Source organism: Xanthomonas sp. SI, assembly GCF_014236855.1.
In the GTDB taxonomy this organism is placed as follows: Bacteria; Pseudomonadota; Gammaproteobacteria; order Xanthomonadales; family Xanthomonadaceae; genus Xanthomonas_A.
In genome coordinates this window covers 341,012-396,151 of sequence record NZ_CP051261.1, presented here as the reverse complement: position 1 = coordinate 396,151, position 55,140 = coordinate 341,012, and the positions used below count along the sequence as shown (strand labels likewise).

Below are 55,140 nucleotides of genomic sequence, written 5' to 3'. Positions count from 1 at the left end.
CTGCGCCAGGAACGGCACCGCGAACTGCCACAGCGTGGTCTTCAGCGGATACACCATCAACGCGTAGCCGGGCAGCATCGGCAGCAGCATCAGCCAGGTCATGTGGCTCTGCGCTTCCTTCATGCTCTTGGCCGTCGCGGCCAGCAGGGTCAGCAGCGAGGTGCCGATGAACAGCATCGGCAGCAGCACGAACAGCATCTGCAACATCGCCACGAAGCTGACGTTGAGCTGGCGGCCGATGCCGCTGGCGACCTGCGCGCTGAGCTTGAACGCGAGCAGGGTCAGCAGCAGCGAGGCCAGCCCGACCACGCACGCGGCGGCGATCTTGCCGCTGACGATGGCGCCGCGCGAGGCAGGCGTGGCCAGCAGCGGCTCCAGCGATTGCCGCTCGCGCTCGCCGGCGGTGGCGTCGAGGATCAGATAGGCGCCGCCGATGAACGAAGTGATGCTCAGCAGCACCGGCAGCAGCATCGCCAGCAGCACGCCGCGCTTGGCTTCGGCCGTGGCCAGGTCCTGGACGGCCATGTCCAGCGGCCGCGCCACCTGCGCATCGACGCCGCGCGCCAACAGCCGCAGCGCGCCGACCTGCTGGCTGTACATGCTCAGCGCCGTCTGCACGCGCGTGGTCGGGATGTCGGCGTCGCGGCGGGTGCTGTCCTTGATGATCTCCACCAGCGCCGGCCGCCCTTCGCGCCAGGCGTTGGCGTAGTCCTCGTCGATCTTCAGCGCCAGGTCCACGTCCTGGCTGCGGATCGCCGCGGTCAGGTCCTTGGGCGGCGCGACCGCGTTCAGGCCTTGCGCGGCGAGGAACGCGACCAGGTTCGGCGCGCGCTCGCGGCCGATCACCGGGATGTCCAGCGGCTTGTCGATCTGGGTCCTGACCCGGCTCTCGGCCAGCGCGCCCATGCCCAGGATCAGCGCCGGATACAGCAGCGGGCCCAGCAGCAGGGCCAGCGCCAGGGTCCGGCGGTCGCGCGACAGATCACGCAATTCCTTGCGCATCACGGTGAAAACGGTTCGAAACAGGCTCATGCGTGCAGTCCCTCGTCGCTGCCGATCGCCTTGACGAAGGCGTCTTCCAGATTGTCTTCGCTGGTCAGGGCGCGCAGTTCGTCGGCCGTGCCGGCGGCCACCACCGTGCCCTTGGCGACGATGACGATGCGATCGCACAGCGCCGCCACCTCCTGCATGATGTGGCTGGAGAAGATCACGCAACGCCCTTCGGCGCGCAGCCCGCGCAGGAAGCCGCGCATCGCGCGGGTGGTCATCACGTCCAGGCCGTTGGTGGGTTCGTCGAGGATCACGTTGCGCGGATCGTGGACCAGCGCGCGCGCGATCGCGGTCTTGGTGCGCTGGCCCTGGCTGAAGCCTTCGGTCTGGCGGTCGAGAATGTCGTCCATGTCCAGCGCCGCCGACAGCAGCCGCGTGCGCTCGGCGATGCGCGCCGCCGACAGCCCATGCAGTTCGCCGAAGTAGGCGATGTTCTCGCGCGCGGTCAGGCGCTTGTACACGCCGCGCGCGTCGGGCAGCACGCCCAGCGCGCGGCGCACCGCCAGCGGATCGGCGCCCACGTCGATGCCATCCACGCGCACCTGGCCCTGGTCGGGCGTCATCAGCGTGTACAGCATGCGCAAGGTGGTGGTCTTGCCGGCGCCGTTGGGACCGAGCAGGCCGGTGATCTGGCCGTCGGCGGCTTCGAAGCTGACCCCTTGCACCGCCTGCACGGTGCCGGCCTTGGTCTTGAACGCCTTGTGCAGATTGTCGGCGACGATCATGCGCACTCTCCCCTGTGAAACGCTGCGCGGCTCATGGTTCCCATCCGTTGAATGAAGTGAAGGCCGGCACGCCGCTCATCGCGTCCAGGCAGGTGGCGTCGAGCTGCTTGGCATCGGCGTTCTCGAAGAACTGGCTCAGCAGCTTGGGCATGCAACCCAACGTCATGGTGCCGTGGCCCTGGCCGCGCACCACCAGGTGGCGGCCGTTGGGCAGGCCCTGCAACACGCGCGCGGCATAGCGCGGCGGGGTCACCGGATCCAGCTCGCCGGAGGTCAGCAGCACCGGCAGTTCGGATTTGAACGGCGCGGTAAAACCGGCCGGACGCGTCCCGGTCGGCCATGCCGGACAGGCGGCGAAGAACATCTGCGCCACCTCCGGGCCGAGCAGGGTTTCGCCACCGGCGGCAGGCGGATGGTAACGGTCGGCATCCTCGGCGCAGATCACCGACCACTGCATGCCGCGGTTCATCTGCCCGTCCAGTTGCTTGCCCATCATCTTCGCCAGCGACATCAGCGGCGCATAGCGCTCGTGCGCGGCCTCGTCCAGCACCAGCGGCAACAACGACGCGGTCTGCGGCGCATACGAGAACGAGAACGCCAGGCTGGTGACGGTGTCGGCGGTCACCCGGTCGTGCTTGCTCTCGCCGCTGGCCGGGTCGCGATAGTCCACGTCCGCCGGCGCCTGCCGCAGCCGTTCCACCACCGTGCGCAGCTGCGCGCGGGTGTCGGTGGGAAAGCGCTTGGCGCAGGCCGGGGTGGCCCGGCACTGCTCCGATTGCAGCTTGATCGCATCCTCGAAGGTGGTGGCGAATTCGCCGCCGACCACCAGGTCGTTCGGCGCCACGCCGTCGATCACCACGCTGCGGGTGTGCGCCGCATAGCGCGCCGCATACTGCTGGGCGACGCGGGTACCGTAGGAACCGCCGATCAGGTTGAGCTTGTCCGTGCCGAGCGCGACACGCACGGCATCCAGGTCGGCAATGGCCTGGGTGGTGGTGTAGTAGCGCGGATCGGCGCGGCCCTGCAGCGACTGCGCGCAACGCCGCGCGTAGTCGAGCAACTCGTTGGCGGTGGGCGCGCGCGCAGGATCGGCCAGCTGCATTTCTTTGCCGTCCGCGCCCAGGCAGGTCAGCGGATTGGACTGGCCAGTGCCGCGCTGGTCGATCAGGAACACGTCGCGGCGCTTGCGCGTTTCGCGCAAAGCCATGTCGACGATGCTGGCCACCTCGGTCGCCGCCTGGCCCGGACCGCCGGCGAGGAAGAACACCGGATCCGGATCGCTGCCGCCCTGGCCGGTGACCGGCAGCCAGGCGATGTTGAGCTCGATCTTGCGCCCGCCAGGCAGCGCCGGATTCTCCGGCACCGGCATGCGCGTGCATTGCGCCTCGACGTTGTTGGACGCGACCGGACTGGTCAACGTGCAGGGATGGAAGCGCAGCGTGCCGTAGCTGCGCCCCGCATTCTGCGGTGCCGGTCCGTGTCCGCCTTGGCAGGCGGCGAGCAGCAAGGTCGCCGCGACGATCGCGAGCGGTCTGCATGGGTGTCGCATGGTTCGCATCCTTGAGTTCATGGCTTGCAGGATGCCATGCCGGAGCATGGCGTCGTAGGTGACCGATGGCAGGTCGGAAGGACTACTCGGAATCGTCGAACAGGAACACCTGCTCGATACTGTGCGCGAACAGCCGCGCGATACGGAACGCCAGCGGCAGGCTCGGATCGTACTTGCCGGTTTCCAGCGCGTTGATGGTCTGCCGCGACACGCCCAGCCGCTCGCCCAGCTCGCCTTGCGACCAGCCGCGCGCCTCGCGCAGTTCGCGGACGCGGCTGTTCATTGGTAGCGGCGCGCATTCACGCCCTTGGCGATGCCGTAGGTCGCGCACAGCAACGGGAACACCCACAGCATCGCCACCGTTGCCGGCACCGCGATCGTGCCCGCCGCCTGCAGGAAACCGGCGGTCATGTAACCGCCGGCGACCAGTCCGGCGGCGATGGCGATCGACTCCAGCTCGATGCGCCGCTGCATCTCGTCGGAGTCGCGCACGAAGCGCGCCACCGCACGGATCACCAGCGCCACCAGTACTGCCGGCAGCAGCGCAATCAATACCCGCGCCCAGTCCGCGTCCACGCTGTCGAGCAAGCGCTTCCAGCACAGCATCACCACGACGTAGATCAGCATCGGCGGACCCAGTTCACGGTAGTAGCGGCGCGCCAGCGCCGGCACCGCGCTGTCGCGCATGCTGCCCGACGACCACCACAGCATCAGCGCCAGCAACACGCCGCCGATGCACACACCGAACCACAGCCCGCGAAAGTAATCGTCGCCGCGCAACCACCGCAGCCATGGCGTGACCGCGAGCAACGCGACGCTCACGCTCAACACCACGATCGCACTGCGCTTGCAGCGGGTCACGGCCGGACCCCGACCACAACGCTGGCCGGCCACAGCCGGTACCGATTGAATGCCATTACGACGTTCCGCATTACATCCCCCTGTCAAGCACGCTTTACAGGAGGATGCGCGCGCCGGCAGCAGCTGTCAAGCGTCCTTTACAGCCACTGGCAACAGGCGATGCCGTCGGGCAACTCGGTCTGCCGTCGCCGCACGAAGGGCGCCGGCCAGCAGGCCGACGCCCTCCCGAACCTCGTGGAACCGTCGGTCAGATGGCTTGCCCGCCCGAGACCTCGATCCGCTGCGCGTTGACCCAGCGGTTGTCCGGGCCGAGCAGGCTGGCGACCATCGGGCCGATATCGTCGGGCACGCCCACCCGCCCCAGGGCGGTCATGTCGGCGAACTGCTTGTTCAGATCGGGCAGGTCGCGCACGGCGCCGCCCAGGAAGTCGGTTTCGATCGCGCCCGGGGCCACGGTGTTCACCGCGATGCCGCGGCCGCCGAATTCCTTGGCCATGTAGATCGACAGGATCTCGACCGCGCCCTTGGCGGCGGCGTAGGCCGAGAAGCCCGGCATCGATACACGGGTCAGGCCGGAGGAGAAGTTCACGATGCGGCCGCCATCGGCGATCAGCGGCAGCAGCGCCTGGGTCAGGAAGTACACGCCCTTGACGTGGGTCGCGAACAGCGCGTCGAACTGGGCTTCGGTCGTCTCTGCGAGCATGGCCATCTCGCCATGACCGGCATTGTTGAGCAGGTGGTCGAAGCCGGTGCGGGACCAGGTACCGGACAGCGCGCTGCGCACAGCGTCGGCGAAGGTGCCGAAGGACGCAACGTCGCTCACGTCCAGCGGCAAGGCCACCGCCTTGCGGCCCATCGCCTCGATTTCGGCGACGACGGCCTTGGCCTGGTCGGCGCCGTTGCGGTAGGTCAGCAGGACATCGCCGCCACGGCGGGCGATGCTGATGGCGGTATTGCGGCCGAGGCCGCGGTTGGCACCGGTGATGAGCGAAATGGACGTCATGGGAATCTCCAGCGGGGTGGATGTTGCGGGGTGCAGAGACGATCGGCCGGAACGGCCCCGCGCAGTTTCCCGATTCCATCCATTTCTTGCCTATTCATCCCGATTTCGCACCAGCGGACCTTGAACAGCACTAATTTCCTGCGCTAATTTCGCCCCGCCCTGCCTTTTCTTCCGAATTTCTTGCCCAATCATCCAATCCGATTGTGCCCATTGCGGCCACGCGCTAGGGTCTGCGCATGCCTGCGAATCTGCTGGAAACCGCGCGTCGCTACGCCGATGCGAACGTCGACGAGGACGGGGTCGCGCATACGCCCTTGCCCGGGCTTGCGATCCTGCGCGAGACCCGGCCGACGCCATTGCACTACGCCATCTGCAGGCCGCTGGTGGCGCTGGTGCTGCAGGGCAGGAAGCAGGTCACGATGGGCAGCAGCAGCTACGACTTCGGTGCCGGCGAGTCCCTGCTGGTCACCGCGGAAGTGCCCACGGTCAGCCAGATCACCCATGCCTCGCTCGCCGCGCCTTACTACGCCTGCGTGGTGGAGCTGGATCCGGCCACGATCGCATCGCTGGTGGCCGAGATGGGCACGGCCCCTTTCGCGATGGGATCGCCGCTACGCGTCGATCCGACCGAGGCGGAAGTCGCCGACACCGCGGACAGGCTCATCCGCCTGCTGGATCGCCCCGCGTCGGTCCACGTGCTGGGGCCGCAGTTGCTGCGCGAGTTGCACTACTGGCTGCTGTCGGGGCGGCACGGCGGCGCGATGCGTGCGCTGGGCGTCACCGACAGCCATGCCCGGCGGGTGGGCCGCGCGGTGGCCAGGATCCGCTCGGACTTCGCCAAGCCGTTGCGCGTGGAGCAGTTGGCGGACGCGGCGGGAATGAGCCTGTCGACGTTCCATGTGCACTTCCGCGCGATCACCTCGCTGACCCCGCTGCAGTTCCAGAAGCAGCTGCGCCTGATCGAGGCCAGGCGCCTGCTGTTGGCGGAAGGCGCAACGATCGGCTGGGCGGCCTCGGCCGTAGGGTACGAAAGCGTTCCCCAGTTCACGCGCGAATACGGCCGCATGTTCGGCATGCCGCCGGGCAAGGACATGAAGCACACCCGGCAGCGCCTGACTTCGGCCGCGTAGCCGAGGCGCGGATCCCGTGCCAAGCAAACGCTGCAGCGTCCGGCGCGGGCAGGACGCGAGCAACCAGGCGCTGGTGCATGGCCAGCGGCGACGCGCAGGCGCTACTTGCTGCTGACGTACTTCTCGCGGCGGATATGCTGCACCGGCAGGCCGGCTTCCTTCAGCGCATCGAAGCAGGCGTCGACCATGTTCGGGTTGCCGCACAGGTAGGCGACATCGCCGTCGGCCTGTGGCGCGAACTCGCCCAGGAACTGCTGCACGTAGCCGTGGCGCACGTCGGCATGCGGCGCCTGCGGCAGCTCGCGCGAGAAGCACGGCACGAAGCGGAAGCCCGGGTGCGCGTCGGCGAAGGCGCGGAACTCGTCGCCGTACAGCAGCTCGGCCGGCGTGCGCGCGCCCAGCAGCAGCACCACTTCCACGCCGCGCTCGGCCATCGCCGCTTCCAGCAGCGGCAACATCGAGCGGTACGGGGTGACGCCGGTGCCGGTGGCGATCAGCAGGTAGCGGCGGTTGCTGTCGCCCTGGTTCAGGCAGAAGCGGCCGTACGGACCGCTGGCGCAAACCTGCCCGCCGATCTCCAGCCCTTCGAACAATGCCGTGGCCGCGCCGCCGGCGACGAAGCTGACCGCGATCTCGACCGTCGCATCGGCCGGCTGCGCCGGGTCGTGGCGGGTGGCAAGCGAATAGCTGCGCTTGGTCGCGGTGCCGTCGGCGTAGTGGAAGTGCACCTGCACGAACTGGCCGGGCACGAACGGCAGCGGTTGGCCGTCGTCGCGGACGAAGCGGTAGTGGCCGACGGCCGGGGCCAGCATGTGGCGGTCGACCAGTTTCAACGGGAATTGGGCAGGCACGCGGATGCAACAGTCTATGGCCGGGGCCGAGCCCACGAGGTCTCCTATAATAGCGGCTGCATTTCTTCAGCGCCGTCTACAGGGCGCGAAAGGGTCCGCCTTGAATATCGCCTCCCCGCTCTCCCCCTCCGCGACGGTGCCCGCGCTGCGCGTGCGCGAGCTGCGCAAGACCTACGACAACGGCGTGCAGGCGCTGCACGGCGTATCGCTGGACGTGCTGCCCGGCGATTTCTTCGCCCTGCTCGGCCCCAACGGCGCCGGCAAATCCACCCTGATCGGCATCATCAGCTCGCTGGTCAACCTCAGCGCCGGCCAGGTCGAGGTGTTCGGCACCGACCTGAGCACCCAGCGCAGCGCGGCGATGCGCCTGCTCGGCCTGGTCCCGCAGGAGATCAACTTCAACCTGTTCGAGAAGCCCTTCGACATCCTGGTCAACTACGCCGGGTTCTACGGCATGCCGCGCGCGCAGGCCGAGCGCCAGGCCGAAGTGGAGCTCAAGCGCGCGCACCTGTGGGAAAAGGCGCAGGTGATGAGCCGCACCCTGTCCGGCGGCATGAAGCGGCGGCTGATGATCGCCCGCGCGATGATGACCCAACCGCGCCTGCTGATCCTGGACGAACCCACCGCCGGCGTGGACATCGAGATCCGCCGCGACATGTGGCGCGTGCTGCGCGAGATCAACGCCGCCGGCACCACCATCATCCTGACCACGCACTACCTGGAGGAAGCGGAGAGCCTGTGCCGCAACTTGGCGATCATCGACCGCGGCCGCATCGTCGAACAGGGACCGATGCGCGAATTGCTGGCCAAGCTCGACGTGGAAGGCTTCCTGCTCGACATCGACGGCGAACTGCCGGCGCAGCTGCCGGCGATCGAGGGCACCACCCTGCTCGCGCAGGACGCGCATACGCTGGACCTGGACATGCCGCGGGCGATGGACCTCAACCGCGTGTTCGCCGCGCTCGGCGCCGCCGGCATCCGCGTGCGCTCGATGCGCACCAAGAGCAACCGCCTGGAGGAGTTGTTCGTGCGCCTCACCGGCGACAACCGGGACGGCGCCAGCGGCCCGGCCTCGACCCCAGACTCGCCGAAGCAGCCGCCCGCCGCCGCCTGACCCCTCTTTCGCTGGACGCCAATGAACACCACCGCCAAACCGCAATCCCTCCTCCCCGAGACCACCCCGACCCAGCGCAACTGGGTCGCGCTGGGCACCGTGGTACGCCGCGAGGTCAAGCGCATCCTGCGCATCTGGGGCCAGACCCTGGTGCCGCCGGCGATCACCATGACCCTGTACTTCCTGATCTTCGGCGGGCTGATCGGCTCGCGCGTGGGCGACATGGGCGGCTACAGCTACATGCAGTTCATCGTTCCCGGCCTGGTGATGATGAGCGTGATCCAGAACAGCTACGGCAACATCAGCTCCAGTTTCTTCGGCGCCAAGTTCGGCCGCCACGTCGAGGAACTGCTGGTCAGCCCGATGCCGAACTGGGTGATCCTATGGGGCTACGTGGCCGGCGCGGTGCTGCGCGGGCTGATGGTCGGCGTGCTGGTGCTGATCATCGCCATGTTCTTCACCCCGGTACGCATCCCGCACCCGCTGGTGACCCTGACCACGGTGCTGCTGGGCGCGACGATCTTCTCGCTGGCCGGCTTCATCAACGCCGTCTACGCGAAGAAGTTCGACGACGTGGCGATCGTGCCGACCTTCATCCTGACCCCGCTGACCTACCTGGGCGGCGTGTTCTATTCGGTGAAGCTGCTGCCCGGCTGGGCCGAGGCCGCCACCCACGCCAACCCGATCTTCTACATGGTCAACGCCTTCCGCTACGGCCTGCTCGGCAGCAGCGACGTTCCGGTATGGGTGGCCTACGCGCTGATGCTGGGCTTCGTCGCGGTGCTCAGCGCGCTGGCGCTGTGGCTGCTCAAGCGTGGAGTGGGATTGCGCAGTTGAGCGCGCGCCGCGCCATCGGGCCGCTGTCATTGTGGCTGCTGTGCAGCGCCGCCGCGGTGCCTGCTACCGCGCCCGCCGCCGGCCAGGATCCGGCCGCGCCGGGTGCCGAGACGCTGTACCGGCTGGGCGAGGCCGACGGCACGCAGCTGGCCCAGGCCCGTTACTGCGACCTGCCGCCGGCCGAGATGTCCCGCCTTGCCGACGCGCTGCAGCAGGCCGCGCGCGAGCGCGCGCTGGCCGCGAACGTGACCTTCGATGCGGCCGCCCACGACGCTGCGATGCGCGCCGGCTTCGACGATTTCCGCAAGCTGATGGCCGCCGTCGAGGCGCAAGGCAGCGCCCAGGACCTGGCGCAACGCCAGGCGCACTACCGCGAGCAGTGCGCCGAGGTACGCGCCGGGATCGAGACCCTGATCGGCCCGCTGACCAAGCAGGACACCAAGGGCTAGCGCGGCCCTGCCGGCGGATTCCACATCGCCGGAGGGCACCACCAGACGCGCACCCCGATCCTCGGCGCCGTCGCGACCAGGGAGTATTCGTCGGTGAAGCTGCCACCCGGCTGGGCCGAGGCCGCCACCCTGGCCAACCCGATCTTCTACATGGCCAATGCCTTCCGCTATGGCCTGCTCGGCAGCAGCTACGTACCGGTGTAGGTGGCCTGCGCGCTGATGCTGGGCTTCGTCGCGGTGCTCAGCGCGCTGGGCGTTGTGGCTGCGGCGGCGCGGAGTGGGGTTGCACAGCTAGTTGAATGTTGCCCTGACGCGTGGCGCGGCCAGGGTTGGGGCTTGCGCACGGCATTGCTATCCTCGGCGCACAGGGGTTTTACCGGCCCGCTCGCAACGGGCCGCACGAGGAGCAAGGAATGAACCGATACACGGCAGTCATCGCGGCGGCACTGCTGGCGGGCGCCAGCGGCGGGGTTCACGCTCAGGACGCGGGCATTGTCAACTTCGGCAAGATCGTCGGCGGCAATGTCGCCAATGGCAAGGCCTGCGGCGCCACGCAAGCGCAGGCCGATGCCTACAAGGCCAAGCAGAAGAAAACGATGCAGGGCCTCTATGCCCAGGCCGCGGACTTCTCCGGCGACTTCGACAACGGCTACAAGCAAGGGCTGCAGGGCATGCAGAAGGTGCATGCCGACGGCACCTACAAGCCCGACGCCGAACTTTGCAAGCAATTGCTGAACGACATGCGCTGAGCGCATCCCGTCCCCGCCCCAGAGAATTCCGATGATCGCGATTGTCCCCACGGCGCGCCGCGCCGTTCTCAGCGCCTGCCTGATCCTGATTGCCGCCGCGGGCGGCTGCAAACGTTCCGAACCGCAGCCTGCGGCGCATGCCGAGCCCGAAGCGCAACCCGCAACAGCGGCTGCAGCGCCTTCGGCGGCGCCGGCCGAGAGTGCACGCCGCTTCGACGCAGCCACCTTGCCGGTGTCTGATGCCCCGCTTGGCAGTTTCCCGTATCTCGGCCTTCCCGACGGCTACGTCGCCAAGGACGCCCCGGTCCGCAACGACTTCGATCGCGCGCCGTTCTGGACCGGCGACCGGGTCGAATGGGTCGAAGGCAAGATCTACGCGGCCGCGATCGGCACCACCGACGGCAAGCCCTATTCTCCACTGGAACTGAGTCGCAACATCCAGGCCATGGTGGAAGCGCTGGGCGGCCAGCGCATCGCCAGCGGCCAGCTGCCTGCCGAAGCGAGCAAGGCGATCGGCGACAGCAATGCCGCGGTGACCTACGTCGGCGGCATCGGCGACATCTACAACGAGCCGGCGGACACCTACGTCATCCACCGTGCGGATCGGAACATCTGGATCCACGTGTGCAGCGGCGGCGCCGGCGGTGGCTTGCTGATCGCCGAGACCAAGCCGTTCCAGGCCACCGCCAAACTGCTGCCGGCCGACGCGCTGCAGCAGCAACTGGCATCCGCAGGCAAGGTCGCCATCCAGGTCAATTTCGCCTCCGATGCGGCGCAGATCCTGCCCGATTCCAAGCCGCAGTTGGAACAGGTACTGCAGCTGCTGCAGGCCGACCCGGCGCTGCGCCTGGCGATCAACGGGCATACCGACGACAGCGGCGATGCCGTGCACAATAAGTCCCTTTCCGAGTCCCGCGCCGCAGCCGTCGTCGCCTATCTGACCGGCGCCGGGATCGCCGCCGATCGCCTGCGTGCCGCCGGTTTCGGCCAGGAACAGCCGATCGCGCCGAATACCACGGAAGAAGGCAAAGCGCGCAATCGACGGGTGGAACTGGTCAAGCTATAGCGGCCGGATCGCGCAACACGCCGCCTTTCCGATCAAGACGACGGCCCGCACTTGATGGGTGGCCGTGATTCAAGAGCACACCGCAACTATCCGTGGTAAGTGCATGCTCGGGTTCGATAACCGGTTAATCGCCACGGGCGCTACACGCCACTACGCCCCCAGTGAGTACCGATAGCGACACGATCGCTACTCGCAAGACTCCGCCGCCATGGCTACCACCGCCCTCGGGAGTCCGCGCCAGTTTTTCGATCTCAAAGTGCCGAACTGGTGACCAAGCACGCATGTAGGGCTTGCCCTATTCAGCCAGGGTGGACGTCAACTATTTGACCTCGCTGAATAGCGAATGCGCCTGCAGTGGCTGAAGCAGCCAGCTTTCGGATGGATACCGCTCCAATACTTCGAATATCAGCACAGAGTGAATCTATTTATGGAATGCCGCGTCCGAAGTTTGACTGAATTACGGGATAAGCATTCCAGTTTGCGCCAAAACATTAACGCAACATTTCTTGTAACAGCAATATGTTGACGCTAGAGTGGCTACGTCCGCGATACATTTGCCATCGACTGTCAAATGCGGGCCAAGGATTATTTTCATATCTGTGCATGTTTTCACCTATGCAACCCACACGCCTACACGCGCCGCGCGGACGTAAGTGTGCTGCCGGTCCAGTGGGCGCCAGAGCCAAGGAGAGGATTCAATGAACAATCAACGCAGGCAGATTCGTTTTGGCCGTAAGCAGCTCGGCCAGGGCATGACCGAATACATCATCATCACCGCACTGATCGCGATCGCGGCCATCGCTGCCGTCACGTTCTTTGGTGGCACCGTGCGCAGCCAGGTTGCGGGTATGTCCAAGGAACTGTCGGGCCAGAGCGCCACGCAGTCGATCAACCGCGCCAAGAACCAGTCCAACAGTGCGCAGTCCGAGGCCGACAAGACCAAGGGCATGGACGCTTACAACAACAAGTAATCGACCTTGTTGCGGTAACCGACCCAGGTATCTGGGCAGCGTTTCGCTGCCCAGATATCCCCAATCATCTTCCGACGTGCCGATGACGACGCTGTAGGGAGTGCATTCGGCAAAGGAATTGCAGATGCGTGCAGCGTTCGCAATCGCGAAGTCGCGCGTGCCGCCCCGTTTCGACGGCAAGCGCGGCATGGCCGGACAAGCCATGGTGCTTGGACTGGTGCTGATCCTGGTGCTGTGCGTCGGCGCGATCGTGCTGTTCGACAGCGGCCAGGCAGTCAACAAGAAGGTCGAACTCACCAATGCGGCCGATGCCGCCGCGTACAGCGTCGCGGTGCAGCAGGCGCGCGCGCTCAATTTCGCCGCCTACATGAATCGCGGTCGCGTGGCCAACGAAGTGGCGATCGCGCAGGCGATCAGCCTGTATTCGTGGATGAACCAGCTGCACGGCACCACGATCATCATTCGCACCACAATGGATGTGCTCTCGGCCATTCCCTATGTCGGGCCGATCTTCAAAGCCATCGGTGTCGCATTCAAGGCCGCGGAAAAGATATTGAAGGCCGCACGCAAGGCCTACAACCCAGTCGCACAGGCTGCGGTGACCGCGCTGGACGAACTCAACGGCATCTTCGCCACCGCCGCCACCGCCGTGATCGAAGGCGTTTCGCGAGTGGACGGGATGCTGATCGCGAAGGACGTGGTGCAACGAAACTCGGCCAACGCCAAGATCGGAACGGTCGGACTCGGCGTGCTCGGCGAACAGTTGCTGACCTCGGAAAACAGATTCCTCGATACCCACCGTATCCCACGCACTGCCGGCGCTGGCAGCGCGGCGCAGCGCGCCGGTGCGGACCGTTTTCGCAATGTTGTAATGCAGTCGCGAGACGGCTTCAGCAAGGATCGCGGCGACAGCTTCGGGATCGGGTTGATCGGCTTCGAGAGCACCGGCGGCACCGACATGGTCGACTACAACCGCTGGGCAGCATTGGACACGATGGCGCTGGACATCAATCTTCCGTGGCCGCTGCCGGACATCGATATCCCGCTCGGCTGGGGCGGCGCGCAGGCGGTGGACCGATACAAGAACCAGCGCTTCCTCAATGGCTTCGGCAACGGCCAAGGCTGGTATTCGGACTGGGACCGGCGCCGCTATCGCCCCTATGGCGACAGCCTGCGCAAGAACGGCTTCGTGGCACGCATGGTTGATGGTGACGCCAACGTGGCGATGGACGGCGGCCAACACAAGAAGGCGTTCTTTACCGGCTACAACGGCTTGCGCGACTATCACGACGTCAAGAAGAACAAAGCGATGCGGCCGTATGCGAGCAGCGGCAGTGAGATCTTCGACGACAACGCCGGGCCGGTGTTCACCGTCTATGCCGAGACCGACATGCGCAACGCGCGCACCAGCTCCACCATCGACGGCATCGGCGGACCGGCCGGCTCGCCGATGGCGACCGAGGACAAGGCTCAGAACGGCAAGCTGTCGGCGCTGTCCTCGGCACAGGTCTACTTCAACCGGCCGCCGAACTACGCGCTGTTCCGCCGCGGCGACAACAAGGTGGAATCCGGCAATCTGTTCAGCCCGTACTGGCAGGCGCGCCTGGTCGACACGCCCAACAGCATCAAGATCCTGGTGGCAGGAGTCGGCGGAATATGAGCCGTAGCGCAACACGTTTTCGCAATGCGTTGCTGTCTGCTGCTGTGGCACTGTGGCTGTGCGGGTGCAGCGCGACGGCCGAGGGCAACGGCGCTGCGGAGGATACCCGCAGCTCGATGCCGCCTATCCATGTCAGACAAACCGTGGAGCTGACCCGCAACGGCGTCAACGAAGCGCGCGACAACTACCTCGGCGCGATCCGCGACTGTCAGGCAGGGGGACTGCAGAGCCGTCCGCTGCCCGAAGAAGAGGTCGCCCTGCTGGGAACCACCCGCTACGAACTGTGGTTCGACCGCGACACCGAAGTCGTGCGCCAGACCAGCTGGGAAGTGGCCAACGATGGTGCCGGCGGCAGCTGCCTGTTCCGGCTGGACACCGCAGGATCCCAGGAAACCACGACGGCTAAGCGTTACCAGCAGGTCGACCTGGCCACCGACGAACACAGCGACGACGCGGCGCCCGACGATGCGCTGGCGCGCTACCCCGCAGAGAAGAGCGAGGCGATCGCGCTCGCCGGATTCAGTGGACCGACGCAACGCACCGTCGCCGGCCAGCCGTGCAACGAATGGGTCAAGCCTTCTGGCCTGCGCCAATGCGTATGGTCGGGCGGCGCCAAGTGGGGCTTCACGCCCGAGCCTTTGAACGAATACCGCCCCAATCGCGGTTTCATCGTGCTCGAGCAGACGCCCGGCAGCGACCCGGATTACACGGTCACCACCCAGGTCATCAGCGTCGGCAAGCCGTTCGATCGGGCCGCGCTGGAAGCCCCGCGCACGCGCGGGAAGATCAACTAGCGAGTTGCAAGGAGCGAGCATGCGCCAGCGACGACAACCACGCCTACGCGGACGCCAGGATGGCCAGAGCCTCACCGAAGCGGCGGTGCTGTGCGTCGTGCTGGTGCCGCTGTTTCTGCTGATCCCGATCATGGGCAAGTACATCCACCTGCGCCAGACCACGCAGCAGGCCGCACGCGCTGCGGCCTGGGAGGCGACCGTGGCCAAGGACTACACGCTTCCGGCAACGGCACGCGTGCGTGATCTGACCGTGGATCGCCATTTCGGCAAGGCCGATGCGCAGATCGTCAGCCGCGCCAGTACCGGCAATGCCCGCGACCGCGTCGAGAACCCGCTGCTCAATACCTTCTCCAACCAGACGCTGGTCGAGCGCGGCGACATCCGCGTGGATGCGTACAAGAACGAACGCTCTTCCGGCATTCTCGACCGCATCGGCGGGCTGCTCAGCAAGATCCCGGGCAATTTCCCGCCAAACGACAAGGGCCTGGTCACCTCCAACCTCAGCGTCAGCGTCCAAGACCTGAAACTCGCTAATGGCGGTACGGCATCGTTTCTGGAACCGTTCGACCAGCTGGGCCTGCGCATGCAGGCCAGCAACACGCTGCTGGCCGATCCATGGAATGCCGCCGGACCGGGTAGCGGCAGCAATCCGGCCAAGCGTTCTGTCGTCGGCCAGGTGCGCACGCTGGTGCCGACTTCGCACCTTAGCGATGCAGCCAAGATGTTCGACGGCCTGAGCATCATTCCCATCGTCGGCACCATCAGCAGGTTCGATCCGGGCTATATCGCGCCGGACGTGGTTCCGATCGACAAGCTGGAACCGTATGCCAAGGCGCGCTGACCGCAGCCTATCGTTGGCGCTGGCGCTGTTGGCGCCGGCGCTGGCGTGCGCTGCCGACTGGCCCGAAGTGCCCGAACCCGACGGCGCCAAGGGCGAGTGGGTATCCAAGCACATGATCTACAACGGTCTGCACATGCGCTCCTCGCGCTACACCGCGAACGAGTCGCCGCAGCAGTTGGTGGCCTTCTACTGGAAGCAGTGGCCCGGCCAGGTGGTGGTCAACGAGGTCGGCAGCAAGACCATCGTCGGCCATGCCGAGGGCGAGCACTACGTCACCATCGAGATCACCGGCGCCGGCGCCGGCAGCGAAGCCCAGGTCGGCATCGTGCGCCTGCTCAAGGAGAAGCCGCGCAAGGCGCCCGGCGCGGATTTCCTGAAGCCTTCCGGCACCACGGTGGTCAACGATATCGAGTACTTGGACAACCCCGGGCGCACGCTGGCCCTGGAAAGCCCGCTCTCGCCGTATCAGGGCGATGCGTTCTACCGCAATCGGCTGCCGGCCGAAGGCTGGAGCCAGCAGTCCTCGGCCACCGCCTGCTCAATGATTTCCAACAGCTGCGTCAGCAGCTACAGCAAGGGCAAGCAGCAGATGACCCTCACCTTCAACCGCCGCGAGAAGGGAACTTCCATCGTGGTCAACCAGCTCCAGCAATGAGGATGAACGCCTTGAGACCTGTTTCCCTGTCGTCCGTCCAGCGCCAACGCGGTGCGGCCCTGATCGAGTACAGCATCGTCACGCTGCTGGCGGTGACCGTGTTGGTGGCCCAGCCCAATATCGTCCTGGAACTGGTCGAGTCGCTGCGCAAGGCCTATTCCAGCTTCACCTACGCGCTGTCGCTGGGGTGGCTATGAAAGCGGCCGGGTTCAAGCCGAACCGCAATCTGCTGTTCATCGTGGTCGCGTTGGGCCTGGGCGTGCTGGCAGCATTCGTCGCGGTGCGCTATGTGCAGGGCGCGGTCGCCGCACGCACCGCCAAGGTCGGCGAAACGGTGACGGTGGCGGTACCCAAGTCCGACATGGAACCGGGTACGGTGGTCACCACATCGGATCTGGCGGTGCGCGAGGTCCCGGCCGACCTGCAGCCAGCGGATGCGGTGACCCCGGAAAACGTGGACCAATTCAGCGGACGCGTCCTGCGCGCACCGGTGCGCCAGGGCGCGCCGCTGGGTGCCAGCGCGCTGGTGCCGCTGTACGACCAGTTCTCGCGGGTGATCAAGCCGGGCAACGTCGGCTATACCTTGCCGGTGGACGAGACCAATTCGATCTCGGGGATGATCGCCCCCGGCGACCATGTCGACATTCTGCTGACCGTGGAGCAGGAAAACACGGGGTCGCGCGTCATCCCGCTGCTGGAGAACATCAACGTGCTGGCCACCGGCAATCGCGTAGGCGATACGCCGGTGCAGGAAGACCAGCAAGGGTTTTCCAACATCACCCTGGAACTGAACCCGCAGCAGGCCGAGCGGCTGACCGTGGCGGCCAAGGCCGGGGCGATGCGGGTCATGTTGCGCCAGGTCGAAGACCGCAATCCGTTCGGGCTCAATGGCCTGACCCAAAAGGAACTGCTCGGCACCGCCAAGGCGGGCGGCAACGGCAGTGGCGTTGAATTCATCATCGGAGGCAAGGGCTGACGCATGCGCAGGACTACATGGAGTGTTTCGTTCCTTCCCATGCTCGCCGCGGCGACCATGACCGTGACCGGCAATGCGCAGGCACAGCAGCAGACCGGACTGGTTCCGGTGCCGGTCCAGATCGCGCCCGAATCCAGGACCCAAGCCCCGAAGCCGACCACCGGCAACCAGGCACCGGTGCCGATGGGCAGCAGCGGCTTTCCGGCACCGGTTCCGGATCCCGCGTATCGCCGCGCCGCCGGCAGCGCGGTGGTCACGCCATTACCCGAGCGCGCACGCATCTATGCCGGCCAGGCCGCCGTGCACAGCCTGCCGCAGGCGCTCAAGCGCGTGGCCGTCGGCAACGGCGAGTTGGTCCAGGTGACCAATATCGGCAAGCGCGAACTGGTCATCATCGGCCAGAAGCCGGGCGCGACCAGCGTGCACCTGTGGCTGCAGGACGGGCGCCAGATCGATGTGCCGGTGGAAGTGATGGAAGGCAACGCGCCGGCGACGGTGGAGACGGTGCGCACCCTGCTCGCCGACGTGCCCAACCTGGGCGTGCATGCGGTGGCCGACCGCGTGGTGATCACCGGCCAGGACATCAACCCCGGCGTGGCCAAGCGTATCGAGGCGCTGCAGAAGCTGTATCCGAGCCTGCTCGACTTCACCTCCGCCGATCCGGTCGGGATGCGTCCGATGGTGCTGATGGACGTCAAGATCATGGAGTTCGACAGCAATGCGCTGGAAGAGCTCGGCATCCAGTGGGACAACGTGATCCAGGGGCCGGTGGGCGGGCTGCTGAAGGACTTCACCACCAACGACTACTACCGGATCAACCCGCAAGGCAGCCCGGCTGCCGGCGTGGTCCTGCCCAATCGCGTGCCCGGCACCCAGGCCTTCTTCGGCATCGCCACCCAGATCGGCTCGGCGATCAATCTGCTGATGAACAAGGGCAAGGCATTCCTGCTGGCTTCGCCGCAACTGAGCGCGCGCAGCGGCGGCCAGGCCAAGTTCCTGGTCGGCGGCGAGGTGCCGATTCCGATCCCGCAGGGCTTCGGCCAGGTCACCGTGGATTTCAAGGAGTACGGCATCAAGCTCGATATCGAGCCGCTGGTCAACGGCAACCAGGAAATCTCCACGCGTCTGCTGGCCGAGGTGAGCCGCATCGACCCGACCGTCACCGTACAGGGCGTGCCCGGCTTCACCACTCGGCGAACCGAGTCCGAGTTGAACGTGCGGGCGGGCGAAACCATCGTCATCTCCGGCCTGATCGATTCCAGCGCGCAGCAGGACGCGAAGAAGTTCCCGCTGCTGGGCGAGATCCCGATCCTGGGCAAGCTGTTCCGCTCCGACGGCTTTCGCGGCAATCGCACCGAGCTGGTGATGTTCGTGACCCCGCGCATCATCACCCCCGATTCGCAGGAAAATCTCGACGGTCTGGAACGCGCGCGCAAGATCCAGGAGCGTGGCCAGGAAACCATGCCCAAACGCAGCAAGGAATACGTCCAGTAGTTCGCCTTTCCCCCGCTCTCCGTAGATACGACGCCATGTTCAATATCCTCATCGATACGCCGAACCGGGACCAGCGCCATGTGCGCTGCCTGCATCGCGAATGCGGCATCGGTCGCGGTGACGGCAATCTGGTGGTGCTGCAAGGCTGGAGCATCGCTCAGCAACATGCGGCGCTGAAGCGCGAGGACGCGGGCATCTTCATCGAAGCGTTCGGCGGGCGCGCCTCGGTGCTGGTCAACGGCGAAAAGGTATCTGGCAGCCGCGGTCCGTTGAGCAGCCGCGACTTGGTACAGATCGGTGACTACCGTCTGCAGGTGGTCGGTGACGAGCCGGAAGCGGCCCCGCCGCGCCACGATCCGGCGACATTCAACGCACCTGCCGCGGCACCACTCGCCGACCCGGCAACCGCCGCGGCCAACCAGCCGATGGCCGACGTGCAGGCGCAGCGGCAACTGGCACGGCCTCAGGATCTGCCGCCGGATATCGCGGTCTATCGCGCCCAGGTCCACGCCTCGCTGGTCAAGCAGATGGATCTGCGCCGCCTGGACGTACGCAGCATGGGCGACGACGCCCTGCGTACGGCCACGATCGCGCTGATCGACGACGTGCTGGAGCGCGAGTTCGCCAACCTGCCGAAGACCATCAATCGCCGGCGCCTGGCCAAGGAAGTGCTGGACGAAGCGATCGGCCTGGGACCGCTGGAAGACCTGATCGAGGACAATACGGTGACCGAGATCATGGTCAATGCCTACGACCAGATCTTCATCGAGCGCGCCGGTCGGATCGAGCAGTCACCGGTGTGCTTCACCAGCGACCGCGCCGTGCTGTCGGCGATCGAACGCATCGTGACCCCGCTCGGGCGGCGCATCGACGAGAGTTCGCCGATGGTCGATGCGCGCCTGAAAGACGGCTCGCGCGTCAATGCGATCATTCCGCCGATCGCGCTGCGCGGGCCCAGCATCAGCATCCGCAAGTTTTCCAAGCGCAAGCTGGAAGGCAAGGATCTGATCGACTTCGGCTCGCTCAACGCGCCGATGCTGGAGTTCCTGATCATGGCGGTGCGCGAGCGGCGCAACATCGTGGTCACCGGCGGCACCGGCTCCGGCAAGACCACGCTGCTCAACATCCTGTCCAACTTCATTCCCGACACCGACCGCATCGTCACCATCGAGGATGCCGCGGAGCTGAAGCTGGTGCAGCCCAACCTGGTCGCGCTGGAGGCACGCCCGCCGAACATGGAAGGCAAGGGCCACATCTCGATCCGCGACCTGGTCCGCAATGCGCTGCGCATGCGCCCCGACCGCATCGTGGTGGGCGAGTGCCGCGGCGGCGAGGCGCTGGACATGCTGCAGGCGATGAACACCGGCCACGAGGGTTCGCTGACCACCGCGCACGCCAACAATCCACGCGAGGCGCTGTCGCGCCTGGAAGTGATGGTGATGATGGCCGGCATGGAGCTGCCGATGACCGTGGTGCGCGAACAGATCTCCTCAGCCGTGGACCTGATCGTGCACCAGAAGCGCTTCCCCTGCGGCTCGCGCAAGGTCAGCCACATCACCGAGATCACCGGCGTGGAAAGCGGCACGATCCAGCTGCAGGACGTGTTCCTGTTCAAGGCCAGGTCCAGCGCCGGGCGCGACGGCAAGGTCACTGGCGATTTCATCGCCACCGGCGCGGTGCCCGAGTTCTACGAGGAGTTGGCCGAGCGCGGCGTGCCGGTGGACCTGTCGATCTTCCGCAACGGCGGCCAGGGCCATGGATAACATCTGGCTGGTCGCCCTGCTCACGTTCAGTTGCGTCACCGTCTCCGGCTTGCTGCTGGTGCGGGCCAGCGCGAGTTTCATGCAGCGCTACCACGAGCGCTTTGTCGACACGGCGCGACTGAACCTGGCCGACATGTTCCTGTTCGTCGATCCGCAGATGCTGTTCGTGGCCAACGGCGTGATGCTGGCGCTGATCCCGCTGCTACTGTGGCTGATCAGCGGCAACCTGCTGTTGCCGGTGGTGGCAGTGATCGTGCTGGCGGTGGCGCCGCGCAAGATCTATCTGTGGCTGAAGCAGCGGCGGCTGGACCAGATCCAGCAGCAGTTGCCGGACAGCCTACTGATGATGTCCGGCAGCTTACGCGCCGGTGTCGGCTTCAACCCCGCGCTGGAGGCCCTGGCGCACGATGGTCAACCGCCGCTGGCGCAGGAGCTGGCGCTGATCCTGCGTGAGCAGCACATGGGCGTGCGTACCGACGAGGCGCTGGAAAATTTCGCCGCGCGCGTCCCGATTCCCGACGTCAAGCTGTTCGTCGCCGCGGTAGGCATCTCGCGCGAGGTCGGCGGCAACCTGGCGGAAAGCCTGTCGACCCTGGCCGAGACCCTGCGCCGCAAATTGATCATGGAAGGCAAGGTCAAGGCGCTGACCGCCCAGGGAAAATTGCAGGGCATCGTGATGGCAATGCTGCCGGCCGGCCTGGTCGGCTTCCTGGTGCTGTTCTACCCGGAAACCATGAATCCGATGTTCCATACCCTGCTCGGCTGGTGCGTCATCGCGCTGATGTGCGTGCTCGAGTACTTGGGTTACCGCATGTGCCGCAAGATCATGACGATCGACATATGAACTGGATGCTCGCTCTGGTCGCCCTGTTGGCGCTGGCTGCAGTCGGGCTGGTGATGTTCGCGTTGCGCGGGCTGCTGCAGGCGGTGCCGCAGGACGATCGCAACTACCAGGATCCGCTGCCCTCGGCACTGCGCCTGCTGTGGCCATTGGTGACCGCCGCCACCCATCTGGTCGGTCCGCGGCTCAAATCTGCGCAGTTGGAACGCGCGCACCGCAGCCTGCAGTCGGCCGGGCAGGACTTCGTATTGACTCCGGAAGAGCTGTACGGCACGCGCATCGTCGCTGCCTGCGTAGTCAGCGTGGTATTCGCCGTCATCGTGATGCTGCTAGGCAAGTTCAGCATGGGCGCGCTGTCGATGTGCCTGCTGTTCGGCATTCCACTGGGCTGGATGTATCCGACGCTGTGGCTGGGCGAACGTCGCAAGCAGCGTAGCAAGCACGTCGTACGCGACCTGCCGACGTTCCTGGACTTCATCACTATGGCGGTCGAAGCCGGCCTGAACATCACCGGCGCGATCGAGCAATCGGTGCAGAAGGGTCCGCCCGGACCGCTGTCGCAGGAGTTTTCACGGATGCTGCGCGACCTGCGCGCGGGCTTGCCGCGCGCCGAGGCGCTGCGGCGTATGGCCGACCGCATGGACATCTCGCAGATCTCCAATTTCACTAGCGCCTTGATTCAGGCCGACCGGGTCGGCGCCAGCCTCAGCGAAACGCTGCGCTCGCAGGCCATGCAGCGCCGTGAGGAACGCTTCCTGCGCGCCGAGAAGCTGGCATTGGAAGCGCCGGTGAAGATGATGCTGCCGCTGGTGCTGTTCTTCTTCCCGCTGATCTTCGTGGTGCTTGCCTACTTCATCTACCTGCAGATGAAACAGCAGGGAATCCTATGAGGTGCGGCACGCTGCGCCGCGATGGCGACATACTGCTGCACAGCGTGTGGCGGGCCGACACCTGGTGGCTGCGCTTGCGCGGCCTGCTCGGGCGCACGCCACTGCAGCCCGGGCAAGGCCTGTTGATCGAGCCCTGCAAAAGTGTGCATACCTTCGCGATGAGCTATCCGCTGGACCTGCTGTTCTTCGACCGCGACGGCCATGTGCTGGAATGGCGCGATCGCGTGCGGCCGTGGCGCGGTGCCGCCTGCCTGCGCGCCCACACCACACTGGAACTGGCAGCGGACAGTCTGCAGGCGCTGCAGCCGATCCGCGGCGAGCGCCTGGCCTGGTGGCCGGCGGAACCCTCCCCTGCGGCCCGCCAGGCCGCGCTTGCAGGAGAAAGCCAATGAACGCGCTGCGCCATGCGCCGCGCCGCCAACGCGGCCAGTCCCTGGTCGAATTTTGCGTGGTGGTGCCCACCTTTCTGTTCCTGGTCCTGGTGATCTTCCAGTTCATCCTGATCTACCGCGCCAAGACCGTGCTGGACTACGCCACCTTCCAGGCCGCACGGGCCGGCGCGGTGAGCGGGGTGAAGAAGGGTGATATGCAGGATGCGCTTGCCGGCGGCCTGACGCCGCTGTTCGTGCAGTCGCCGGACATCGCCAACGCGCTGATCACCAAGCAGAAGATAAGGCTGACCGAGGTGCTGATCTTCTCGAAGATCGAAGTGATTTCGCCGACGCGCGCGGCCTTCAACGAATTCCGCGAGCGCCAGTACGACGGCCGCTACGCATTGCCCAACGATAGCCTGGCATTCCGCAACGCCAATATCGGCGGCAGCCAGGTCAACGTGCAGGATGCCAACATCCTCAAGATCAAAGTCACCTACAACATGCCGCTGATCGTGCCGTTCGTCGATCGTGTCATCGTCGGACTGTCGGACCTGGTCAGCGGCGGCGAGAGCTATCGCCCAGTATCGATGCTGATCGAAGAACCCATCAGCGGCCATCGCCGCCTGCCGATCGAGTCCTACGCGGTGGTACGCATGCAGTCACCCATCTACGACAGCGGCAACCTTGCGCGCTGAGCGGCTGGCTACGGCGCTACTGGCATGCGCGCTGTGCATCGCTGCGCCGTCCAGGGCGCAATCCATCGATGCGGCGGCAGCGGGTGAACCAGCACCGCCCCAGGCCAGGCTGCAGGCACGCGCGTACGGGTTCGGTCCGCTGGGTCCGAAACAGGCCGGCGAGTCGGTACAGATTGAGGTGCGCCTGCGCGGCGAGTCGATCCGTGTCGATTTCGTCGGCGCGCATGCGCCCGATGCCTATCTGGTCAATCCCGGTACCCGCGGCCGCGCGTGGCTGATCAGCCGTTCCGGCGACTACCGGCTTCCGGTCGCCGACGCCAGTGGGCCTTACTGGTACGACCCCAAGGATCCCTGCGCACGGATCGGCGGACGCTGCGCGCCGGTCCCCGGCGAATTCATCGCCGGCCGCCTCGCCGCCGGCTGGCGTTATCAATCCGCCACGCAAGGGCCCGACGGCACCACCAGCGGCACGCTCTGGCTGGACAGCAGCGGCCTGCTGCTCGGCTATCGCGGCCGTATCGGCACCCGCCGCGACGAACGCAGCCTGCGCGTGGACGCGGTCAGCTACGAGCCCGTGCCCGCCGAGGCCTTCGCGCCTCCGGACGGCTTGCGCACGCCGCAGACGCGCGACCCGCCGCGCTGAACCAGGCCGGCGTCGCTGCTACCATCGGCGCATGCGCATCCTGATCCTCGGCGCCGGCGCGACCGGCGGCTACTTCGGCGGACGCCTGGCCCAGGCCGGCGCCGACGTCACCTTCCTGGTCCGCCCGGCGCGGGCCGAGCGCCTGCAGCGCGACGGCTTGCGCATCCGCAGCACGCGCGGCGATGCCGACATCGCGGTGGCCACGCTGACCGCCGACATGTTGCCGGCAACGGCCGCCGCGCAGCCGTTCGACCTGGCGATCCTCAGTTGCAAGGCCTACGACCTGGACAGCGCGCTGGACGCGCTGGCGCCGGCGATGAGCCGCGACACCGCGTTGCTGCCGATCCTCAACGGCCTGCGCCACTACTCGGTGCTGGAAACGCGCTTCGGGGCCGAACGCGTGCTCGGCGGGCTGTGCTTCATCAGCGCCACGCTGGACGCGGACGGCAGCATCCAGCACCTGGGCAAGCCGGCCTCGCTGACCTTCGGCGAGCGCGACGGGCGCGGCGCCGACAGCGCACGTGTGCGCGACCTGGCTGCCGCCTGCACGCAGGCCGGCATCGACCATGTCGCCACGCCGCGGATCGCGCAGGAACAGTGGATCAAGTACACCTTCCTGACCGCGCTGGCCGCGGCCACCTGCCTGATGCGCGCGCCGACCGGCCGCATCGTCGCCAGCGACGACGGCGTGGCGCTGCTGCGTGGGCTGTATGCCGAATGCACGGCGGTCGCCGCTGCCGTGGGCGACGCGGTACCGGAAGCGGCGCAGGCCAACGCGCTGCAGCTACTGACCCAACCCGGCTCGTCGATGAAAGCGTCGATGCTGCGCGACCTGGAAGCCGGGCAGCAGGTGGAAGCGCAGCACATCGTCGGCGACATGCTGGCACGCGCCCGCGCTGCCGGCCACGCCGCGCCATGGCTGATGGCCGCTTACTGCCACCTGCAGGCCTACCAGGCGGGGCTGGCGGAACGATAGAAGCGGACCAGCGTGGCGACGCCTTCAGCGGCAGTGCGATTCGCTGAAGCGCCGCCGCAGCAGCCTCGCGCGCGCAATCTCCCTGATGTTGGATCGGGCACACCGTGGCGAGGCGCAATGCGCTTTGTGGGAGCGGCTTCAGCGGCCACAAGCGGGACCATGCGATTGGCCGGCCGGCAAGCGTCGGGACTGAAGTCCCTCCCACAGTGTCTCCGGCAGACGAACGCAGCGCCCCACCTCTTGTGCAGCATCGGGCCAGTCAGCTCACGGCGCACGTCCCAATAGTTGCTGTGATGGCGGCAGCGGATAACGTACGGGAACGCATTCCCCGCATCGGGACATTCGCCGCTTGCCACCGCCCCCCTCTGCACACGCCTTCGCGCGCCGCTGACGCCCGCCGCGCCTATGCTCGCCGACCTGACCACGGCGAACGGCGATGAAGTTCATGGAAAAGCTATTCCGCGGCGGCCATTTCGTCATCATCCTGCTGTTCCTGCTGTGCGCCGCCGGCCTGGTGGCGATGGCGGTGCTGGAGCTGTGGCACGGCCTCACCCCCGGCGGCGACCTGGTGATCCGCGACCGCTTCAACGTGGTGCTGGAGGCGATCGGCCTGCTCACCGTGGCGCTGGTGACGCTGGAACTGGGCCAGACCATCTTCGAGGAAGAAGTGCAGCGCGACGTCAAGGTCAGTGGCCCGACGCGGGTGCGCCGCTACCTGTCGCGGTTCTTCGTGGTCATCGTCATCGCCCTGGCGATCGAGACGCTGGTGTCGATCTTCGAACTGATGCACGACGACCCGGCCAAGCTGCCCTACGCCACCGCGGTCGGTCTGTGCGCGGCGCTGCTGTTGATCGCCTGGGGCGTGTTCGTCAAGCTCAACCGCAGCGCCGAGGAACTGGAGCCGGAAGCGATGGCCGAGGCCAAGCGCGAGGACGCGCAGGTCGAATAGCGAGCGTCCGTGCCGCGGAAAACCGGCAGGCCATCAATCCTGTAGGAGCGGCTTCAGCCGCGACAGGGGTTCCCGGTAATGCCGGTCGCGGCTGAAGCCGCTCCTACAAGATCTCGCAGCGCAAACGACCGCGATCGACTACTGCGGCCGGCACAGGACAAGCGCGCATCGCCACGCACAATAGCGATAGCCACAGCCGCGCGGCGGACGCCGCTCACGCGACATCCGGCAAGCGGAAGAACCCACGCGCGGTCGCAGTGGTCGCCGCCGCGGTCGTCGCCACGTCCTCGCCGCGGTCGCGCGCCAGTTCCTCGACGATGTGCGCCAGGAACGCCGGCTCGTTGCGCCGGTCCTTCGGCAGCGGCTTGAGCGTGCGCGGCAGCAGGTAGGGCGCGTCGGTCTCGATCATCAGCCGCGATGCCGGGATGTTCTTGACCAACTCGCGCAGGTGCGCGCCGCGGCGCTCGTCGCACAGCCAGCCGGTGATGCCGATGTGCCAGTCGCGGTCCAGATAGTCGAACAGCTCCTCGCGGGTGCCGGTGAAGCAATGCACCACCGCCGGGCCGAGCTTGCCGTCGAATTGGCGCATCAGCGCCAGGAAGTCCGCATGCGCGTCGCGCTGGTGCAGGAACAGCGGCTTGCCGGTGTCGGCGGCCAGCTGCAGCTGGCGCTCGAAGGCGCGATGCTGCGCCGGGCGCGGCGCGAGGTCGCGGAAGTAGTCCAGCCCGCACTCGCCCACCGCCACCACCTCGGCATGCGCATGCAGCGCGCGCAGTTCGGCGTCGCACTCGGCGGTGTACTCGAGCGCATGATGCGGATGCACGCCCGCAGTGGCGTAGAGGAAACCGGGATGCTGCTGCGCCAGCTGCAGCGCCAGCGGCGAGTGCTCGCGGCTGGCGCCGGTGACCACCAACTGCGCGACGCCGGCGTCGCGGGCGCGCTGCAGCACCGCGTCGCGGTCGCGATCGAAGGAGTCGTGGGTGAGGTTGGCGCCGATATCGATCAGAGTCATGCGGAGATGCCGAGGAAGCCGGGCAGGAAAGCGGGAGATTGTACGGGGCCGGCGCTATCGGCGAGATGGATGCGCTCTACAGCGGCGCAGCCGATCCGTATCCTTGGCCGATGGCCTCTCCCGTTTTTCCGATCGATCCGCTGCTGCCGCAGATCCGCGACAGCCTCGCCGCGCATCCGCGGCTGGTGCTGGAAGCCCCGCCCGGCGCCGGCAAGACCACCCAGGTGCCGCCGGCGCTGCTGGACGCGGCGTGGCTGCAGGGCCGCCGCATCGTGATGTTGGAGCCGCGCCGGGTCGCCGCGCGCAGCGCCGCCACGTTCATGGCCCGGCAGCGTGGCGAGGCGCCGGGCGAGACCGTGGGCTACCGCATCCGCTTCGAGAACAAGGTATCCGCGCGCACCCGCATCGAGGTGGTCACCGAGGGCATCCTGACCCGGATGATCCAGGACGACCCGATGCTCGACGGCGTCGGCGCGCTGCTGTTCGACGAATTCCACGAACGCCACCTGGCCGCCGACCTGGGCCTGGCGCTGGCGCTGGACGTGCAGGCGCAGGTGCGCGAGGACCTGCGCATCGTGGTGATGTCGGCGACGCTGGACGGCGAACGCCTCGCGCAGTTCCTGGACGCGCCGCGGCTGTCCAGTGCCGGCCGCAGCTATCCGGTGGAGATCGCGCATTTCCCGGCGCGGCGCGAGGAGGCGCTGGAAGCGCAGACCCGCCGCGCCATCGAGCACGCGCTGCAGCAGCATCCCGGCGACGTGCTGGTGTTCCTGCCAGGGCAGCGCGAGATCGCGCGGGTGCAGGCGGCGCTGGAAGCGGCCGGGGTGGGGTTAGGGGTGCCCGCATCAGGCACCGCCTCGGCCGTACCCTCATCCGGCGCTGCGCGCCACCTTCTCCCGATGGGAGAAGGGAGCGGTGGCGTCGATGTCTTGCCGTTGCATGGCGAGCTGCCGGTCGAGCAGCAGGCCAAGGTGCTGCAGCCCGATCCGCACGGCCACCGCCGCGTGGTGCTGGCGACCAACGTGGCCGAATCTTCGGTGACCCTGCCCGGCGTGCGCGTGGTGATCGATGCCGGCCTGGCGCGCGAGCCGCACTACGATCCCAACAGCGGTTTCTCGCGGCTGGACGTCACCGCCATCGCCCAGGCCTCGGCCGACCAGCGCGCCGGTCGCGCCGGTCGTGTCGCCTCCGGTTGGGCCTACCGGCTGTGGCCGCAGTCGCAGCGCCTGGAGGCGCAGCGCCGCGCGGAAATGCTGCAGGTGGAACTGGCCGGGCTGGCGCTGGAACTCGCGGCCTGGGGCAGCGACGCCTTGCGCTTCGTCGATCCGCCGCCGGCCGGCGCGCTGGCCGCCGCGCGCGAACTGCTGCAGCGGCTCGGCGCCTTGAGCGAGAACCATGCGATCACCGCCAGCGGCCGGCGCATGCTCGCGCTGGGCACCCACCCGCGGCTGGCGGCGATGCTGCTGGCCGCGCCGGATGCGCGGGCGCAGGCGCTGGCCTGCGACCTGGCCGCGCTGGTCGAGGCGCGCGACCCGTTGCGCCAGGGCGGCGATGCGCTGGCGGCGCGCTGGCGCGCACTGGCCGGGTTCCGCCGCGGCCGCGCCCCGCACGACGCCAACCGCGGCGGCCTGGCCGCGATCGATGCGGCCGCCAAGCAATGGCGGCGGCGCCTGCGCAGCGACGCCGCGGCGCCGGACAGCGTGGAAGCGCACGAACTCGGCGACCTGCTGGCCCACGCCTTCCCCGACCGCATCGCCACCCGGCATCCGGCCGATCCGCTGCGCTACCTGCTGGCCAACGGCCGCAGCGCACGCCTGTTCGAGCACAGCGATCTGCGCGGCGAGCCATGGCTGGTCGCCACCGAACTGCGCTACGAAGCCAAGGACGCGCTGCTGCTGCGCGCCGCGCCGGTGGACGAGGCGCGGCTGCGCGCGGACTTTCCGCAGCGCTTCGTGCAGCAGGACGTGGTGCGCTGGGACGCCGAGCGGCGCGCGCTGAGCGCGCTGCGCGAAACCCGCTTCGACCGCATCGTGCTCGACAGCCGCCCCGCCGGCCGCGTCGATCCGGCGCACGCGGCGGCGGCGCTGACCGAGGCGGTGCGCGAACTCGGCCTGCAGGCGCTGCCGTGGAGCGAGCCGCTGAGCCAGTGGCGCGCGCGCGTGGTCGCACTGCGCACCTGGATGCCGGAGCTGGGCTTGCCCGATCTCGGCGACGCGGCATTGCTGGAAGGCCTGGACGGCTGGCTGCGCCCGGCCTTCGCCGGCAAGACCCGGCTCGACGCACTGGGCGAAGACGACCTCGGCGAGGCGCTGAAGTCGCTGCTGCCGTGGGACCGGCGGCAGGCCGTCGATCGCCACGCGCCGACGCGGATCACCGTGCCCTCGGGCATGGAGCGGCGCATCGACTACGCGCTCGACCACGCCGGCCAACCGCAACCGCCGGTGCTGGCGGTGAAGCTGCAGGAACTGTTCGGCCTGGCCGACACCCCGCGCGTCGCCGACGGCCGCGTGGCGCTGCTGCTGCACCTGCTCTCGCCCGGTGGGCGTCCGCTGCAGGTGACCCAGGACCTGCGCAACTTCTGGTCCAGCACCTATCCGGAAGTGAAGAAGGAAATGAAGGGCCGCTATCCCCGCCACCCTTGGCCGGACGACCCGTGGACCGCCACCGCCAGCCATCGCGCAAAGCCGCGTGGCACCTGAGCCGACGGCAGGCAAAACCGAGCCGATGCTGATGATCGCGCCGTGGCCGGACTGCGCCAGCCGCGGCGCGATCGCCAGCCGCGTCAGCGCGGTGGTGTTGAGCGCCAGCAGGCGTTCGACGACCTGCGCCGTCTGGCTCGGCGAAGCCGCCCGGCTGCCGCGCTGCAGGTTGCGGCCATTCGAGGCGGCAACGGCGGCTTAGGACGCTCCGCCTGCCTGCCGCGCTTCCGCCAAGGTCCGATGCAAGCACGCCAAGGTACGGAGGCCGGCGAGCACCGCCACCCGCCGCCCGCGGCCATGGATGGCGAAGGCAATAACCATGCGCGAACCGTGCGCCGACCAGCCTTGTCCTCGGCAATATCGCGCCAGCGCCGTCCCATCGAGAAATCCCCAGCGTGATGACCAAGCGCACCGACCGCCGCATCCGAACCGCCCTGCGCATTCAGCCGCCAGACGATTCCACGCCGGCGCGCTAACGCCATGTATACGGCGCCCAAGGGACACTGCAGCCCTTATTCCTGCCAGTAAGGACGCCCCCATGAGCAAGCTGACCATCATCACCGACCGCGCGCTGGATCTCGCCAGCCATGCCGGCGACAGCCTCCGTCACATCGGGCCGCAGGCCAACAAGTGGTTGCAGTCCGGCGCCGCCATGGGCGCGCTCAAGACCGGTGCGGCGCTGGGTGCGGTGAAGACCGGCACCAAGGTCGCGCGCACTGCGGTGCGCCGCAATCCGGTCATCGCGATCGCCGCCGCGGCGGTAGGCGTGGGCTTGCTCGGGTATGCGATCTACCGCAAGCGCCAGCGCGACAACGCCGCGCCGATCGAAGGCGATTCGCAGCGCATCGAAGCCAGCAAGCGCGGCAACGCCGGTGCCCGTCGTTCGGCGGCACGTACCTCGCGCCGTGCCGCGGCCGCGCAGGACGCTACCGAAGAATAAGGCTTTGCAGGAGCGTCGCCGCGACAGCGACGACAGCAGCGCCATCGAAACAGCGGCCGGATGCATCCGGCCGCTGTTTTAGTTTGCAGGCGGCGGAGGGCGTGATGCGCCGACGATCCGCGGCGCGGCGACGCGGCCGCCGCAACGGCGATCGTCGAGCGCCTACGGACGCGCCACGCGGCACGCGCGCCAATACGTAATTCGCGACCAGCCAGCCCCGCTCTTGTAGGAGCGGCTTCAGCCGCGACAGACTCTATCGGTAAAGCGTCGCGGCTGAAGCCGCTCCTACAGGGGTGTTGCCCAGACGGCCTACAGCGCCCGCCACGCGCCCGGCGCCAACCCGTCCAGCCGATGCGTGCCGATCGCCGCGCGGACCAGACGCAGGGTCGGCAAGCCGACCGCGGCCGTCATGCGCCGCACCTGGCGGTTGCGCCCCTCGCGCAGCACGATCTGCAGCCAGGCATCGGGCACCGTCTTGCGGAAACGCACCGGCGGATCGCGCGGCCACAGGTCCGGCGCCGTCTCCAGCACGCTGGCCTGGGCGGGCGCGGTCGGTCCGTCGTTCAGTAGCACGCCATCGCGCAGGCGCTGCAGCTGTTCGGGCTGCGGCACGCCTTCCACCTGCACCCAGTACGTCTTCGGCTGCTTGTGGCGCGGGTCGGTGTAGCGGTGCGCCAGCGCGCCGTCGTCGGTGAGCAGCAGCAGACCTTCGCTGTCGTAGTCCAGCCGCCCCGCCGCGTACACGTCGGCGGGCAGGCCGAACCCGGCCAGCGTGCGCCGCGGCGGTTCGCTGCGATCGGTGAACTGGCACAGCACATTGAACGGCTTGTTGAACGCGATCAGCATGGAAGCGGGGATTGGAGAGTGGGGATTCGGGATTGGCGAGCATCGGCGTCGCGCGCGACGCGGACAATTCTCCCACGCCGGTTTCCTTTTCCCGCTGCCCGCGCCGGCCGCTCTCAGCGCTTGACGAACTTCAGCGTCATCCGGTCGCTCTCGCCGATCGCCTTGTACTTGGCGTCGTCGGCGGCATCGTGGCTATTGCTCGGCGGCAGCGTCCACACGCCGCCCGGATAGTCCTTGGTGTCGCGCGGGTTGGCGTTGACCTCGCTCTTGCCTACCAGCTTGAAGCCGGCCGCCTCCGCCATCGCGATCACCTGCGCCTGGCCGACGTAGCCGCTCTTGTCGTCGGCCGACACATCGGCCTTGGCCCGGTGCTCGACCACGCCGAGCACGCCGCCGGGCTTGAGCACCTGGTAGAAGCCCTTGAACATGCCCTCGGCCTGGCCGGACATGCGCCAGTTGTGCACGTTGCGGAAGGTCAGCACCAGATCGGCCGAGCCCGCCGGACCCAAGACCGGCGCGGTCGGCGAATACGCCACCAGCTTGGCGTGGTCGTACTGCGCCGGCGCGGCGGCGAACTTCTGCTCCAGCGTCGCACGCGCCTTCTGCTGATACTCGCGGCCGCGCCCTTCCGGCACCGCCGTCGGATCGACCACCGCGGCGATGTACTGGCCGCGCTCGCGCAGGTACGGCGCCAGGATTTCCGAATACCAGCCGCCGCCCGGGGTGATCTCGATCACCGTCTGGGTCGGATTGATGCCGAAGAACGCCAGGGTCTGCCCCGGGTGGCGATAGGCATCGCGCTCGACGTAGACGCGATCGCGCCAACTCCCGTCGATGGCCTTCTGCAAGGCCGCATCCGGCGCGGGCAAGCTAGCGCTGTCGGCAGGCTTGATCGCCTGTGCGGCCGGGATCGCCAGCGTCGCGGCAATGGCAAGGGTACAAGCGCAGGCAAGCGTGGTGCGAAGGCTCATGGCGTACGTCCGTTGTCGGTGTGACGCGAGCCTAGCACGCATGCGCGCACGCCCGAATGTTGTCTTCGCGTTAGCGCGAATCACGCAAACGGAACGCTGTTTTCGCGACCATCGCCCCGATACCGAAACCTTGGACGACTATCCTGTCGCCCTTCCCCACAGCGGAGCGTTCCCCATGCTGCACACGCGCGAACTCGGCCGTTCCGGCCTGCACGCGGCGCCGCTCGCCTTCGGCGGCAATGTGTTCGGCTGGAGTGCCGACGCCAAGACCTCTTTCGCCTTGCTCGACGCCTTCGTCGAAGCGGGCTTCAACCTGATCGACACCGCCGATGCGTACGCGGCCTGGGTGCCCGGTAACCGCGGCGGCGAGTCGGAAACCATCATCGGCCAGTGGCTCAAGCGCAGCGGCAAGCGCGACAAGGTGTTGATCGCGACCAAGGTCGGCAAATGGGCCGAACGCCCGGGCCTGACCGCCGACAACATCGCCGCGGCGGTGGACGAATCGCTGCAGCGCCTGCAGACCGACGTGATCGATCTGTACCAGGCGCACGAGGACGACGAGTCGGTGCCGCTGGAAGCCTCGTTGGCCGCATTCGGGCGGCTGATCGAGCAAGGCAAGGTGCGCGCGATCGGCGCCTCCAACTACAGCGCCGAACGCCTGGCCGAAGCGCTGAAAGTGTCGGCGCAATACGGGTTGCCGCGCTACGAGACGCTGCAGCCCGAATACAACCTGTACGACCGCGCCGGCTACGAAGCCGGCCTGGAACCGCTGGTGCGCGAACAAGGCCTGGGCACGATCTGCTACTACGCGCTGGCCCGCGGTTTCCTCAGCGGCAAGTACCGCAGTCCCGCCGATGCGGCGAAGAGCCAGGCGCGCGGCGACAGCGTGATCGCCCGCTACCTCAACGCACGCGGCCTGCGCATTCTCGCCGCGCTCGACGACATCGCCGGCAAGCACTCGGCCACGCCGACCCAAGTCGCCTTGGCGTGGCTGATCGCGCGCCCCGGCATCGCCGCGCCGATCGCCAGCGCCACCAGCATCGAGCAGTTGCAGCAGTTGTTGGCCGCCGCGCGCCTGGCGCTGTCGGCCGACGATATCGCGCAACTGGATACCGCCAGCAAGGAAACCGTATGAGCACCGCTTCCCATACCACTCGCGTGGTCCTCGCCTCGCGTCCGCAGGGCGCGCCGACCGCGCAGAATTTCCGTATCGAACAGGCGCCGCTGGCCGTGCCCGGTCCCGGCCAGGTGCTGCTGCGCAACCGCTGGCTGTCGCTGGATCCGTACATGCGCGGACGCATGAGCGATGCGCCTTCGTACGCGCCGCCGGTGCAACTGGACGAAGTGATGGTCGGCAGCACCGTCGCCGAGGTGCTGGAATCGCACCACCCCGATTTCAAGCCCGGCGATCTGGTACTGGTGCAGAGCGGCGGCTGGCAGACGCACCTGGTGGCCGACGGCGCCGGCCTGCGGCGCAAGCTCGATCCGCACTCGCCGTTGCCGCCGAGCACCGCGCTCGGCGTCTACGGCATGCCTGGCTTCACTGCGTACGCCGGCCTGCACGAGATCGGCAAGCCGCAGAGCGGCGAGACCGTGGCGGTCGCCGCCGCCACCGGCCCGGTCGGCGCCAGCGTGGCGCAGATCGCCAGGTTGCGCGGCGCGAAGGTGATCGCCATCGCCGGTGGCGCCGAGAAATGCCGCTACCTGCGCGAGGAATTGGGCCTGGACGTGGCGCTGGACCATCGCGCGGCGGACTTCGCCGGGCAACTGCGCGCCGCCGCGCCAGACGGCATCGACGTGTACTTCGAGAACGTCGGCGGCCATGTGTTCGATGCGGTGTTGCCGCTGCTCAACGATTTCGCGCGGGTGCCGGTGTGCGGCACCATCGCCACCTACAACAAGCGAGGTGAACTGCCGCCGGGACCGGACCGCCTACCGGCACTGATGAACCAGGTGCTGCGCCAGCGGCTGACCTTGCGCGGCTTCATCGTCGGCGATTTCGTCAAGCTCTATCCCGAGTTCCTGCGCGAGATGGGCGCTTGGCTGGCCGACGGCCGCGTGCGCTACCGCGAGCATGTCGTGCATGGGCTGGAGAACGCGCCGCAGGCCTTCATCGACATGCTCGGCGGCGGCAATTTCGGCAAGCTGGTTGTGCAGCTGGATGAGAGCCGGGAGTAGGGATTCGGGATTGGACAGCCTGCGCTGCGCGGTCGGGATCGCGCGGCGACTGTCTCTGCCGCACCTGCCCGCGGCTATTGCAACAGGAAGCGCAGCAGCGCGTCGTTGAAGGCGTGCGGCGATTCCACATTGCACAGATGCCGGCCATGCACCTGGGCGAAGCTGCCGCGCGCCGCCTGCGTGGCGATCGCCTGCAGACCGTCCGGCGGGCAGACCGGATCGTCGTGTCCGGCCAGCGCCAGCAGCGGCGTGGCGATCTCGCCCAGGACGCCACGGAAGTCGGCGCTGGCCACTGCCTCGCAGCAGGCTGCATAGGCCTGCGCATCGGTGTCCATGAAGCTCGCAAGGATCGCCTCGACCGTTGCCGGCTGCATCTCGGCGAAGGCCGGAGTGAACCAGCGCTCGCGGGTGCCGGCGAGCAGCGGCGCCAGTCCATCGGCCTGCACCTGCGCGATGCGTTCCTGCCAGCCATCCTCGGTGCCGATCTTGGCCGCGGTCGCGCACACGCTGAGCGTATGCAGCCGCGCGCCGGCGTGGATGCCCAGCCACTGCCCGGTCAGCCCGCCGATCGACAGGCCGCAGAAATGGGTGCGCTCCACCGACAGCGCATCGAGCAACGCCAGCACATCGCCGGCCAGTTCCTCGATCCGATACGGCCCAGGCGCGGCGCTCGAGGCGCCGTGGCCGCGACGGTCGTAGCGCAGCACCCGGTAGTACGGTGCCAGCGCGTCGATCTGCGCGTCCCACATGTGCAGGTCGGTGCCGAGCGAATTGCAGAAGGTCAGCCATGGACGGCCTTCGCTGCCGTCGATGCGGTAATGCAGGCGATGCGTCGGAAGTTCGAGGAAGGGCATGGCGGCGATGTCGGCTGGGGGAAGGGCGCGCGACCGATGGCCGCTACCGGAGTCTAGCCCTCTCGCGCCTTGCCAGCATGCACCAAACGCACACCGCCGGATGTTCGCAACTGCAAGCCGGCACAGCATTCTCGAGGCGCATGCGCGACCGACTGCATATGCGGCCCACGCCGACATCCAACTCGCCACCCTGTGCCGGCGCCGGACAACAAAGAAATCCGTCCGATGACGGCATCACGCCCGCACACACCGCGTCGCTGCGACACCACACATCGTGCGTGCCGCAGCGACGCATCGCCGCGACGTCCTCGACCCTGGCCTATCTCACTTGGTCGCCGGATCCCAATGCTCCTGAATCTTGCCGTTCTGGATGCGGAACATGTCGAACCAGGTAGTCGTATAGGTCTTGGTCGCGTCCTTGGGGTCGGGCAACGTGCGCACCGATACCAGGGTCACGTAATCGCCCTCGGCGAGGATCGCCACCAGCGGCAGCTGCACGCGCGGCTTGATCGGCTGCGGTTTGACGAACGCAGTGAGGAACTGCAGGAACGCGTCACGGCCGTTGGCCACGGTCGGATTGTGCTGGATATAGTCCTTGGCCATGTACATCGGCGCGTACTCGGTGTGCCCGGCTTCGAACACGATGCGCCAGAAGTCGTAGACCAGGCGCTTGTTCGCCTCGGTACGCCAATCCGACGCCTGCAGCAGCTGCTGGTGGTTGGGATTGGCGGTGACCGCGGTTTGCGCGAATGCGGACGCGGCGGGGAACGCGAGCAGCAATGCGAGCAGAGACGCATGCAGGCGAATTTTCATTTCGATGGCTCCGTTGGGGGAAGTGGCTTGAGCGCAGGCGCCATCCAGTTACCGAAAAGTAAGTGATTTGGTGCTGGAGGACGCATCGCGAGCCTAACAGTGCGCATTGCGCCTGGCCGGCCATCGCCAGAGAAAATCCGGCGATTTGCCGATGAAATTTCCCGCTCTGCGGAGCCGGCCACAGTAACCAAAACACCAGAATTGGAAACGCGCCCCAGGGAATTCCGAATCTTGCGGCGACTGCCGACGCGGAGCGCGGCGATCGAGGCATTGGCGTGAGAGAAAAATAATTCGATAAACCCCTTGCGCAACGAAAACAACGCAGGTAATGTGCGCGCCCATCAGCCGACACGTTCGGCAACGACGACTCCGACGACCATGACCTTCCACCCCTTCACCGCACATCTGCCCAGCCTGCAGCGCGAAACGCGCGCAGCGGCACTGCGTGCGCTGCGCAATACCGCGCTGCGGCTGGACCCCACCACCTGATCGACTGATCGCCCGTTGCGGAGATCGGTTGCATCGATCTCCGAGGAACGCGAACGCCCTCGGACACCATGCCGGGGGCGTTTTGCTTTGCGCGTTCGCATGCTTTTTTGTTTTTTCGATCCAACATCCCAGGCACCCGGGCATGGAATGCCCGGAAACAGGGAAGTTTCGCTCGCGAGGCGCGCAAGCGCTGCGTCCAGGTGCCGGATGCGGGCGGCGGGAATGGGATCGACGCAGGAATTGCCGTTTCGAAGGAGACGGCAATGGGAAACTGCACTTAATGGTTGCTAGCGGTACGGGATGCCATTCCCGTCCGGTGCGCACGGCACTGCCGTCGCGTATGCCTGCGGCCGGGACGTGCGGTTTCCACCAGACGTTAGCTCAGAGGTAGAGCGGTGGCTTGTCCACTGGTCGCCGGTTCGATTCCGGCACGTCGCTTTTGGATAGCTCAATTGGTTAGAGCATCGGAAATTAATCCGAATGTTGCGGGTTCGATTCCCGCTCCGAGAACCATGACCTTTCACGTCATGTGCAATACCGGGCGCAAGCCCAGCAAGTCGCGCCGCGCGGATCACGCCGCACGCATCGCCATCGGCGCTGCGTTAGGCATGCACCGCAGCGCCGCTGCCGCCGCCACGCCGCCCTGGACGTGCGCGCCTGCGCCGACGGTCGCATCGCACTGCAACGCGATGACGATCCCACGCGCAAGCCTCCGCACCGACAGCGCCCGCCGGCCGCCACAGCGACGTCGTGCGCGTACTTGCACCTCTCTGCAGCGTTGCGGTGCCGTCGGCATACGCAACCCAGCGTCCTCGCGCTCCTCGGTCCGGCGCGGCGATTTCATCCACAGGGCCGGATCACCAGAGCCACACAAGGAGAACGTGCCATGTTCTGGACCAAGCGGGTCGTGATCGGCGATAGCGAGCGCGGCCTGATGTATCGCAACCGGCGTTTCGAGCGCGTGCTCGCGCCCGGCGTCTACCGCCTGTTCGACCCGTCGCAGCGGATCGAAGTGAAGACCTGCAATATCGCCGTGCCGGAATACGCCGGCGCCGATGTCGATGCGTTGATCGCGCGCCTGGGCGCGCAGCTGCACGAGGTCTTCGTGCTGGCCGACCTGGGCAGCGACGAGGTCGGCCTGGTGTTCAAGCAGGGCAAGCTCGAAGACGTGCTGGCGCCCGGCACGCGCCGGCTGTACTGGCGCGGGCTGATCGCGGTGGAGGTGATGCGTCTGCCGCTGGGCGAGAGCCTGGCGGTGCCGGCGGATGTCGCCCAGCGCCTGCGCCAGCTCGGCCTGCTGTCGCGTTTTGCGGTGGCATTGGACGTTCCGGCCGAGTCGGCGGGACTGGTGTTCGTCGATGGGCGCCTGCAGCAGACGCTGCCGCCGGGGCACTACGCGTTCTGGAACTTCCGCAAGAACATCGTCGCGGAAGTGATCGAACTGCGGATCCAGTCGGTGGAGGTGTCCGGGCAGGAGCTGTTGACCCGCGACAAGGTCAGCCTGCGCGTCAACCTGGCCGCCAGCATGCGCGTCGCCGATCCGGTCGCCGCGCGGACGCGGGTGGCCAAGTACGGCGACCAGCTGTACCGCGAGCTGCAGTACGGCTTGCGCCGTGCGGTGTCGGCGAAGACGCTGGACGAACTGCTGGGCGACAAGGCGTCGCTGGATGCGGACATCTTCGGCTACGTGCGCGAGCAGGTCGCCGGCTTCGGCATCGAGGTGCTGGGCGTCGGGGTCAAGGACGTGATTCTGCCCGGCGAGATGAAGGACATCCTCAACGCGGTGGTGCAGGCGGAGAAGTCGGCGCAGGCCAACGTGATCCGCCGGCGCGAGGAGGCCAACGCCACGCGGTCGCTGCTCAACACCGCCAAGCTGATCGAGGACAACCCGGTGCTGATGCGGCTGAAGGAGCTGGAGGCGCTGGAGAAGGTCACCGAGAAGATCGACAAGCTCACCGTGTTCGGCGGCCTGGATGGCGTGCTGAAGCAGTTGGTGACGATGAAGTAGGACTGCCCTGCGCGGCGCAAGGAAGCGCCGTGCAGGGCCTCGAAGGAATGAAGACATGAACATGCAGAACTACGAATTGCTGCACGCCGAGGGCAGTGCCACGCCGATCAAGGGCTGGGTGCGCGGCGTGCCGCTGGAAGCGCAGGCCCACGAGCAGCTGCGCAACATCGCCGCGATCCCGTTCGTGGGACCGTGGGTAGCGGTGATGCCGGACGTGCACCTGGGCAAGGGCGCGACCGTGGGCTCGGTGATCCCGACCCGCGGCGCGATCATCCCGGCGGCGGTCGGCGTGGACATCGGTTGCGGCATGGCCGCGGTGCGGACCACGCTGCGCGCGGCCGATCTGCCCGACAGCCTGGCGCAACTGCGCTCCAGCATCGAGCGCAGCGTGCCGGTCGGCAATGGCCGCGGCGGCGAGCACCGCAAGCTGCCCGACAGCATCGCCACGCGCATCGTGCAGTCGGGGCTGGTCGAGCGCCTGGACACGATCAAGGCCAGGCACCGCCGGATCCGCACCGACAAGCTGGACTGCCAGATCGGCACGCTCGGCGGCGGCAACCACTTCATCGAAGTGTGCCTGGACGAGAGCGACGCGGTGTGGGTGATGCTGCATAGCGGCTCGCGCGGCACCGGCAACCTGATCGGCAGCTACTTCATCGAGCAGGCGCGCGAGCAGTTGGCGCACCGCGTGCTCGGCTTCCACCTGCCGGACAAGGACCTGGCGTTCTTCATGGAAGGCGAGCCGTTGTTCGACGACTACGTGGAAGCGGTGTCCTGGGCGCAGGACTACGCCCGCGAGAACCGCGAGGCGATGATGGCGCGGGTGCTGGCGGAGATGCGCCACCGCTTGCCGAAGTTCCAGTTGGAGAAGCTGGCGGTGAACTGCCATCACAACTACGTGCAGAAGGAAACGCACGCCGGCGAGGAACTGCTGGTGACGCGCAAGGGCGCGGTCAGCGCGCGTGCCGGCGAGCTGGGCATCATCCCCGGCAGCATGGGCGCGAAGAGCTTCATCGTGCGCGGCCTGGGCAATGGCGACAGCTTCCACAGCTGCAGCCATGGCGCCGGGCGGGTGTTGAGCCGGACCGCCGCGCGCCAGCAGATCACCCTGGCCCAGCACCGCGAGGCCACCGCGCACGTGGAGTGCCGCAAGGATGCGGCGGTGATCGACGAATCGCCGGCGGCGTACAAGTCGATCGACGCGGTGATGGCCGCGCAAAGCGACCTGGTGGAAGTGGTGCACACGCTGCGTCAGGTGCTGTGCGTGAAGGGCTGAGGCGGTGTGGCCTTGGCAGCTGCCGGCCTCGTGCCGGTGCGAGGCCGTCCGTCCGCGGATGGCCTTTTTTTATGCCGCAGCCGCAGCATCCTGCTCGCTGTCTTCGGCGATCAACGCGTGGTGCAGCCCGATGCCGGCGATCACGCCATCGGCCGAGGCCAGCGTGGCGTTACCGAACATGCGCGCCGCGTCGCCGGCCGCATAGACCCGCGGCACGCTGGTCAGCTTCTTTTCGTCCACGCTCAGATACGGGCTCAACGGGCCTTGCTCCAAGCGGCAACCCAGGCGCTCGGCCAGCGGGCTGGCCATGCGCGTCGGCGCGCCCAGGAACAGCGCCTGGATCTGTACCAGCGCGCCATCGTCCACGCGCATGCCGTCGATCGCCGTGCCCTCGCCTTCCAAGGCGATTGCCCGCCGCGTTTCCAGCTGCACGCCACGCCTGGCCAACTTGGCCATCAGCTCGGCGTCGTCCAGCGGCATGCCCTGCGCGAACAACGTCACCCGGCCCCAGTCGGCCAGCATCAGCGCCTGTTCCGCCGACATGGCGGTGCCGTTGCCGAGCACGCCGATGCGCGCCTGCCGGCCCAGCTCGTAGCCGTGGCAGTACGGGCAGTGCATGACCGTGTGTCCCCAGCGCTCGGCCACGCCCGGCAGGTCCGGCAACTGGTCGACGACGCCGGTCGCCAGCACCATGCCGCGCGTGCGTATCCGCCTGCCGTCGGCCAGCGCCACGTACCAGCCGCCGGGCAATGCAGTCGCCTCTTCGACCTGCCCGTCCCACCATTCGACGCTCGGATAGGCCAGCAGCTGCGCCTTGGCCTGCGCCAGCACCGCGCTGCCCGGCATGCCGTCCAGCGCCAGCAGGCCATGCGAGTGCGCGGCATGCCGGTTGCGCGGCAGGCCGGCATCGACCACCAGGACCTTGCGATGCCCGCGCGCCAGCATCAGCGCGGCGGACAGGCCGGAGAAACTGCCACCGACGATCACGGCATCATGTTGCATGGGTCTTCTGCTCCTGTTTGAGTTTGCGTTGTACGCGCTGGCCCAGCTTGCGCAGCGTCAACGCCTGCAGCTGTGCGGCCAACGCGGCCTGTGCCTGCCGATAGCCGTCGTCGAGCGCATCGTTGACCGCACGCTCGATCGCGCAATCCGGATGCGGACCGCGCACGCCGTGGCCAAGCACTAGCGTCTCGCCCAAGGCGACATAGACGTCGTACAGGCTGATCGCCTCCGGCGCGCGCGCCAACTGCCAGCCGCCGCCGTGGCCGCGGGTGGATTCGACCAGTTGCGCGTCGCGCAGCCGCGCCAGCAGGCGCCGCACCACCACCGCATGGCTCTGCAGGCAGGCCGCCATCTGCTCGGAGGTCATCGGCTCGCCATGCTGGGCCATGTGCACCAGCAAGTGCAGCACATCGGAAAGTTGTGTGTTTCGCTTCATGTAACCATATTAGTTACATTTACAAATGCGTGTCCAGTCCCGGGGGCCGGAACGACGGCGCAACCGCCGCCGCGGTCTCGCACATGGACGCGGCACACGCGTCATTAGTACGCAGGCAGGCTATTGGAGGCATCGTCTGCACGACGTGCATGTGCGGCCCGTTTCGGCTGCGCATCTTCACGGCGTCATGGCGTGCGCTGCCAGCGTGCCCCGCTCGGCGACGCCCCGCCCCGCTCGCCAATGCGCGCTTGGCGCACACATGCCTCACCCAGCGAACGGCGCCGGCCCCAGCGCGTCGGCCAGATGGTCCAGGAACGAGGCGATACGCGCCGAGACCGCCGTGTTGCGGTAGTACACGCCGTGGATCGGTTGGCGCACGTCCAGCGTGAGCTTGGGCAATAGCTGCACCAGGCGGCCATCGCGGCGATCGGCCGCGGTCATGAAGTCGGACAGGCAGGCGATGCCGTCGCCGGCCAGCGCCAGCTGGCGCAGGGTCTCGCCGCTGGAGCAGGCGAGCGTCGGGCGGATGTGCAACGCAGCGCCATCGTTGCCACGCAGCGGCCATTCGTTAAGCGACTCGGGCTGGGTGAAGCCGAGCAGGTCGTGCCGGGCCAGCGCGTCCACGCGGCGCGGCATGCCGCGCCGGGCCAGATAGTCGGGACTGGCCAGCACCCGCAGCCGGCTGCTGCCCAGCGCGCGCGCATGCAGGCTGGAATCGCGCAGCGCGCCGATGCGGATCGCCAGGTCCGTGCGGCGTTCGAGCAGGTCGATGATGCCGTCGTTGCTGGTCAGCTCCAGCTCCACATCCGGATAGCGTGCGCGGTAACCGGCCACGTGCGGCACGATCGCATGCAGCATGAACGGCGTGGCCGCATCCACGCGCAGGCGCCCGGCCGGGCGCTGGCGGCGCGCGACCATCTGCTCTTCGGCCTGCTCGACCGCAGCCACGATCTCGCGGGCGCGCTGCAGGAAGGCCTGGCCTTCCTCGGTCAGCGCCAGGCGCCGGGTGGTCCGCCGCAGCAGCGTGGTCTGCAGCTTTTCCTCCAGCCGCGCCAGCGCGCGGCTGACCCCGGAGGCGGTCTGCCCCAATGCGTGGGCGGCCGCGGTGATGGAGTGCGTATCGACCACGGCGATGAAGGCCTGCAGTTCGTCCAGCGTCGTCTTCATGGCAGAGCGGATGGTGGAATCGGGAATCGATTATTGATCAGAACGCAAAAGTGATTGGTCTGGCGATGGGTTTTTCCTGGCCAGGGATGGGGCCACACTGCGTCTGTGCTTATTTCTCCCGGATGCCGTCATGGTCCCGCTTCCATCCCTGCTCTGCCCTGTGAACGCCGCCCTAGGCGCCATCGCACCGATCGGCCAGCCCGATGCGATGGGCGCCGCAGCGACGCCGACATGACCGCGCCGCTCGCATACTGAAATCCAATCTTCTTCCCTATCTTCCTCGCAAGGAGTCACCGCATGCGCATTCCCGCTTTCGGCCTGGGTACGTTCCGGCTCAAGGATCAGGTGGTCGTCGACTCGGTTCGCAACGCGCTCGAACTCGGCTACCGCGCCGTCGACACCGCGCAGATCTATGGCAACGAAGCCGAGGTCGGCCAGGCCATCGCCGCTTCCGGCGTGCCGCGCGCGGACCTGTTCGTCACCACCAAGGTGTGGACCGACAACCTGTCCACCGACAAGCTGCTGCCGAGCCTGCGGCAGAGCCTGGACAAGCTGCGCAGCGACTACGTGGACCTGACCCTGGTGCATTGGCCCTCGCCGCGCGATGCGGTGCCGATGGCCGAATATCTGCACGCCCTGACCGACGCCAAGCGGCAAGGCCTGACCCGGCAGATCGGCCTGTCCAACTTCACCATCGCGTTGACCGAGCAGGCGATCGCGATCCTCGGTGCCGACGCGATCGCCACGCAACAGATCGAAGTGCATCCCTATCTGCAGAATCGCAAGCTGATCGGCTACCTGCAGCAACAGGGCATCCACGTCACCTCGTACATGACCCTGGCCTACGGCAAGGTGCTGCAGGATCCGGCGATCGCCGCGATCGCCGCGCGCCATGCCGCCACGCCGGCGCAGGTGGCGTTGGCCTGGGCGCTGCAGCAGGGCTATGCGGTGATCCCGTCCTCGACCAAGCGCGAGAACCTGGCCAGCAATCTGCTCGCGCAGTCGCTGCGCCTGGAGAAGGAGGACATGGCGCAGATCGCCACACTGGACCGCGGCGAACGGCTGGCGAACCCGGCCGGTATCGCGCCGGACTGGGACTGAAGCCGCGGCGCCGCATGCCTTGGATCGGTGAGCGTGCCGTCGCCTCCATGGCGATCGGCATGTGCCGCATGAGGAGGCATATGCCGCGTGCATGGCATCCTGTCGCATAACGCATCGTCGCCGGCACGACGACAACGCGTCATGCGACCTCGCAACCGGCGCGCTATCCAGCACGGCGTTGCAAGCGCTTCCAGAGCGTCTGCCCGCTCATCTCGCTTATCGGTTCAGCGATTCGCGCGCGATATCGCGCTGCAGGCGCAAATCGCGGCAACTATCCGTTAGGATCGGAGCGACAGGGGGGTAGCTTCGAGAGGAGTCCTACCCATGCAGACCGCTTCCGCTCTCGCTCGTCCTGCCCACGCTCGTCGCGCCGTCGATCTGGATGCCGAAATGGCCTACTGGCGGCATGCGCATGCCGATGGCCGCCTCGGTCACCACGGTTTCTCCGACTATGCCTCGCTGCTGAAGATGGGCTACGACGTCTACCTGGCCTATCCGCGCGCCACCGAAGCGCAGCTGTACCGCGTGCTGCAGGAGTCCTATCACCACCTGGCGCCGTCGCTGTCGGTGCCGTGGGACGAGGCGCGCTGGCTGGTCCGCCATGCCTGGCACCATTTGGAGCAATCCGGGCGCAGCCACTGACGGCAGCGGCGAGCGCGCCGGAGATGGTTATCGCGTTGCAGACTGCAGCGCGACAGCTTTTTCGTCGCGCCAGCGCTTCACCGCGACGGCGGCGCGTCGGAGGTGCGTTCCTTGGCCTCGATGCGGCCGTGAAATTCTTTCGAGCCCTGCCCGGGCGACGTTGCCGCATCGCCCTGGGTACTCTTGAGTTGCTGCTTGCGCCGTTCGACCACGTTCTTGGCCAGCGCCACGCGGCGCCCGACCACCATCTCGGTGAGCCAATCGACCAGGTAGCGGGTGTATTCGAGCTGATGTTCCTTGCGGGTCAGCGCGTGGTCGGCGCCCTTGATCACCCGCGAGGTCAGCGAACGCGCATTCGAGAAGGCCGCGGCGTAGTTCTTGAGCACCTGGCCGGGCACGATCACGTCCTGCTCGGCCTCGACCAGCAACACGTCGCCGCGAAAGCGCTGGCACGCGGCCAGCGCGATATTGTCGTCCGGCACGACGGCGCGATGCCGATACGGCATCAAGTCCGGATCGCGGTTCAATGCCACCTTCGGCCCGTCCCAATGCGCATCCTTGTACAGCGCTGGCGAACGCAGCGCCAGCCATTCCACCGGCCGCTCCAGGGTCAGCAGCGAGGCCAGGTAGCCGCCGTAGCTCAGGCCCACCACCGCGATCGACTCCGGATCCACCTGCGGCGAATCCACCAGCCGGTCGTAGGCCGCCTTGATGTCGTCCAGATTCTGCGCGCGCGTCACCGTCTCGCGCATCGACGCCATGCCTTCGTGGCCGCGCAGGTCGAAGGTCAGGCACACGCAGCCCAGGCCGACCGCTTCGCGCGCACGCACCAGGTTGTGATGCTGGTTGCCGCCCCAGCCATGCACGAACAGCACGCCGGGCATGCCATTGGTCGGCGTCAGCAAGGTACCGCTCAAGGCGTCGCCGTCCACCGCGATATCGATGCTGGAGAGCTTGGTTTCCATCGTCAGTCCGCAGCGCTCACATAACGGTATTTGGTCAGGCGGCCCACGCGCGGATCCTCGCCCATGTAGTAGACCTCGGCGTCCGCGGGCAGCGCCGGCGCGCCATAGCGTTCGACCGTGGCCGCGATTACCGCGTGCAACGCCGGGTCGCGCTGGAAGGCATCGACCGCGGCCAGTTCCGCCGGCGTGGCGCCGCCGATGCGCCAGGATTGCTCGAGCACGCCGCACAGGCGCGTGCCGTCCTGGGCGATGCCCTCGATCACGTCGTAGTTGCGGCGCGATGCGTAGAAATCGGGATAGGCCTGGGCGATGCAACGATCGTAATGGCGCGCCTTCAACACCGCCTCACGCTGCTGCGGCGGCAACGTGCGTTCGAGCAGCGCGTCCAGGGTGCCGCGGATCACGAACAGCTGCGAGCCGCCGTAGGTCTCGCGGCCGGCAGCGTCGTCGGTGGCTGATTGCGTGCCGTAGTAGGCGATGGTCATGCCGGCGCAGTCCACTTCGCCGACGCTGAAGGTCGTCGAGCGATCCAGTTGCCGCTCCAGCACAACGCCCTGCTGCGCCAGATCCGCGGCTGCCAACGCGTCCAGCGCGGTCTCCAACGCCTGCGCATCGTGCAGCAACAGCTGGCCCTGCCCGGCGATGCCGTGCGGCAACTTCAAGCGCACCTGGCCGCCGCCACACAGGCGCGCATACGCTACGCGCGCATCGTCCGCCGCGAACGCGGTGTAGCCGGGCACCGTCGCCTCGGCCAATGCGCCGCCGAGCGCATGGTTCCAGCCCTGTGGCGCGGCCGCGCCGGGATCGACCAGCGGATGGCTGATCGCCTTGGTGGCGACGAACGCATGCGGCACCACGCCACCGAGCAGATCGGCCGCCGCGCGCACGCCCAGCTGTTGCGCCTGCGCGGCGGTCAGGGTGTCGTCCGGTACGTGGAAACCGCTCTGTGTCGCGCCGGCATCCTGCAACGGCAGGCGCATCAGCCGCGCCACTTCGGCGGCGATCCAGGCGTGCGTGGCGACCTCGTGTCCGCCGGGCGGATGCATGCGGACGCTGCAGCGACGGACATGGTCGTGTGCGGCAGATGGCGCCATGCGCGGCTCTCCAGGCGAACAGGACAGGAGGTCAAGCACGGGCATACCAGAACAGCAGCAGGCCCAACGCGAGCAGCGCGACCGCGGCGAGCAGCCAGCGCGGCACGGCGGCGCGCAATTGCCGCCACCAGGCGCCGGCTTCCGAGATGCCCGGCGCATCGGCGGGAACGTCGTTCGTAGGCGGAACCTGATGCCTGGCCGTCGCCTGCGATGAGGAATGGCGGTGGGGATTGACCATGGTTCCAAGGCTGTCGGCAACGGCGTTGCGCCATGGTGAACGCTGCGTGCCGAGCGCGTTAGCGGAATATCCGGATGTCGAATCTCGATGTCGAAGATGCAACCGACGACGTTGCCTGTTGCAAGCGCACACCACCGGCGCGTCACGAACGACGCTATCCACACCGCACGAATGCGTCGGAGGCGGCGCTCAGGCGAACGACAATGGCGCAGCGACCTGCGTATCGATCCGGTGCTTGCCGGCCAGCGCCTGCATGCCCTGCAGCGTGGCCTGCACCGCGCTGGCGTAGCCGCTGCGCCACAGCTCGGCGCGCGACTGGCGCGAGGATGCTTCGGCCAGCGCCAGCGCGAAGGCCTGCACGCGCGGGTCGGCCAGCGTGGCACGGTCGAGAAACGAGTGTTCCAGTGCGATCACGTCCACCGGCGCCAGCCAGGCATCGGCGACCAGCTCGGCCACGCCGATCCGGTGCGACAGCTGATGCATCGCGCTCAGGGTTTCGTGCAGCATCTCCAGATATGCCCACTGCCACAGCGCCGCCTTGCGTTGCGGATCGGCCTGGTCCAGGGCGGACAAGGCAGCGTCGATCTGGTCGATGCGTAAATCGTTCATTCGCTGGCGCTCCACGTCGCGCAATCCGATCGACGCATTTTGCGCGCAAATAGTGAGGAGATTGTGAGCCGCAGCCTTTGCGGCAATGGGACGGCGCGTTCCGCGGGCTCGACCTGAGCGAGTAGGCCACCGGCTGCGAACGGCCGTATCGGACAGCAGCGCGTTCCTCGCCGCGTGGCCACATGCCGACAGATGCAGCGCTGCATCCACTGCAGCACGCGCAACTGGGAAGCAGCGCAAGACCGGCATCGGCGCGACTGTTCTATACTGGCGCGGCACGCAGCGCATCGCCGCGCGCGCGCTTCCGCTCCCCACGCCACGACATGACGCCACCCTGACACCCGCGCTGCGCTTTCCACGTTGTCCCCCTGCGGGACGCCCGGTGTGTTCTGGCTTTCCATTTCGTGTAGCGCCGCCCTGCGACGGGCGCGGCGCCAGGAGCGTTTTCTCGTGAATCTTTATCCCCCGCTGCGCCAGCAATGGTTCGGCAACCTCCGTGGCGACGTGCTCGCCGGCCTGGTCGTGGCGCTGGCATTGATCCCCGAAGCCATCGCCTTCTCCATCATCGCCGGGGTCGATCCCAAGGTCGGGCTGTACGCCTCGTTTTGCATCTGCGTGGTGATCGCCTTCGTCGGCGGCCGGCCGGGCATGATCTCCGCAGCCACCGGCGCGATGGCGTTGCTGATGGTCGGCCTGGTCAAGGACCACGGCCTGCAATACCTGCTGGCGGCGACGCTGTTGACCGGCGTGCTGCAGATCGGCGCCGGCCTGCTCAAGCTCGGCGCGCTGATGCGCTTCGTGTCGCGCTCGGTGATCACCGGTTTCGTCAACGCCTTGGCGATCCTGATCTTCATGGCGCAACTGCCGGAACTGATCGGCGTGCCGGCGCTGGTGTATCCACTGGTGGCGCTGGGCCTGCTGGTGATCTACGGCCTGCCGTGGCTGTCGCAGCGCACCTTTGTCGGGCTCGGCCTGTGGCTGCTGTTGCTCGGCGCCGCGCTGACCGCGGGCAGCCTCGATGCGCGTGCGCTGTATGCGGTGGCGGCGGCCGGTGCCGCGGCCCTGCTGCTCGGTCATCGCTGGACCCGCACGCTCGCGCTGCCGCCGCCGCTGGTGGCGATCGTGCTGCTGACCGGCATGGCGCTTTACTTCGGCATCGCCGTGCCCACCGTCGGCGACAAGGGCCAGTTGCCCGACAGCCTGCCGACGTTCCTGCTGCCGGACGTGCCGTGGACGTTGGAGACGCTGAAGATCGTGTTCCCGGTGTCGGCGACGATGGCGGTGGTCGGCCTGCTCGAATCGATGATGACCGCGCAGATCGTCGACGACATGACCGACACCCCCAGTGGCAAGAACCGCGAGTGCATCGGCCAGGGCACCGCCAACATCGCCAGCGGGCTGATCGGCGGCATGGCCGGCTGCGCGATGATCGGGCAGTCGGTGATCAACGTGAAATCCGGCGGCCGCGGCCGCCTGTCGGCGTTGGTTGCCGGCAGCGTGCTGCTGATGCTGGTGGTGTTCGCCGGCCCGTGGGTGCGGCAGATCCCGATGGCCGCGCTGGTGGCGGTGATGATCATGGTCTCGATCGGCACCTTCAGCTGGCGCTCGCTGGCGCAGCTGCGCACGCATCCGAAGAGCTCCAGCGTGGTGATGCTCGCCACTGTGGCGGTGACCGTGGCCACCCACGACCTGGCGCGCGGCGTGCTGACCGGCGTGCTGCTGTCGGCGCTGTTCTTCGCGCGCAAGGTCGGGCGCATGCTGGACATCGTCAAGACCGAGGACGCCGATGGCGGCCACACCTACCGCATCAGCGGCCAGCTGTTCTTCGCCTCGGCCGGCAGTTTCGCCGCCGCGTTCGACTATGCGCACGCGCCGGCGCGGGTCACCCTCGACCTGTCGCAGGCGCACCTGTGGGACATCAGCGCCATCGGCGCGCTGGACAAGGTGGTGCTGAAGTTCCGCCGCCATGGCGCGCAGGTGCAGGTGATCGGACTGAACGCCGCCAGCGCCGCCATGGTCGGGGATCTGGGCACGCACCATCGTGCCGAAGCGGACCCGGCACCGCTGCATTGAACGAATAGCGGCAGCGCAGGCGTACCGCCTGCGCTCGCTGCCATGTCGCAGATCGGCGGATGGCTTCGGCGCTCCCTTGTCGGCCGATGCACGCGCAAATGCACTGCGACGATGGCGCCACATCGCGCCATGACGCCACGACCACGCGGCCTGGCTAGCATGGTCTGCAACGGCGGCCCCCAGCTGCCCGCCGCACCATGCCGCGAGGATTCGCCGATGCATCTGGAACACTGGCTGCTGCCGCCGCACGACTGGGTCCCCAACCATCCGTTCCTGCCGGTCCTGCTGTACCGCCAAGCCGACCGCGATGGCGGTGCCGCCGGCTTCGAACGCCGCTTCGCCGCCCATGGCTGGCCGCCGCAATGGCGCGATGGCATCTACGATTACCACCACTACCATTCCACTGCACACGAGGTGCTTGGCGTGGCCAGCGGCAGCGCGCGGCTGGTCATCGGCGGCCCGGGCGGCCCCGAAACCGCGCTGGCGGCCGGCGACGCCTTGCTGCTGCCGGCCGGCACCGGCCATTGTTGCATCGATTCCAGCAGCGACTTCCTGGTGGTCGGCGCCTATCCCGCCGGGCAGGACTGGGACATCTGCCGGCAGGCGCCCAGCGCCGAAACGATCCAGCGCATCGCCCAGTTGCCGTTCCCGCCCAGCGATCCCGTCGCCGGTCCGCAAGGCCCCCTTCTCCAGCACTGGAAAATGCCTGAGGGCCGGGGCTAGACCCGCGCGGCCTGCCGGCGCACCGCGGTGCGGGCATGACTTCCCGCACCCTGACTTCCCGCAGACGACAGAGCACGGCCCAGCAGCGATGCTGCTGCCATCGTCAAAGGAACCGCCGCCATGCGCCTGCTGCTTTCCGTATGCACCCTCTCCCTGCTCGGTGCCGCCGCCAGTGCCAGCGCCGGCCCGCAGTTCTCCTCGCAGCAATGCGGCTTTTCCACGCCCTACGACGTCATTGTCGACCGCACCGGCGTCGCCCTGACGCGCAGCGCCGGCACGCCGAAGACCGTATTCCTGCATGACGGCCGCCTGCAGGTGGACGGGGTCGCGCAGCCGCTGAGCAGTGCCGACGCCCAGCGCTTGCGGCAGATGGAACAGGGCGCGCAGGCGCTGATGCCCGAAGTGGCCGGCATCGCCCGCGAAGTGGTCGGCATCACCTTCGACGCCTTCGGCGGCGTGGTCGAAGCGATCACCGGCAGCCGCAGCAAGGCGCGCAAGATCGAGCGCCACCGCGACGCCGCCCTCGCCCACCTCGAACGCACCCTCGGCAAAGGCCAATGGCAGAAGGAACCGTTCGACAAGGCGTTCGAAGCCGACGTCAGCGCCGCCGCCGAGGAAATGGCCGGCGCGCTGACCAGCGGGGTGATGTTCGCGGTGTTCACCGGCCGCGCCGACGACATCGAGAAACGCACCGACGCGATGGAGAAGGACATGGATCGGCGCATGGACGCGCGCGGCAAGGCGCTGGAAGCCAGGGCCAACGCGCTCTGCGTGCAGGTCGCCGCGCTCGATGCGCTGGAGCAGCAACTGGACTACCGGCTGCCTGGCGGCAAGCGTTTGGACCTGCTTGAACATAGCGACAAGCCAGCCAAACCGGCCGCACCCAACGAGGCGGCTATGGCCGCAACGGCAGCGGCGCACAGCCAGGCGCACTGAGCGCAGGCAGCGGTCAGCTGCGGGCGGCACCGCAGCTGCAGTGGCGCGGCACCAGTGCCGCGGCCATGCTCGCTGGCGCTGACGGGAAGCGCCTCACGCCATTACGCGCTCGTCAGGGCGATGGAGAGTCGCTGGCCTGCCATACCGCACCGGCCGGATCGAACTCCGCGGTGATCAACGCCGGCGCCCGCCAACCGAAGCCGCACACCACCAGCGGCCCTTCGCGCAACGGGTCCATGCCGAATGCCTGCTCGATGTCCACTTCGTTGATCGCCGAGGTCACGAACGCACCCCACTGCGCGTGCGTCGCGCAGAGGTAAAGCAGTTGCGATAGGTGTCCGATATCCAGCAGCAACGCCCTGTAGGCCTTGGGATGGTGGCGATACTTCCAGTAAATGCGCGCGTAACGCGGCGCCATCACCACCAGTACCGGCGCGTCGGCGAACCAATGCTGACCGGCGACGGCGGTACGTGCCAACACGTCCAGGGCGACATCCGCGGCAGGCAACGGCTCCAGAGCATGGTCGACCGGGTGGTAGTGGTACAGGCCCGGGGCCAGCCCCTCGACGCGCTGCACGATCAGATAGGCCTCGGTGGCATGCAAGCCGCCGGCGGAAGGCGCGTTCTTCTTCAGAAATGCAGCGACACCGTCGGCCTCGACCCTGGCGCGTGCTGCGAACACCCGCTGCATCAGCTGCGAGAACGCAGCCAGCGGCAAGGGCCGCGCGGTATCGAAATTGCGGCAGGTGGCGCGCCGCGCGAGCAGCGCATCGAAGTCATCCTCCTGCTGGCGCGGCAACGGCAGGCGCATGGCGGCCGCAACGCGCTCGCCCACTTCCGCAGGCGGCGGGCCGAGCTTCTCGCACAGACCGGCGGCCGTGGTCAGTCCATTGGCCTCCATCGCCACGACGCTGTCGCTGCCTTGCCAGCGCCCGAAGCGGTGCGCCAGTGCGGCCGGCCCCCACCAGTAGGTTTCGCGCATGGCCGCGTCGCGCTCGGCGAAGCCAGCGCGCGCCGTGTCGGCGTCGCTCAATAGCAGGCCGACCTCGAGCAGGCGCGTGCTGGCGGCGGCGCAATCCGGCGGCAATGCCTGCGCCTCGATCCAATCGCCCGCACTGAGCGTGCCCAGCAGTTCCCGCTCCAACGCATCGACCTCCACCTCATGGTCCAGATGCGGCGCCAGCGCGACCCATTGCCGTTCGCGCTTGAGGCCATTGCCTCCTGCCAACAGCGAGGCCATATCGAAGCGGCTGACCTCGCGCGGCTCGAGGAACAGATGAAAACAGCGGCGCACGCGCATGCGGAAAGACCTATTCAGTTGGTAGGCGATTATGCCGATAGATATAGTGGTTGCGCCTTACGCGTCGCGCCGAACATCACCCTTCCCTGCGAGATGACACTCCTATGAATACCGCTCCCCACGATCCGTTGCCTGCCGACATCGCCGACCGCCTGCTGGAGCTGCTCAGCACCGACGACGCTTTCCGCACCAGCTTCCAGGAAAATCCGGTCGCCGCTCTCGCCAGTCTCGGCTACAAGCCGGCCGACCACGCCCTGGCCGCTGACCCGACGCCGCCCACGCAGGGCGCGCCGTTCTTCTGCATGACCACGCAGGAACTGGCGTCAAAGGAAGAAATCGCCAAGGCGCGCAAGGAGCTGGTCAGCCACCTGACGGTGGACGGCAACCATCACGTCGTCTTTTGTTTCGAAGCCGGCAAGGTCGCCTCGACCGTTTCCCTCAAGTAAGCAGGCATCGCCGCGCTAGGCCAGACGGCGAACAGCGCGTCGATTCGCCGCCGCGCATCCGGGACCCTGTCCAGATCCGACAGGGCTTGCGCCGCCCAGCGACCGGCCATGCGCGTATCGGCGACATTCAAGGTCTGCAACGACTGCGATATCGAGGCCTCGCCATAGGCGAGGCCTCGGTGCGCGCCGATCCAGTCCGCCTGCTCCAACGCCTGGCGATGCTTCCCGGCGGCTTGCAAGGTGAGATACAGCGCCACCCGCGACTGCAGCAGATCGTCATCGCGCGGCGCCAGCAACGCGAGTGCTTGCGCGTACTCGCCGCGCAAGCGATGCTGACCCGCCTGCACGATACGCAGTAGCTTGCCCAGCGTCGGATCCGCCGACGTCTGCGCCCACGGACCGGCAACCTTCAGTGCCGGCGCCGACAACGCGTCATCGCCCAGTCGCTGCGCGAGATAGGCGGCGGCGAGAATGAGTGCAGCGCGATCATTCGCATATGGCTCGCCCGGAAGCGCCCGTTCCTGCCGCTGCAGCTGTCCGTTTTGCCATTGCCGCAGTCGCGGCAGCACCTTGCTGGACGGCAACGTCACGGCCTGGACCGATAACTGCAAGAAACCGAACTGGGCCTGGGTGAAGTCGTTGGTCGAGCGACCGGCCTTGATCGCGTCGCTCAGCTCGGTGGCCACTTCATCCCATTTGCCCTGATCCACCTTCAGCGCGATCAGGTCCAGGCGCGGCACCATGTCGTCGTTCGCATACTCGCTCTTGGGAATGGCGCGCAGCCGCGCTTCGGCCTCGGCATAGTTGCCTTGTAGCGCCAATACGTTAGCCAGACGCCGTCCGGGACCGCTCTTGTCCTGCAGCGAGACTTGAGTGAACTGGGCCTTGGCCTGTTCCAGTTTTCCCTGCACCAGATAGACGCGGCCTATATCGTCGGTGGCGATCGATCGATACGGATCCTGCGAAGTATCGGCGGCAACGGCATGCGGCAATGCCTCGGCGAACCGGTTGGCCTGGAACAAGTGCCAGAATACGTTGCCGTGTCCGGCGAAGCTGTCGGGATACATGCGCACCAACTGCTGCCACCCGCCCAGTGCCGCCGGGCTGTCGCCAAGTTCGGCCGAGTATGCGTCGAGATAGAGTTGGTCGCGCGCCGGCAGACGCGCTTTATAAGTCAGCGCCTTCTGAAGATACGGTACTGCTGCGCCACGGTCCGAGGTTGCCATGATGACCCGGGCAATACCGACATAGGCCAGCGCGAACTGCGGGTCGAGGTTGATCGCCACGCGGAAATTCTGTTCGGCCTGTTTCCAGTTGCCTTGGCCCGTGGCGTCAATCCCGAGCGCATACGCACGCAAAGCATCCAGATTTGACGTCGTCACCTGAGGCAACGGCTTGGATGCCTGCTCGACCGATTGGATGGCTTCGCCGAGCTGGTGCCGCAACTGGCCGCTGACCGTGTCCACCGACGCTAGAACCGACTCCAATCCACGCCCGGTCTGCGACTCGGTATGTACGGTCGCCTGCGTCGCCGGGTCGACCAATTCAACCGTGACGCGGATCCGTCCGCCTATTTCAGCAACGGTCGGCAGGATCACCGCGCGCGCGCCATCGCGCAGCGCGATCTCCGAGGCAACCGCGCGGTCGATCTTGCTGTCCGGGCTACGCTTCATCCGGCCCAGGGTGTCACGCACCTTGAGGTCGCTGAGCAGGTTGACGTAGCGCGATTGCTCCAGGCTGATCCGGAACGCCTGGTCGAGCGAAGCGTCGAGCGTCGCGTTGCCAGTGAGGTTGCGCAGGTCACCGACCACGATCCAGTCGCGCTCGGCGAATGCGATGGCCGGCTCCGGACGACCGAAGAACAGCAACGCGGCGACCGCCCCCAGGGTCAGCGTAGCCTCCGCTACCAGCGCCGCCGGCCGCCGCCACAGCGGGATGTCCCGCCACGCCTTCGGCGTCGGCTTCGGCGCGCGCAGCGGGGTGTTGCCGATCTCGCCGACTTCGTAGATCTCCTGCGCCGTCGGCACGCCCTTGAAGCGCCAGCGGCCGTGCGATTTCCACAGCAGGCGTTCGCCGCGCTCGCCCAGTTCGCGCGCGGCGCGGTGGGTCAGCGACTCGGCCACCGCCGACAGCAGGATCTGCCCGGGCCGGGCCAGGGTCATCAGCCGCGCCGCGGTCGGCTTGGCCAGGCCCTCCACTTCCAGCGGCTTGGCGCCGACCTGCACCGCGGCATCGCTGTTGCGCCAGGTCAGCACCTCGCCGACGTGCAGGCCGGCGCGCACTTTCAGTACCAGTTTGCGCTGCTTGCCCAGCTCGTGCAGGCCGCGGCTGTAGTCCAGGGCGAACCCGAGACCGTCGATCGGCCGCTCGAACAGCAGCAGCAGGCCGTCGGAACGGTCGATCAGGCGTCCGCGCC

General features: G+C 67.6%; 56 protein-coding genes, 1 tRNA gene and 1 pseudogene (2 of these 58 only partly in view). 37 read left to right on the top strand and 21 right to left on the bottom strand.

Translation table 11 applies throughout. From position 1 onward, the window contains the following. From HEP75_RS01825 to HEP75_RS01800, 6 genes are all read right to left on the bottom strand, one after another. Window positions 1-1,032: the 5' portion of an ABC transporter permease gene (locus tag HEP75_RS01825; RefSeq protein WP_185814933.1), read on the bottom strand. Its footprint begins 150 nt before the window's first position; only the first 1,032 of its 1,182 coding nucleotides appear in the window; it begins with the start codon at window positions 1,030-1,032; its stop codon lies beyond the left edge, outside the window. After that, complete coding sequence (locus tag HEP75_RS01820; protein ID WP_185825232.1) at window positions 1,029-1,775, bottom strand: ATP-binding cassette domain-containing protein; 747 nt, start codon at window positions 1,773-1,775, stop codon at window positions 1,029-1,031. Before HEP75_RS01820 ends, HEP75_RS01825 begins: the two co-directional genes overlap by 4 nt. A gap of 31 nt (window positions 1,776-1,806) precedes the next feature. After that, window positions 1,807-3,324, bottom strand: a complete 1,518-nt coding sequence (locus HEP75_RS01815) for an alpha/beta hydrolase (protein WP_185821887.1) — start codon at window positions 3,322-3,324, stop codon at window positions 1,807-1,809. Window positions 3,325-3,406: 82 nt separating this feature from the next. Further along, window positions 3,407-3,607 (bottom strand): helix-turn-helix transcriptional regulator, encoded by a 201-nt coding sequence (locus HEP75_RS01810; protein ID WP_053840574.1) that lies wholly within the window; start codon window positions 3,605-3,607, stop codon window positions 3,407-3,409. Then, window positions 3,604-4,185 (bottom strand): hypothetical protein, encoded by a 582-nt coding sequence (locus tag HEP75_RS01805; RefSeq protein WP_185825231.1) that lies wholly within the window; start codon window positions 4,183-4,185, stop codon window positions 3,604-3,606. Before HEP75_RS01805 ends, HEP75_RS01810 begins: the two co-directional genes overlap by 4 nt. 247 nt (window positions 4,186-4,432) lie before the next feature. Next, complete coding sequence (locus HEP75_RS01800; RefSeq protein ID WP_185825230.1) at window positions 4,433-5,188, bottom strand: SDR family oxidoreductase; 756 nt, start codon at window positions 5,186-5,188, stop codon at window positions 4,433-4,435. 236 nt (window positions 5,189-5,424) lie between these two features. On the opposite strand from HEP75_RS01800, the gene HEP75_RS01795 reads away from it, so the two are divergent. After that, window positions 5,425-6,318 carry an AraC family transcriptional regulator gene (locus tag HEP75_RS01795; RefSeq protein ID WP_185825229.1) on the top strand — a complete coding sequence of 298 codons (894 nt, stop codon included), beginning with the start codon at window positions 5,425-5,427 and terminating at the stop codon, window positions 6,316-6,318. A 101-nt stretch (window positions 6,319-6,419) separates the two neighbouring features. Here the strand turns inward: HEP75_RS01795 and HEP75_RS01790 are convergent, their stop codons facing one another. Continuing rightward, on the bottom strand, window positions 6,420-7,130 hold the full coding sequence (locus HEP75_RS01790; RefSeq protein ID WP_255424063.1) for an FAD-binding oxidoreductase: 711 nt from the start codon (window positions 7,128-7,130) through the stop codon (window positions 6,420-6,422). 139 nt (window positions 7,131-7,269) lie between these two features. Here HEP75_RS01790 and HEP75_RS01785 point away from each other — a divergent pair, with 139 nt between their 5' ends. The 22 genes and pseudogenes from HEP75_RS01785 to HEP75_RS01680 all read left to right on the top strand — a co-directional run bounded on the left by HEP75_RS01785 (window position 7,270) and on the right by HEP75_RS01680 (window position 25,906). Next, window positions 7,270-8,283, top strand: coding sequence for an ABC transporter ATP-binding protein (locus HEP75_RS01785; protein WP_255423966.1), 1,014 nt, complete (start codon window positions 7,270-7,272; stop codon window positions 8,281-8,283). A 21-nt stretch (window positions 8,284-8,304) separates the two neighbouring features. Next, a complete protein-coding gene (locus tag HEP75_RS01780; RefSeq protein WP_185814925.1) occupies window positions 8,305-9,120 on the top strand; it encodes an ABC transporter permease in 816 nt (271 codons plus the stop codon). Continuing rightward, a complete protein-coding gene (locus HEP75_RS01775; protein WP_185825227.1) occupies window positions 9,117-9,569 on the top strand; it encodes a hypothetical protein in 453 nt (150 codons plus the stop codon). The genes HEP75_RS01780 and HEP75_RS01775 overlap by 4 nt, the downstream gene beginning before the upstream one ends. 84 nt (window positions 9,570-9,653) lie before the next feature. After that, a pseudogene (locus tag HEP75_RS01770) lies at window positions 9,654-9,864 on the top strand (ABC transporter permease); the annotation flags it as partial. Window positions 9,865-9,898: 34 nt separating this feature from the next. Next, a complete protein-coding gene (locus HEP75_RS01765) occupies window positions 9,899-10,318 on the top strand; it encodes a hypothetical protein (protein ID WP_185825226.1) in 420 nt (139 codons plus the stop codon). Window positions 10,319-10,550: 232 nt separating this feature from the next. Further along, window positions 10,551-11,384 (top strand): OmpA family protein, encoded by an 834-nt coding sequence (locus HEP75_RS01760; protein ID WP_255423965.1) that lies wholly within the window; start codon window positions 10,551-10,553, stop codon window positions 11,382-11,384. Window positions 11,385-12,082: 698 nt separating this feature from the next. Then, window positions 12,083-12,355 carry a pilus assembly protein gene (locus tag HEP75_RS01755; RefSeq protein ID WP_185825224.1) on the top strand — a complete coding sequence of 91 codons (273 nt, stop codon included), beginning with the start codon at window positions 12,083-12,085 and terminating at the stop codon, window positions 12,353-12,355. Window positions 12,356-12,479: 124 nt separating this feature from the next. Continuing rightward, entirely contained in the window at window positions 12,480-14,015 is a 1,536-nt protein-coding gene (locus tag HEP75_RS01750) for a pilus assembly protein TadG-related protein (RefSeq protein ID WP_255423964.1), read from the top strand. Next, a complete protein-coding gene (locus HEP75_RS01745) occupies window positions 14,012-14,809 on the top strand; it encodes a hypothetical protein (RefSeq protein WP_185825223.1) in 798 nt (265 codons plus the stop codon). Before HEP75_RS01750 ends, HEP75_RS01745 begins: the two co-directional genes overlap by 4 nt. Before the next feature lie 19 nt (window positions 14,810-14,828). Next, window positions 14,829-15,650 carry a TadE/TadG family type IV pilus assembly protein gene (locus tag HEP75_RS01740; protein ID WP_185825222.1) on the top strand — a complete coding sequence of 274 codons (822 nt, stop codon included), beginning with the start codon at window positions 14,829-14,831 and terminating at the stop codon, window positions 15,648-15,650. Beyond that, window positions 15,634-16,305, top strand: a complete 672-nt coding sequence (locus HEP75_RS01735) for a hypothetical protein (RefSeq protein WP_185825221.1) — start codon at window positions 15,634-15,636, stop codon at window positions 16,303-16,305. The genes HEP75_RS01740 and HEP75_RS01735 overlap by 17 nt, the downstream gene beginning before the upstream one ends. An 11-nt stretch (window positions 16,306-16,316) precedes the next feature. Beyond that, a complete protein-coding gene (locus tag HEP75_RS01730; RefSeq protein ID WP_255423963.1) occupies window positions 16,317-16,502 on the top strand; it encodes a hypothetical protein in 186 nt (61 codons plus the stop codon). Continuing rightward, window positions 16,499-17,281, top strand: a complete 783-nt coding sequence (cpaB, locus tag HEP75_RS01725) for a Flp pilus assembly protein CpaB (RefSeq protein ID WP_185825219.1) — start codon at window positions 16,499-16,501, stop codon at window positions 17,279-17,281. The genes HEP75_RS01730 and cpaB overlap by 4 nt, the downstream gene beginning before the upstream one ends. A gap of 39 nt (window positions 17,282-17,320) precedes the next feature. Then, the gene (locus HEP75_RS01720; protein ID WP_255423962.1) at window positions 17,321-18,775 is read left to right on the top strand and encodes a pilus assembly protein N-terminal domain-containing protein; all 1,455 of its coding nucleotides are present in this window, start codon (window positions 17,321-17,323) and stop codon (window positions 18,773-18,775) included. A gap of 35 nt (window positions 18,776-18,810) precedes the next feature. Further along, window positions 18,811-20,538: an ATPase, T2SS/T4P/T4SS family gene (locus HEP75_RS01715; protein WP_185825217.1), complete on the top strand. Its 1,728-nt coding sequence runs from the start codon at window positions 18,811-18,813 to the stop codon at window positions 20,536-20,538. After that, a complete protein-coding gene (locus tag HEP75_RS01710; protein WP_185825216.1) occupies window positions 20,531-21,382 on the top strand; it encodes a type II secretion system F family protein in 852 nt (283 codons plus the stop codon). The genes HEP75_RS01715 and HEP75_RS01710 overlap by 8 nt, the downstream gene beginning before the upstream one ends. Then, window positions 21,379-22,269: a type II secretion system F family protein gene (locus HEP75_RS01705; RefSeq protein WP_185825215.1), complete on the top strand. Its 891-nt coding sequence runs from the start codon at window positions 21,379-21,381 to the stop codon at window positions 22,267-22,269. Before HEP75_RS01710 ends, HEP75_RS01705 begins: the two co-directional genes overlap by 4 nt. After that, window positions 22,266-22,661, top strand: coding sequence for a DUF192 domain-containing protein (locus HEP75_RS01700; protein ID WP_185825214.1), 396 nt, complete (start codon window positions 22,266-22,268; stop codon window positions 22,659-22,661). The genes HEP75_RS01705 and HEP75_RS01700 overlap by 4 nt, the downstream gene beginning before the upstream one ends. Then, window positions 22,658-23,338 (top strand): TadE family protein, encoded by a 681-nt coding sequence (locus HEP75_RS01695; RefSeq protein WP_185825213.1) that lies wholly within the window; start codon window positions 22,658-22,660, stop codon window positions 23,336-23,338. The genes HEP75_RS01700 and HEP75_RS01695 overlap by 4 nt, the downstream gene beginning before the upstream one ends. Window positions 23,339-23,516: 178 nt before the next feature. Further along, the gene (locus tag HEP75_RS01690) at window positions 23,517-23,981 is read left to right on the top strand and encodes a hypothetical protein (RefSeq protein WP_255423961.1); all 465 of its coding nucleotides are present in this window, start codon (window positions 23,517-23,519) and stop codon (window positions 23,979-23,981) included. A 31-nt stretch (window positions 23,982-24,012) separates the two neighbouring features. Then, window positions 24,013-24,957 carry a 2-dehydropantoate 2-reductase gene (gene panE, locus HEP75_RS01685; RefSeq protein WP_185825212.1) on the top strand — a complete coding sequence of 315 codons (945 nt, stop codon included), beginning with the start codon at window positions 24,013-24,015 and terminating at the stop codon, window positions 24,955-24,957. Between the two features lie 436 nt (window positions 24,958-25,393). Next, on the top strand, window positions 25,394-25,906 hold the full coding sequence (locus HEP75_RS01680) for a hypothetical protein (protein ID WP_064540326.1): 513 nt from the start codon (window positions 25,394-25,396) through the stop codon (window positions 25,904-25,906). Between the two features lie 214 nt (window positions 25,907-26,120). Here HEP75_RS01680 and HEP75_RS01675 read toward each other — a convergent pair whose 3' ends face one another. Further along, entirely contained in the window at window positions 26,121-26,918 is a 798-nt protein-coding gene (locus HEP75_RS01675) for a TatD family hydrolase (RefSeq protein WP_185825211.1), read from the bottom strand. A gap of 110 nt (window positions 26,919-27,028) precedes the next feature. Here HEP75_RS01675 and hrpB point away from each other — a divergent pair, with 110 nt between their 5' ends. The 3 genes from hrpB to HEP75_RS01660 all read left to right on the top strand — a co-directional run bounded on the left by hrpB (window position 27,029) and on the right by HEP75_RS01660 (window position 30,557). Beyond that, window positions 27,029-29,617 (top strand): ATP-dependent helicase HrpB, encoded by a 2,589-nt coding sequence (gene hrpB / locus HEP75_RS01670; RefSeq protein WP_185825210.1) that lies wholly within the window; start codon window positions 27,029-27,031, stop codon window positions 29,615-29,617. Between the two features lie 25 nt (window positions 29,618-29,642). Further along, entirely contained in the window at window positions 29,643-29,819 is a 177-nt protein-coding gene (locus tag HEP75_RS01665) for a hypothetical protein (RefSeq protein ID WP_185825209.1), read from the top strand. Window positions 29,820-30,155: 336 nt separating this feature from the next. Further along, window positions 30,156-30,557, top strand: a complete 402-nt coding sequence (locus HEP75_RS01660; protein ID WP_185814909.1) for a hypothetical protein — start codon at window positions 30,156-30,158, stop codon at window positions 30,555-30,557. Between the two features lie 309 nt (window positions 30,558-30,866). Here HEP75_RS01660 and HEP75_RS01655 read toward each other — a convergent pair whose 3' ends face one another. Both HEP75_RS01655 and HEP75_RS01650 read right to left on the bottom strand, forming a co-directional pair. After that, on the bottom strand, window positions 30,867-31,403 hold the full coding sequence (locus HEP75_RS01655) for a pseudouridine synthase (RefSeq protein ID WP_185814908.1): 537 nt from the start codon (window positions 31,401-31,403) through the stop codon (window positions 30,867-30,869). A 113-nt stretch (window positions 31,404-31,516) separates the two neighbouring features. Next, a complete protein-coding gene (locus tag HEP75_RS01650; RefSeq protein ID WP_185825208.1) occupies window positions 31,517-32,374 on the bottom strand; it encodes a class I SAM-dependent methyltransferase in 858 nt (285 codons plus the stop codon). 175 nt (window positions 32,375-32,549) lie between these two features. On the opposite strand from HEP75_RS01650, the gene HEP75_RS01645 reads away from it, so the two are divergent. After that, window positions 32,550-33,509 (top strand): aldo/keto reductase, encoded by a 960-nt coding sequence (locus tag HEP75_RS01645; RefSeq protein WP_185825207.1) that lies wholly within the window; start codon window positions 32,550-32,552, stop codon window positions 33,507-33,509. Then, window positions 33,506-34,552, top strand: a complete 1,047-nt coding sequence (locus HEP75_RS01640) for an NADP-dependent oxidoreductase (protein WP_185825206.1) — start codon at window positions 33,506-33,508, stop codon at window positions 34,550-34,552. The genes HEP75_RS01645 and HEP75_RS01640 overlap by 4 nt, the downstream gene beginning before the upstream one ends. A gap of 74 nt (window positions 34,553-34,626) precedes the next feature. Here the strand turns inward: HEP75_RS01640 and pcaD are convergent, their stop codons facing one another. Further along, window positions 34,627-35,406: a 3-oxoadipate enol-lactonase gene (pcaD, locus tag HEP75_RS01635; protein WP_185825205.1), complete on the bottom strand. Its 780-nt coding sequence runs from the start codon at window positions 35,404-35,406 to the stop codon at window positions 34,627-34,629. Between the two features lie 324 nt (window positions 35,407-35,730). Continuing rightward, window positions 35,731-36,219 (bottom strand): nuclear transport factor 2 family protein, encoded by a 489-nt coding sequence (locus HEP75_RS01630; RefSeq protein ID WP_185825204.1) that lies wholly within the window; start codon window positions 36,217-36,219, stop codon window positions 35,731-35,733. A gap of 926 nt (window positions 36,220-37,145) precedes the next feature. On the opposite strand from HEP75_RS01630, the gene HEP75_RS01625 reads away from it, so the two are divergent. From HEP75_RS01625 to HEP75_RS01615, 3 genes are all read left to right on the top strand, one after another. After that, a tRNA-OTHER gene (locus HEP75_RS01625) sits at window positions 37,146-37,221 on the top strand. Window positions 37,222-37,594: 373 nt separating this feature from the next. Next, window positions 37,595-38,716, top strand: a complete 1,122-nt coding sequence (locus tag HEP75_RS01620) for a slipin family protein (RefSeq protein WP_185825203.1) — start codon at window positions 37,595-37,597, stop codon at window positions 38,714-38,716. Window positions 38,717-38,771: 55 nt separating this feature from the next. Continuing rightward, window positions 38,772-39,992 (top strand): RtcB family protein, encoded by a 1,221-nt coding sequence (locus HEP75_RS01615; protein ID WP_185825202.1) that lies wholly within the window; start codon window positions 38,772-38,774, stop codon window positions 39,990-39,992. 69 nt (window positions 39,993-40,061) lie between these two features. Here HEP75_RS01615 and HEP75_RS01610 read toward each other — a convergent pair whose 3' ends face one another. The 3 genes from HEP75_RS01610 to HEP75_RS01600 all read right to left on the bottom strand — a co-directional run bounded on the left by HEP75_RS01610 (window position 40,062) and on the right by HEP75_RS01600 (window position 42,597). Next, complete coding sequence (locus HEP75_RS01610; protein ID WP_185825201.1) at window positions 40,062-40,994, bottom strand: NAD(P)/FAD-dependent oxidoreductase; 933 nt, start codon at window positions 40,992-40,994, stop codon at window positions 40,062-40,064. Continuing rightward, window positions 40,984-41,430 (bottom strand): Rrf2 family transcriptional regulator, encoded by a 447-nt coding sequence (locus HEP75_RS01605; RefSeq protein WP_185825200.1) that lies wholly within the window; start codon window positions 41,428-41,430, stop codon window positions 40,984-40,986. The genes HEP75_RS01610 and HEP75_RS01605 overlap by 11 nt, the downstream gene beginning before the upstream one ends. Window positions 41,431-41,694: 264 nt before the next feature. Further along, on the bottom strand, window positions 41,695-42,597 hold the full coding sequence (locus HEP75_RS01600) for a LysR family transcriptional regulator (RefSeq protein WP_185825199.1): 903 nt from the start codon (window positions 42,595-42,597) through the stop codon (window positions 41,695-41,697). A gap of 297 nt (window positions 42,598-42,894) precedes the next feature. Here HEP75_RS01600 and dkgB point away from each other — a divergent pair, with 297 nt between their 5' ends. Further along, the gene (gene dkgB / locus HEP75_RS01595) at window positions 42,895-43,698 is read left to right on the top strand and encodes a 2,5-didehydrogluconate reductase DkgB (RefSeq protein ID WP_185825198.1); all 804 of its coding nucleotides are present in this window, start codon (window positions 42,895-42,897) and stop codon (window positions 43,696-43,698) included. A gap of 324 nt (window positions 43,699-44,022) precedes the next feature. Further along, complete coding sequence (locus tag HEP75_RS01590) at window positions 44,023-44,340, top strand: hypothetical protein (protein WP_185825197.1); 318 nt, start codon at window positions 44,023-44,025, stop codon at window positions 44,338-44,340. Window positions 44,341-44,417: 77 nt separating this feature from the next. Here the strand turns inward: HEP75_RS01590 and HEP75_RS01585 are convergent, their stop codons facing one another. The 4 genes from HEP75_RS01585 to HEP75_RS01570 form a co-directional block, all read right to left on the bottom strand. After that, a complete protein-coding gene (locus tag HEP75_RS01585) occupies window positions 44,418-45,305 on the bottom strand; it encodes an alpha/beta fold hydrolase (RefSeq protein WP_185825196.1) in 888 nt (295 codons plus the stop codon). Window positions 45,306-45,307: 2 nt separating this feature from the next. Next, window positions 45,308-46,351: a DUF3182 family protein gene (locus tag HEP75_RS01580; protein WP_255423960.1), complete on the bottom strand. Its 1,044-nt coding sequence runs from the start codon at window positions 46,349-46,351 to the stop codon at window positions 45,308-45,310. Between the two features lie 79 nt (window positions 46,352-46,430). After that, window positions 46,431-46,637, bottom strand: a complete 207-nt coding sequence (locus HEP75_RS01575; RefSeq protein WP_185825194.1) for a hypothetical protein — start codon at window positions 46,635-46,637, stop codon at window positions 46,431-46,433. 189 nt (window positions 46,638-46,826) lie between these two features. After that, window positions 46,827-47,246, bottom strand: a complete 420-nt coding sequence (locus HEP75_RS01570; protein ID WP_185825193.1) for a hypothetical protein — start codon at window positions 47,244-47,246, stop codon at window positions 46,827-46,829. A gap of 450 nt (window positions 47,247-47,696) precedes the next feature. Here HEP75_RS01570 and HEP75_RS01565 point away from each other — a divergent pair, with 450 nt between their 5' ends. The 3 genes from HEP75_RS01565 (at window position 47,697) to HEP75_RS01555 (ending at window position 50,978) form a co-directional block, all read left to right on the top strand. Then, window positions 47,697-49,319: a SulP family inorganic anion transporter gene (locus HEP75_RS01565; protein WP_185825192.1), complete on the top strand. Its 1,623-nt coding sequence runs from the start codon at window positions 47,697-47,699 to the stop codon at window positions 49,317-49,319. A gap of 216 nt (window positions 49,320-49,535) precedes the next feature. Then, window positions 49,536-50,042: a cupin domain-containing protein gene (locus HEP75_RS01560; protein WP_185825191.1), complete on the top strand. Its 507-nt coding sequence runs from the start codon at window positions 49,536-49,538 to the stop codon at window positions 50,040-50,042. 120 nt (window positions 50,043-50,162) lie between these two features. Beyond that, complete coding sequence (locus HEP75_RS01555) at window positions 50,163-50,978, top strand: DUF2884 family protein (protein WP_185825190.1); 816 nt, start codon at window positions 50,163-50,165, stop codon at window positions 50,976-50,978. Between the two features lie 112 nt (window positions 50,979-51,090). Here HEP75_RS01555 and HEP75_RS01550 read toward each other — a convergent pair whose 3' ends face one another. Further along, window positions 51,091-52,278, bottom strand: coding sequence for a putative peptide maturation dehydrogenase (locus HEP75_RS01550; RefSeq protein ID WP_185825189.1), 1,188 nt, complete (start codon window positions 52,276-52,278; stop codon window positions 51,091-51,093). Window positions 52,279-52,382: 104 nt separating this feature from the next. On the opposite strand from HEP75_RS01550, the gene HEP75_RS01545 reads away from it, so the two are divergent. Next, on the top strand, window positions 52,383-52,724 hold the full coding sequence (locus HEP75_RS01545) for an NHLP-related RiPP peptide (RefSeq protein WP_185825188.1): 342 nt from the start codon (window positions 52,383-52,385) through the stop codon (window positions 52,722-52,724). On the opposite strand, the gene HEP75_RS01540 is transcribed toward HEP75_RS01545, so the two are convergent. Next, window positions 52,667-55,140 carry the 3' portion of a putative peptide modification system cyclase gene (locus HEP75_RS01540; protein WP_185825187.1) on the bottom strand. 163 nt of this gene lie beyond the right edge of the window, so 2,474 of the gene's 2,637 nt are visible here — the last part of the coding sequence; its start codon lies beyond the right edge, outside the window — the gene reads right to left on this strand; its stop codon occupies window positions 52,667-52,669. The two genes, HEP75_RS01545 and HEP75_RS01540, sit on opposite strands and share 58 nt — an antisense overlap.

Bases quoted from the DNA above. Each gene is read 5' to 3' on its own strand.
- HEP75_RS01820 (WP_185825232.1), bottom strand. From the start codon at position 1,775: ATGATCGTCGCCGACAATCTGCACAAGGCGTTCAAGACCAAGGCCGGC.
- HEP75_RS01815 (WP_185821887.1), bottom strand. From the start codon at position 3,324: ATGCGACACCCATGCAGACCGCTCGCGATCGTCGCGGCGACCTTGCTG.
- HEP75_RS01810 (WP_053840574.1), bottom strand. From the start codon at position 3,607: ATGAACAGCCGCGTCCGCGAACTGCGCGAGGCGCGCGGCTGGTCGCAA.
- HEP75_RS01800 (WP_185825230.1), bottom strand. From the start codon at position 5,188: ATGACGTCCATTTCGCTCATCACCGGTGCCAACCGCGGCCTCGGCCGC.
- HEP75_RS01795 (WP_185825229.1), top strand. From the start codon at position 5,425: ATGCCTGCGAATCTGCTGGAAACCGCGCGTCGCTACGCCGATGCGAAC.
- HEP75_RS01790 (WP_255424063.1), bottom strand. From the start codon at position 7,130: ATGCTGGCCCCGGCCGTCGGCCACTACCGCTTCGTCCGCGACGACGGC.
- HEP75_RS01780 (WP_185814925.1), top strand. From the start codon at position 8,305: ATGAACACCACCGCCAAACCGCAATCCCTCCTCCCCGAGACCACCCCG.
- HEP75_RS01755 (WP_185825224.1), top strand. From the start codon at position 12,083: ATGAACAATCAACGCAGGCAGATTCGTTTTGGCCGTAAGCAGCTCGGC.
- HEP75_RS01750 (WP_255423964.1), top strand. From the start codon at position 12,480: ATGCGTGCAGCGTTCGCAATCGCGAAGTCGCGCGTGCCGCCCCGTTTC.
- HEP75_RS01745 (WP_185825223.1), top strand. From the start codon at position 14,012: ATGAGCCGTAGCGCAACACGTTTTCGCAATGCGTTGCTGTCTGCTGCT.
- HEP75_RS01740 (WP_185825222.1), top strand. From the start codon at position 14,829: ATGCGCCAGCGACGACAACCACGCCTACGCGGACGCCAGGATGGCCAG.
- HEP75_RS01735 (WP_185825221.1), top strand. From the start codon at position 15,634: ATGCCAAGGCGCGCTGACCGCAGCCTATCGTTGGCGCTGGCGCTGTTG.
- cpaB (WP_185825219.1), top strand. From the start codon at position 16,499: ATGAAAGCGGCCGGGTTCAAGCCGAACCGCAATCTGCTGTTCATCGTG.
- HEP75_RS01720 (WP_255423962.1), top strand. From the start codon at position 17,321: ATGCTCGCCGCGGCGACCATGACCGTGACCGGCAATGCGCAGGCACAG.
- HEP75_RS01715 (WP_185825217.1), top strand. From the start codon at position 18,811: ATGTTCAATATCCTCATCGATACGCCGAACCGGGACCAGCGCCATGTG.
- HEP75_RS01710 (WP_185825216.1), top strand. From the start codon at position 20,531: ATGGATAACATCTGGCTGGTCGCCCTGCTCACGTTCAGTTGCGTCACC.
- HEP75_RS01705 (WP_185825215.1), top strand. From the start codon at position 21,379: ATGAACTGGATGCTCGCTCTGGTCGCCCTGTTGGCGCTGGCTGCAGTC.
- HEP75_RS01700 (WP_185825214.1), top strand. From the start codon at position 22,266: ATGAGGTGCGGCACGCTGCGCCGCGATGGCGACATACTGCTGCACAGC.
- HEP75_RS01695 (WP_185825213.1), top strand. From the start codon at position 22,658: ATGAACGCGCTGCGCCATGCGCCGCGCCGCCAACGCGGCCAGTCCCTG.
- panE (WP_185825212.1), top strand. From the start codon at position 24,013: ATGCGCATCCTGATCCTCGGCGCCGGCGCGACCGGCGGCTACTTCGGC.
- HEP75_RS01680 (WP_064540326.1), top strand. From the start codon at position 25,394: ATGAAGTTCATGGAAAAGCTATTCCGCGGCGGCCATTTCGTCATCATC.
- HEP75_RS01675 (WP_185825211.1), bottom strand. From the start codon at position 26,918: ATGACTCTGATCGATATCGGCGCCAACCTCACCCACGACTCCTTCGAT.
- hrpB (WP_185825210.1), top strand. From the start codon at position 27,029: ATGGCCTCTCCCGTTTTTCCGATCGATCCGCTGCTGCCGCAGATCCGC.
- HEP75_RS01665 (WP_185825209.1), top strand. From the start codon at position 29,643: ATGCTGATGATCGCGCCGTGGCCGGACTGCGCCAGCCGCGGCGCGATC.
- HEP75_RS01660 (WP_185814909.1), top strand. From the start codon at position 30,156: ATGAGCAAGCTGACCATCATCACCGACCGCGCGCTGGATCTCGCCAGC.
- HEP75_RS01655 (WP_185814908.1), bottom strand. From the start codon at position 31,403: ATGCTGATCGCGTTCAACAAGCCGTTCAATGTGCTGTGCCAGTTCACC.
- HEP75_RS01650 (WP_185825208.1), bottom strand. From the start codon at position 32,374: ATGAGCCTTCGCACCACGCTTGCCTGCGCTTGTACCCTTGCCATTGCC.
- HEP75_RS01645 (WP_185825207.1), top strand. From the start codon at position 32,550: ATGCTGCACACGCGCGAACTCGGCCGTTCCGGCCTGCACGCGGCGCCG.
- HEP75_RS01640 (WP_185825206.1), top strand. From the start codon at position 33,506: ATGAGCACCGCTTCCCATACCACTCGCGTGGTCCTCGCCTCGCGTCCG.
- pcaD (WP_185825205.1), bottom strand. From the start codon at position 35,406: ATGCCCTTCCTCGAACTTCCGACGCATCGCCTGCATTACCGCATCGAC.
- HEP75_RS01630 (WP_185825204.1), bottom strand. From the start codon at position 36,219: ATGAAAATTCGCCTGCATGCGTCTCTGCTCGCATTGCTGCTCGCGTTC.
- HEP75_RS01620 (WP_185825203.1), top strand. From the start codon at position 37,595: ATGTTCTGGACCAAGCGGGTCGTGATCGGCGATAGCGAGCGCGGCCTG.
- HEP75_RS01615 (WP_185825202.1), top strand. From the start codon at position 38,772: ATGAACATGCAGAACTACGAATTGCTGCACGCCGAGGGCAGTGCCACG.
- HEP75_RS01610 (WP_185825201.1), bottom strand. From the start codon at position 40,994: ATGCAACATGATGCCGTGATCGTCGGTGGCAGTTTCTCCGGCCTGTCC.
- HEP75_RS01605 (WP_185825200.1), bottom strand. From the start codon at position 41,430: ATGAAGCGAAACACACAACTTTCCGATGTGCTGCACTTGCTGGTGCAC.
- HEP75_RS01600 (WP_185825199.1), bottom strand. From the start codon at position 42,597: ATGAAGACGACGCTGGACGAACTGCAGGCCTTCATCGCCGTGGTCGAT.
- dkgB (WP_185825198.1), top strand. From the start codon at position 42,895: ATGCGCATTCCCGCTTTCGGCCTGGGTACGTTCCGGCTCAAGGATCAG.
- HEP75_RS01590 (WP_185825197.1), top strand. From the start codon at position 44,023: ATGCAGACCGCTTCCGCTCTCGCTCGTCCTGCCCACGCTCGTCGCGCC.
- HEP75_RS01585 (WP_185825196.1), bottom strand. From the start codon at position 45,305: ATGGAAACCAAGCTCTCCAGCATCGATATCGCGGTGGACGGCGACGCC.
- HEP75_RS01580 (WP_255423960.1), bottom strand. From the start codon at position 46,351: ATGCATCCGCCCGGCGGACACGAGGTCGCCACGCACGCCTGGATCGCC.
- HEP75_RS01575 (WP_185825194.1), bottom strand. From the start codon at position 46,637: ATGGTCAATCCCCACCGCCATTCCTCATCGCAGGCGACGGCCAGGCAT.
- HEP75_RS01570 (WP_185825193.1), bottom strand. From the start codon at position 47,246: ATGAACGATTTACGCATCGACCAGATCGACGCTGCCTTGTCCGCCCTG.
- HEP75_RS01560 (WP_185825191.1), top strand. From the start codon at position 49,536: ATGCATCTGGAACACTGGCTGCTGCCGCCGCACGACTGGGTCCCCAAC.
- HEP75_RS01555 (WP_185825190.1), top strand. From the start codon at position 50,163: ATGCGCCTGCTGCTTTCCGTATGCACCCTCTCCCTGCTCGGTGCCGCC.
- HEP75_RS01550 (WP_185825189.1), bottom strand. From the start codon at position 52,278: ATGCGCGTGCGCCGCTGTTTTCATCTGTTCCTCGAGCCGCGCGAGGTC.
- HEP75_RS01545 (WP_185825188.1), top strand. From the start codon at position 52,383: ATGAATACCGCTCCCCACGATCCGTTGCCTGCCGACATCGCCGACCGC.